Below are 43,466 nucleotides of genomic sequence, written 5' to 3'. Positions count from 1 at the left end.
AATACAGCATACGGAATGAAGATACCACCCTCGTGGTCTCGGATTTTTTTTTTCAAGCAGAAGACGGCATGCGAGATTAATGGATCTGTCTCGTGGGCTCAACTATGTGTATAAGAGACAGGCGCCGCGTTCTTGGTCAATGACAGCGCGACCGCAGATACCTCAACATCTCTGCCATCGTCGGCAGCGTAGGATTGGGCAGGAATTCCACCGCGATGGCCGTCTCCATTTCCACGCCGTTGCAGCTGCACCTACCGATGACCTCAACCGCCTTGCCAGCCGCTACGAGTGGCACGAATGGTGGTACCGGGAGTTCGGTCGCAATCGCATCGAAGCGCCGCGCAGTCAGGCAGACATCACCGGCTACGTAAGCAAGTACGTCACGAAAGGCGGGGTGGTCGATTTCTCGCGGAACTTCGGGGCATGGAACCCGCCGCCAATCGACTACACCCGCCGCCCCGAGCAAGACGCCTTGATCGCAGGCGACAGCAACACGCGATCCGCTAGTCCAGGGCGACACCAGGGCACCGGGCGGACTGATGCAAGCATCGCGCAACGGGGCAACAAGCGGTCCACCACGTCTCCCTGCGGGGGGGGTAGGGGGGGACTTAGCTTGACCCCACAGTACCGCCCGAATTTTGCCGACGACCAAACAACCAATCACACACTAAGCCACGAGGAAGAGACCGATGAACGCTCCGAAGATCACCATCAACAGCGCCGTTGAAACCCGCACTGTCACCACGAAGACCGGCATGCAGAAGCCCGTGTACAGCCAGCGCGCCACGCTCGAAACCGAGGCCATGCGTATCCAGATTGAGGTTGAAGTTGATGGCCTGGACAAGGGCTATGCAGTCGGCGCAGTGAAGGAATGGGATCTGACCACCGATCTTGTCCCGGGTCGCTACGGCGTTGAGCTGGCACGCCGCATGACTCTGGTTGATCCGGCTGGCAACAAGTCGCAGCCCGCTAACAAGGCGGCCTAACCAATGTCCGACCCGGCGCCCCTCTACGTAGTCGGTTGTGCTGCTGAGAACGTGCAGCAGGACGGGACGTGCGCGGTGCCGGTTTGGATGCCGTACCACCAGCCGATTCTTCCGCCCCTGAGTCTGGCTGATGGAACCCTTGTTGCGTTCTCCATCGTGGGGATCTGGGCATTGGGTTTGAAAGCGCGCCTCGTATTCCGCGCGGCGCGTCTAGGGGCTTACTGACAGAGGAATTCACCATGAAGCACATGAACACCGTGGTCCGCATTGGTCGCTCCACCGCAGCAAAGATCGGTACCGGCATCGCCGGGCTCACCACTTCGGCCCTGGTATTCGCCAGTGGCGGCAGTACTTCCCCGGGTGCTGCAATTGCCGGTGAGCTGGCCGGCGGCAAGGCCGAGTTGGGTGTGGTCATCGCTGCCTGTGCGGTCCTGATCGGCCTGATTCTGCTGTGGGCGTATACCCGCAAGGCTGCGAAGTAAGCGAAGTGGTAGTGGGCAGGGGGCGCGCGGAAACGTTCGCCCCCTTTTTTGTGAGCGAAAGGAGGATGTATGGGTTACTTCATCATCATCGGAATCTGTGGCGCCGCATGGCTTGCGTTTGAGGGCATGTGATGCCACGCAATCACTTCATTGTTGGCGTGATCCTGGCGCTGCTTGGGATCGTGTTCATAGGCTACTCGCCGAGTGTTGAGGCGCAGTCGAATTGGCGGTGTACGACGCCTAACGTGTGTGATCAAGGCGAGGCGTATACGGAAGCATGGGCATACGTTCGGCCTATCGCGGCTGGGATGGGGCCGACGTATGCGCCATGCGTTGAACCGTCTGGAGGATCGTCCTACCTCGCGGCTGCATACAACGGATCGTGTGGATCAAGCTATCGCGTGGGCACGCAGACCTTCTACTACACCAAGAAGTGCTCCGAGCGTGAGAGCAAGGCCACTCCCTTCTTCCCACCGTCGGGGTCGGTCCGCTGCATGAATGGTTGTGAGTCGGTGTTCCGTGACAACGGTGATGACACTACGACCTATTCGCCGAACGGGAAGACCTGTGACCGCAAGCCCGACTGTGATGCCCAGGGAAAGAACATGGTGTGGAACGCCATGCTCGGTGTCTGTCAGCCAGTTGAGCCTGAGTGCCCCGAAGGTAAGGTAAAGGTGGGCAACGCTTGCGCTGATGAGAAGCCCTGTCCTGATGGAATGGCACTGGTAGCCGGATCTTGTAAGAAGAAGGATGAGGAATGTCCTGCCGGCATGATCCGCAGCCCGTTGGGCAGCTGCATTCCTGGCGACGGCCAATGCGCCCAGGGTGAGGTTCGTGGACCTGATGGCACCTGCAAGCGCGATAGCAATAACGATGGCGAGCCTGATCCGCAAGACAAGGATGATCCCGAGACATTCAGCGGCGGCGACACTTGCAGCGCACCTCCTTCATGTAGCGGCTCCCCGATCATGTGTGGGCAGGCCCGAATTCAATGGCGCATCGAGTGCAATACGCGCCGCAACAACAACATTACCGTTACGCGCAAGGTGCTGCCCAAGCGCCCAATGGGTACGTACAAGTCAACCGAGCTTGACACCACCGAGCGGCGCATTCCCTGGTACTTTTTCGCGCTGCCGATTGTTCTCGTTGTTGGCCTAGCATTGAGCTATTTCGCGTTCGGCAGGATGGGTAGCCGGCTGACCGGTGATGACGCACTGCCGACTCCTGCTCAAGCGAGCAATGGTCCGCTGGCGCGCGACGGAGCGTTAGCGACGGCGGGCGCCAGCGGTTCCGTTGCCAAGCGCGTGCCCTTGGAGGAGTACGTCAAGAACTACCTGCCGCGCATCGCATCCCAGCCGTGGAGCGCGCCTGTGTACGACAGCGCCAACAACTTGCCGAGCGAACCACCACGCCTTTTCTGCATGTCGTCGCTCGGCGGTGAAAACGGGCTAGGGCAGCACGATGAGCCGAGCTGTAGCTGTGTCACTGAACAAGGCACCGGGTATGACCTGGACGAGCCGACTTGTCGCTACATCGCAAGGCGAGGGCAGTACGAGCCCTATCTGCCACGTCGTGAGAATCGCTTTGTCGATGGCGGCACGCAGATCAACAGGAACATGCAGGACTTGAACGAGCGCTCCATCCAGGGCGCCAGCATTGCTCGTGGTGATCGTGCTATGGGCACGTTCCCTGAGACGCCCAGCATTCAAACGAGCTCGTACACGCAGGCAGGGGAGAACAGGCTATGACCAGTGGCGGGCGTGAGCTGTTGAAGTGGATTGCCCTGGTGCTGATGACCGGCGATCACGTGTTGACGGTTTTCGGCCTTGGCTACGTGCCAGTGGTGTCCGAACTTGGCCGTGTGGCGTTCCCGGTGTTCGGCCTGGTAATGGCCTACAACTTGGCCCAGCCTGGTGCCGATGCTGGCAAGTCGGCGCGACGCCTGGCGCTTTGGGGCCTGTTCGCCACACCCGCGGCTACGCTGGCATTCGGCCAGGCATTGCCGCTCAACGTACTACTGACGTTCGCCGCCGCGGCTGGCTGCATCTGGGCTGTGGAACGCCGTCAGTGGGCGATGGCTGCGCTGATGTGCATTATCGCTCCGGTTGTCGTTGACTACGCCTGGCCCGGCGTATGGCTCGTTCTGGCGGCCTGGGCGTGGTTCAAGAATCATGGAAGGCGCATGCACTTCCTGCTGGGCTCCTGGGACTGGCGTCGTCAACGGGCCTACCTGGTGCTGCCGATCTGGGTATGGGCATGCATGGGCCTGCTCTGCCTCTACAACGGCAACGGCTGGGCGTTGCTAGCCCTGCCTGTCATGGCCCTGGGCGAACTGCCGGTACGCATTCCGCGAGGTGGCAGGTCCTTCTACGCATACTACGTGGGCCACCTGGCGCTTTTGTTTGTGCTTGCGGCTATAGTCGACGGGTGATTCGTTGACAGGGGTAGGGTATGGATATCCGCGTTGGCCTCCTTTTCGTGCTGCTGGCATTCGCTCTACCCGCCTCAGCGCAGCTGCAGTCGGCTACCGGTCCCAAGCCGAAGCCTCTGCCAGCGGCCCCGAAGCCTGCTTACAACTCAATGTCGAAGACCACCACGCCGCTCAATTGTCACGAATTGGCCTGGCCGAACCACCCGCATCCTGGCGTAAAGACGTACTGCGAGCACCTGGAGGCCCGCGTACTTTCAGATGAGGCGCGCCGCGCCGGTCGTCCTGGTCCTTCCGATAGCGTTGTCGGGCTTCCTTCGCTCGGGTCCGACGCGTCCAAGCGCTCTGGACTCGCCTGTATTGGCGGCCAAGCCTTCCGAAATCTCTCGAACGGTTGGGAACAGGTTTCTTCGCCAGCAGGCGGCTGGCAGCGCTGCCGCGAGCAGTGACCGGGGTGTAGGGGCGCCGCCCCTACGGAAACGCCTTACACGCGCTCGCGACGTTTCGGCCCCGATACCGGCAGGATTGCTGCTGGCGGCTCGGCGTCAGGGCCGGCCATCGCCACTGCCGAACGCTCTTTGCGCCTGCTCACCACATCCCGCAGATTGACGACAGTGGCGGGATGATGGCGAATGCCAGCGTCGCGATTGCGCACATTTCTAGAACTGTCGATCGAAGCTGCCGAGCGGGCAGTTTCCATCATCCTGCGCCATTCCTGCGCCTGGCAGGCGGTGAGCGAGAGCCAGGCCAAATCCTCGGGCAGCAGCTCACGGCCTTCCGGCGTAATCAGACGCTCGCCCAGGAAAGAAAAACCGACCCAAGGGCCGGTCAACTCGATACGGTGGTGGGGGTCGAACTCAATCATGCCGCGATCTCATCCTTGGACGGGGTCTGAGGTCGCAGGCAAGAGCCGAGCCATAGGCCCAGCCATTGCCACGCAGAGGAGACGAAGGCTCGGATTCGGCCAATCCACGATTTCGCATAATGTATATTATGTTCAAGCGAATCCGGGGCTGGCTGGCACGCCACTTGCCTCGCCCCCTGATCCCGCTGCGTGTTGAGCGCAGTGAACTTGGTGCAGCGTATGCCGCAACTTGGTGCAATCGACGCGCTGAGCTGCGTGCGGCCCCAATGACTCGCCGTGATCTTGGTGCATCGCCAATGGTAGGTCGCGAACTTGGAGCATCCCCAATGATGTTTCCAGGTCACCGCGTCCTCAGCTGCAGCGAAACGAAAAAGGTGCAGCCGTTGTGGCAGGCCTAATGAACCCGATGTAGCTACCGCTAGCAAGCTGCGCAACAGCTTGGAGCAACTTCTCGGCTATTGAGCGGCACCTTCAAAGAGGCTGAGTTCGTCTGCCATGGCTTGCGTCAGCGCCTGAAGTTTGGCATCGGTTGCCTGCCAAGGATCCCCAAGGTCTTTCACTGCTTTGAAGGTCTTAGGCCCAAAGTAGACCTGTGACAGCAGGAGCTTAGAAGAGAGATCGGACATGATTGCATTGCGCTCCTTTGAGGACCTCTCCACAGTGTCGAGAGCATCCGGTTCTCCGCAGTTGCTGAGCTCAGCACTAGCGCAATCCATGCTAATTTTGAGCCTGGTCTGCGCAGCTTCTATGTTTGCTGTCAACCCCTCGACAACTGGCCTCTTGGCAACCAACGCAGCAACGGCGGCCATCAGCTCTATTCGCTTGGAGGATTGCGGTCCTTTGCTCTAGCTGAAATCGTGCCTCCCAGTTTGTCTGGTCCATGATAGATGCAACGTACGTCCCTCCCAACGCCCCTAAGAACGCGAGAATCGCCGTTAATAGCGGGACAGTAGTCCTCAGAAGAACTCGATATCGCCTCAACTTTCCCCCAAAATTTTCCGGACATCAACGTGTCCGTGGCATCTTAGTAAGTGGGATTCCTGTCACGCAACCAGTGCACGGAAGAGCTGTTAGGAAGGCCGTCGAATGACTCCCCTGCCCTATATTTCGTTGATTCCGATAAGATATATTTATCGGAAGTCAGGCTGATTTTACATATTATTTTCAATCACTTATGAGCGACCTTCTGCCAGCCCTGACCACCGCAGCTCCTGCCAATCCGACTGTGGCGCAGCTCTCGCAGTCCTCGGCGGACGCGGTGCGCGAAGTCTTCGCCGAAGCGGCCTCGGCCAACACCACGCGCAGTTACGCCACCGCCTTGCGCTATTGGGCAGCCTGGTACCAGAGCCGCTACGGTGTGGTCATCGCCATGCCGGTGGACGCGTCCTGTGTGATCCAGTTCATCATCGATCATCTGGCCCGGCGCTCAGGCGATGCCCTGACCTGGGAGCTGCCGGCAGCATTGGATACGCTGCTGGTGGAAGGAAAATTCAAGCAGCGCCAAGGACCGCTCAAGCTGTCGACCATCGTCCACCGCGTTGCGGTGCTCTCCAGCGCCCATCAACTGCTCAAGCTGGTCAATCCCTGCGAAAGCAGCGAGGTGCGGCAGCTACTGGCCAAGGGCCGTCGCGCCGCGCACAAACGTGGCGAGCGACCGAGCAAGAAAACAGCGATCACCGCGACCGAATTGATGGCGATGATTGCGACCTGTGAGGATGATCTGGTTGGAAAACGTGATCGCGCCCTGCTCTACTTCGCCTTCGCCAGTGGTGGGCGCCGTCGGAGCGAGACGGCCCATGCCACCTTGGGCAAGCTTGCGCCGATCGACGGCGGCTACCGCTACCACCTGGACGTCGGCAAGACGCTTCAGGAGGGCGTCAAAGCAGGCGGCTCGCCGGACAAGCCCTTGCTGGGGCCAGCGGCCGAAGCGCTGCGCGCCTGGATCGAGGTGGCCGGACTGCAGGAGGGGGCCCTCTTCCGCCAACTGACCCGCGGGAAAGTGAGGGCCGGCTTGTCACCCAAGTCGGTGGCCACCATCATCCAGAGTCGCGCACGGGCCGCCGGATTGGTGGGTAGTTTTGGCGGTCACAGTCTACGATCAGGTTTCGTTACCGAAGGTGCCCGGCAAGGAATCGCGCTGCCGGCGATCATGGCAATGACCGATCACCGATCGGTGGTCAGTGTCATCGGCTACTATCAAGCCGGCGCGGCCGAAACCAATCCGGCGGCGCGAATGTTGGAAGGTGCAGCAAGGTCGAACAGCACAGCGCCGCCTCCGAGGTTGCCTGAATCTCCGACGGGGGCTGATTCCTAGATGCGTTGGACGCAACACTGATGTCAGAGCTCGTGGAGAAACTGAAGGCGATCCGCCCCGGGTTCAACGGCTGCAAGGAGCGCCATTCGAAGTTTAATGTCTCGACACTACAGGCGCATCGAGAGAAACGAAATGCGCTTCGCAAGGTCTGACTGATCAACTTCACTCCCAGGTGGCCAATGGCAGAACGCAGCCACACGCCCGAGCAGATCAAGCTCATCGAGCACGGTGAGGTGGCATGCGGTTGTCTCGGCTGTGGCCGGATCGGGGAAAACGGAAACGCTGGTCGGACGGGTTCGCCAGCTCCTCAAGGAGCACAACCCAGCCCAGATCGCCGTGGTCGCCTGACCTTCATCGCCCACGACCGGTATTTGATTCAGTCCTTCAGAGCGGCTTTGGGCCCCAAGCGCGAACCACCACCGCTGCATCTACTGCAGGTTGAAGATCCACACAAGCAGCCTGAAGCGGTCTACTGGACGGGTTCCGCAGCGTGAGCATCGCTTTGCACGCCCTTTAGCTCAGCCGAGCTTGACGACCAGCAACAACACGACAAGGGAGCTTCGTTGCTCCAACTGCGGGCACGTTTTTAGCTACCCGATACGGATCCGACGAGGCCCGTCAGATGCATAGCTGCCAAGGTGCCGAAGAAATGGCGCGCTCCGACACTTTAGACACCATCCCGCCTCAGTCGCAGGGACTGAGACGGGATGGCGAACTGTTGATCTACGGCTCGATTGTGGGCCACTGGCTTTCAATGTGACGTGCCATATCGTCCAACATCCTCAACGTCTCCGGCCTCATGGGCTGGCCTCGGAAGTACCTTCCGGAGAACAGATCGATCAGTTCAAGCTGATCCGGCCTCACCTCAACGTTGTTCTGCCCCAGCACCCAATAGCCGAACTCAAGTGTGAGCCGGGCCTCTTCGGGGTCGCACTGAACACTTTTCTCGTGGAAGTAGACGTAGCGCACCTCGCCAGCATCCATCGCCACAACGTGCGGTGAGAAGCGCACCTCAAGGCTGCGCGCATGTGCCTGGTAGCGATGTCCAGGAACCACTTTCAAGCGGCGGCTTGCATGCGGTGATGCAATGAAGGAGTCCAGCACGCGCATCGAATTGTTGCGCCGTGTCTCTTGGGAGATTCCCTGCAGCTTTGCGCGCGCGTCTATGATTCCAGGAAGGCCGCGCTTCATCACGTCGCGGATTCCTGCAAGCGCCTTGGCGTAGTACGGCTGCATAAACACCTGCGGCGTACCCCGTGGATACTTTTGATCATGCAGAAATCGCATCTGCCGACTCGCCGACATGCGGACCATGCGAGCGAGGTTGCGATCAGAAAGACGTGGTCTTGGTACAGCAGGTGAGAGCTTAAGAACGGTGTTCATAGCGTTTTTACTTCCTTCTGCAGTCTGCGAACGAAAGAGGGGCGGCATTGGGGCCGCCCCTCTGGCTACTCATTTGGCGCGCGACTTGGTCGGCGACGGCTTCGGAGCGCTGTTGCGCTCCTTGACCGTCGTCGTCTTGTGCTTCTCGGCAAATTGCTTCGTTACGAACTCGCCGGAGACAGCGCTGCGGTACTGAGTGATCTTCTTGTCATTCATTGCTGTAGACCTCGTGATAGTTGGGTGAAGTCGCTGCGACTGCCCAAGGGAACACCCTCGCCCCCAAAGAAGGCGTCTTAGGTGGTCCTTTATCCGAAGAGGAAGAAGATCTACGTAGATGCTTTACGAAGTAGCTCTCTGAAAGCTATAATTCGGCGTCTGCCAAGACGCACAGCTTCGTAGGTCTCTATCAATCCGTATTGGACAGCTTGTTCAGGAATTCGGGTTGTTTTTTCCTCCTGGGTTGTGAGTTGCTGTATCCGAACGCCTCGCCTGCAAGCGAGGCGTTCGCTTTTTATGGGTGTCTCGTTTGCGATTTTACCACCGTTCACGCAGTTAGCAAGCGGCAAGAGTGACTGCCAACCACTACATCTAGTCTCATATGATGAGGCTGACCGCAATATGCAGTGGCTGCCACCGGAAACTTCGGTCAACCTTAACGGAACTATGAACGAAAACCGGTCATGGACACCAGCCGATGGCAATAGCTCATTAGCCATTTCTTGTGACGCAGTTCAAGTTTTCAAGGCCGCGGAAGCCGCTCCTGTATCGCCCTAGCCCACCCGCTGCAGAAAGCCGTATCTCGGCAGCCTCGGCGAGCCGCATGACATCCATGGCATGCGCATCGACTGGTTGCCTTTGACTAAATCGGAAGCCTCGCTTCAGCAGCACCAGCCACCAACGCCTACGATAGACCAAGACCACTGTTAACTTTGGTGGCCACCATCAAACGGCACGTGGAGCATCATCACCCTGGTACAGGGCAAGGATGACTCCTTGCTGACCGGACCTGAGATGCCCATCTACGACTGAAAGCTCGATAAGTTCCTATGCGATGTCTTGCGATGTCTTGCGATGTCTGCAGATCCCTTCGGTCACCTTAAGCGCGCAGCCCCCGAGAATCGCCACGCCTGAGCGGGAGTTGACGCAATTGCTCAGTCAGCCTCACTGTCCAGCTTTTTGCCATCTAGCAATGCCATGAGGATCGCGTTGTTCCAGCTCCGTGCGCGCGAGGTAGAGGCCTGCGCGAGCACCAACGTGCCTATTGAGCGTATCGCGCAACTACTGACAATGGCAGATGAGCAAAACACGGATCTTGCCGTGTTCCCGGAGGGATTCCCATTCATAACCAGCTGCGAGGTTGGTGCCGTGCCGTCTCTCGACGCCGCCATCCTGGCCCTGCAGAAGATCCCCCCTCACTCACTGGCCTACATCGTCGGCGGGTACGTCATGGATGGCCCTTACCAGCGAAATGCCAGCTTCCTTGTCCACGAAGGGCAAGTGCACACACCCTACTTCAAGCGCGTTCCGTGGTTGGACGAGGTCTTCCAGCCTGGCACCGCCCTGGTGCGATGGAGCTGGTACGGGCACCAGGTAATTCCGCTTATCTGTGCAGACGTCTGCGTGCCATGGAATGAGCCAGATGGCCGCGCAGCCCAGATGCTAGGGGAGGCTGCCGCACTGGGCGCTGGGCCTTCATGCCCGATCATCGTCAGTACGTTTGGTGCCGATTTGCGCACACCATATTGGACCAACCCGTTGCAGGCATGGGCACGCGCTTGTAACGCGCCGATACTCGTTTCGGCTATTGCAGGCCGGAGTGCTACGGCTTTCATGGAGGGCGGCAAGCAGCGCTATTTCGGAGGCGGCGGCAGCGGCATGTACTGGTTCGAAGATGGGCAGGACCACGTATGGCCGTCCACCAAAGACAGCAGGGTGGCGGGAATGTACCTAGTGGACACACTTGAGCCCGAGAGCCGGTGGCTGCCGCTGCGACGTTGAGAGAGTCGGCATGGATCTGCGTCCTGCCTTTCGCTGCAGAGCCACAGTCCAAGCGCCGTCGAAATGGATGAGTGACGCTCGCAGTTTCTAGCGGCGCGAGTAAGCATTGCGGCCAGCTACGGACGTGGAGCAGAGACTCTGATCGCTACTCACTGCCCTCACCAACTGCCGGATCATGTCTCCTGCCGCGTGGAGTCAGCCCGGCATCTCAACGCCCCCGTCTAGTCCGTTCGATCTGCACTCCGAGCTCCCGGACGCGTGCCTCTCCCGCCTGAAGCGCCTGCTGGCTGGTATGCACCGAGTAGTAGACCGAGTAGTAGTCTGTCTCCAGTGGATGAGGATGCCGTGCTGCGGTACCGAATACGAACTCGGTGTGTTCGCGGGCGAAGAGCGCAACGTCATGGCCGCCCTCCTCAAAAACCACCAGTTCACCTGCACCGATCGCTTCGGGCACACGCAGCGAGCCCACGCTCACAGCGGCCCAGGCCACGTCATGCCCCGCGGCGGTTGGAACCGCCACGACTCCCCTGCCCCCAGCTTCACCGAGAAATAGTTGCTCGGTGCCGGTGCGTCGATGGGGCTGCGGGCCAGCGGATTCTTTGACTTTCGGGAGATGCAGCCCGATGACGGAATCGACACGAGCTACTACTCCGACGAAGTACACGCCTGTGCATTGAGCTCCCACCCCTTCGCGGACCTGCTGTAGCTTCGCATCCAAGCCGAAGAGCTTGATCTTCGAGATTGATTGGGGGAGTCGGTCCGCATGCGGACCGATCAGTCGGCCCTGCTGTGAAGGTGTTTGCCGGCACTCCCTCTTCGTGTTGTCAAGATTTGCCCTGCCCCAGCATCCTCTCTGACTTCGCTTTGGAGCTTTGACAAGTATGAATCTATGGTTCCGCTTTCTCTCTACGCTCGTCCAGGCATACTTTGGCCGCACTCTCCACTCGCCGCTCGAACGGTCTCGATTGACATTCCGAGTTCTATCCACCGACATTGATGTAAATCGGCACTTGACCAACAGCCGATACTGGAGCTTCTTTGATCTGGGCAGAATTGAGTTCCTAACAAGAGCAGGCCTGGTCAAACAGATGATCAAAAGGGGCTGGAATCCCGTCATTGGAACTGCAGCGATCCAGTTCAAGCGATAACTAAAACCGTTCCGCCGATTTACACTTGACACTCAGCTGATCGGCTGGCCTGAAACGAAGTGGGTCATCGAGCATCGAGTCATGGACACCTCGAGGAATGTCGTCGCCGCAACGGCGATCGTTCTAGCGGGCACGTATGATCGGCGTGGGAGACCTTGCGTTCCCGTGGCAGAGGCACTCGGTTTAACCTTTGATGCTGACCTTGAGTCACCTCCCCTGAGTGAGGCGGCAAAAGCGCTATTGGCCACAGATGAGGGATTCAGGGTTCACATCGCTGGCGGGCCTAGATCGCACGAGACTTTGCTCCCCCGGCTGAGTCGCTTCAATGCTTGGAAAAGATAGCTTTGCCTGTCTTCTTGTCAATGATTTCGATGCCGCCAGTTTCCGAGATTCTAAGCTGGTGGGCAAAGAGGTCCACAGAGTTCCAACCGCCTGATTGACTCCAGGCGTCCTGCAGCGTTAGCGGCGGGATGTACATGCGTTGCGCTAGGCCATAGTTGCTGGGACGATCGTAGGGAAGGCTCGTGTATTGGTCTTCGATCAGCCGAAGCTCTCGGTCTACGAGTGACCATCCTTCCTGGAGATCAGCGGCAGCCTCGGCAGCCTCAAGCGCGGAGAAAAGGAGATCCAGGCGCTCTCGTTTCGGCAGCGACTCTTTGGAATATGGCATTGAGAACTTCTTCCCTGTGATTTGTCTTTGTTTTTTGTTGCGATACGAAAAGGACACTAGGACTCTCCCGCTTAGGCAGTGGAGGGTCCCAGGAGTCTCCGCTACATGTCCTACCTATTGGTCCTACCTATTGGGCATGTAGCATGATAAGGCCTACTCAAAGGTCATAGATTCGATATCGTCGAGACTGCGATCGTGTTTCACGTACTCCTTAATTTTCTCCAGGTCTTCAGCGCTGGCCGATGACACTGGATCTGCCGTGGCAAAAAGCTGAACGGAGTCGGAGGTCGTGAGGAGCTTCTTCAGTGTGGTTCCATCAAGATCCATGGCATCCTGAGCAGAATATGAGACAAGGATGGACTTGGAAGAACCATCCTTCAGGCCTCCCAGCATGCCGGAGTTCGCAGGCAAGGTGAATTTCACCTCGGAGGCCTGACCTGGAAGCCCGAATAGCTCTGATTTATCTGCAAGCTCATGCCTGACGGCGGCGACATCTTTGGATTCAATCGGCACTGATATGTTCCAACGCGGGCCGAAATGATAGACGGCGGCATACATGACTCTAGCCTTGTAAGGGTCGACCTTGCTCGCAAGCATCGCCTCATAGAAGACGCGGTGCACCTCCCTCCACGGCATGCTGCGACTGACGCAATAGACGTCATGGATGATGGACGCGTTTCGATAGTCCCCATCAAGCGGGCCACCAATGACGCTCCAGAACATGCGCGGAATCGACGCTCCATCGGCAATGGTGCCCTTTGGAGCTCGCCACTTTCGGCCTGCATCATCGGTGTAGATGACATCGTTAGCCAGTTCGATTATGCCGTTAGGCAAGAGATTGACCGTAACTGGCTTGGTGAACTCCCCCCCACTCACACCACCTGAAGCAACCATCAAAAGCGCTAGAGTGATCTTCTTCATGGTTCCATCCTCGATCTCAGGGAATGGGCTTCATTGCCTTGGCCTGGGCAGCCTTCAACCCAAGCGCAGCCGAGTCTGAACGAGTATCTACTGATATTCCATATCCCACTGCGGTTTGCCGACAGGTGGTAGCGTCAGTGACACGCTGGCCAGCCCCTGACAGTTTGGCCAGCATCGATGCGGGCGGCTGCAACTCGCGGGATGGGAAGCGGCCGCTGAGTGGACGGTCGCAGAGTTGAGACTGGTGTCTGGCCGTACCGATGGCCAGACACCCAGGGTCATTTTCGCTCTCGTTGCCCAAGCTGGCCGGATTACTTAGCAAGAGCTTGTTTGCTGGCAGCCGAGGGGCCCGCCAACTGCTACATCATGTCACGCGCAACGGCTGCAGCTGACCGCGTCGTCACCCCACTCGGGTCGTACATCGGAGCCACTACTTCGACCAGGTCGCCGCCCACCACATTGAGACTCATCAGACGCCTCAAGGCTTCGCCGGCCTGGAAAGTGGAGGGGCCACCAAGTACGGGGGGGGCCTGTGCCCGGGGCAGACTAAGGATCTAGGGCATCGCTATCGAAGGTGATGTAGACAGGCATATCCCCACTGCGGCTTTTATCTGCTCGGCGACTGAGTCAGGCGACTGGTAGAGGGCATCTTGGGTGAGGATGATGTTGTACCCCAGCTCGTTTGGCATGTCAGTGCGAATGTAGACCTGAACGGAGCGGCGAGCATTGACGGTTTTTTCTTCAGCATGATCATGGGCGAACGACCCTGGAAGATTTCCTTGCCGCCGTGGCTGCTCATGCAGTCCTGTGACCCCCTCCTCTTCCCGGGAAGCGGGACAATATGTCCTGGTAATCGACCAGAATGTCCATGCTAAATCCGCATGACATAAGAGTTCTCACTTGCCGACGACAAGAGTAAAGTCAACGCCAGCGAGTCCTGAGGCACACGCATAGGGCCCGCCCCACAGGCGCCGTCGAACGGGGAGAACGCAATCATGAGCGCAGGGGCTTTGCTTGTCGCCCGCTTGTTCTTGGGGCTGCCATTCGTGATATGGGGAATGATGAAGCTGCGTGGTGGCGAGGCGCAGCTGGTGCCAGTGCTCGCCAAGATGGGCTTGCCCGACGCCAGAGTCCTGGCGTTCCTGATTGGCGCCTGCGAACTGTTAGGGGGTGTAGCGGTGTGCATTGGCTACCCAGTCCTGATGGTAGGTAGCCTGCTAGGTGTGTGGTGCTTGCTAACGGGCTATATGTCTCATAAGGGTGATATCAATCAGCAACTGGCGCACGTGGGATTGGCCGGTGGCTTCTTCTTGCTCGCTGCCGTGGGACCGGGCTCGCTATCACTGTTCGGCGGGACCCCGACAGGCTTCTTTGCCTACCTGCGCTGAGATCACCCGACACCCATTCACTATGGAGTTAGACTATGTCCGTCAAGACAATTGCCCGTGACGATATCTTGTCGGTGGGCGCCGAGGCACCAGATTTCACGCTTAACGCCACGCCCGATCAGACCTTGTCGCTCCACGAATTGCGCGGAAAGCCTGTAGTTCTGGTGTTCTACCCGGCCGACTGGAGCGAGGTTTGCTCAGATGAGCTCGCAATCTTCAACCAGGCGATTCCACTCATCTCAGAAAGTGGCGCAACGACGCTTGGCATATCTGTAGACAGTGTTTGGTGCCACAAGGCCTTTATCGCCGCCCGCAATCTTGGCTTCGACTTGCTTTCGGACTTTCACCCCAAAGGTGCGATGTCCACCATGTATGGCGCGTACGACGCCGAGCACGGCTACTGTAAACGGGCCTTGTTTGTTGTCGATGCACAGGGACGCATAGCCTGGAGCTACCTGTCTCCAGTCGCAATCAATCCTGGTGTCGACGGTGTGCTGGATGCTCTCGAGTCCCTTAAAAAATCTTGAAATCCATGCCCAAAGCAGGAGGTCTATTATGTCGACGCTTCATGTTCCCGTAGGTTCGCGTGATCATGTACAGGGTTCGGTCGATGCGCCAGTCGTTTTGGTTGAATACGGCGATTATCAATGCCCCTATTGCGGCGATGCCTACAGCGGCATCAAAGAGTTGCAAGCTCAGTTCGGCGAACGTCTATGCTTCGTGTTTCGCAACTTCCCCCTTAGTGAGGTCCACCCTCAGGCAATGCCTGCCGCGATCTTTGCAGAGTATGCCGCGGCCAATGGTAAGTTCTGGCAAGCGCATGATGCGCTCTACGAGAATCAAGACCAACTTGGCCCAGCTTTGTATGCCGAACTGGCACGTGACCTCGATCTGGATCTTGGTGAGCTGCGTGAGGCCCTCGAAACCGGGCAATTCGGTACGCGTATCCATGCCGATCTCAATGGAGGCTTGCGTAGCGGCGTGAACGGTACGCCTAGCTTTTTTATCAACGACCAGTTCTATTCTATGCAAGGTGGCATTGAGGGGTTGGCTAGCGTCATCCGAGACACGATCGGCGGATTGAATCGCTGACCACCTATCTACGTAATGGGATGTCGTGCGTTGAACCGCAGACGATGTGTGGATCACTCGGCTTCAACGCTCGCTGATCGAGCAGGCGGCGGCGATGCAGTTTCTTCTTGCGCTGCCGGCGCCATGGCCGGCCCATCGTTGGGGAACATCGATGTCGGCAGGTACCAAATCGCAGCGGCCTTAGCTTCCATGCTGGCGCCAAGGCATCTGCTGCCTTGCCTTACGGACGGCTCCAAACTGTCCTCTACAGATCCGGCAGCAGAAAGCGGATGGAGACTACAGATCCGGCAGCAGAAAGCGGATGGAGACGCCATGAAGTAGCCTTGGCCGTAGACCGCTCAAAGCGTCTCGGCGAGGGGCAACAGCATGTCCGCCCATTGCGTGACTGGCGATAGGTGTTGCTCTTAGACTCAGTGCGTCAGAATCCTGAGGAACCTCCATGCCAGAGTCTCTGCGATGGCTTCAGCAGCCATTTGGAGTCACAATCTTCTGGTTTTTGCTGACCTTCCAGGTCGCGGTTCTGGCACGCGCGATCACCAGGCCTGACCGAACTCCAGCTTCAAGGGTCGCTTGGGTGGCGATCGTTCTTTCCCTTCCTGCGCTGGGCACAATCGCCTACCTCCTCCTCGGCGAGACCAGTATTGGCCGCGGTCGGATATCGCGCCTTCATCGGGCCGAACAGATGCTTGGAGCCATCCCGACACCCCAGGCTCCACTGCTGCCTCCTGCCGCTCAATTACTGTCCAATCTCTGCGCGACCACCAATGGACTGGGGCCTGTCGGCGGCAACAGGATCGAGTTGTTGGGCTCGACTTCCGCCTCACCGAACGAGCCGATGCTCGACTCCGATGCAGCCATCGAAAGACTGATCTCCGATATTGCTGAGTCCCGTGATCACGTACATATCAGCTTCTACATCTGGCTTGACGATGGCAATGGCGGCAGAGTTGCCGATGCCATTGTCGCAGCAGCTCTCCGAGGGGTGGCATGCCGGGTCATCGTCGATTCTTTGGGGTCACGGTCATTCATCCGTAGCCGACGCTGGCAACAGCTGCGGGAGGCCGGAGTTCGCTTGCTTGCAACGCTGGACGATATCCCTCGTATAGGACATCTGGCGCTAGGGCGAATTGACCTTCGCAATCACCGTAAGCTGGTCGTCATCGACAATGCAATTGCGTTCTGTGGCAGTCAGAACTGTGCGGATCCTGAGTTCAGGGTGCTTGCAAAGTTCGCTCCTTGGGTAGATATCTTCCTGCGATGCGAAGGCCCTATAGTGAGACAGGCGCAGTGGCTGTTTCTGAGCACCTGGATGGCCGAAACCGGCGAGGAATTGGAGTCGCTGCCGTCGCAGCACCCTTTGCCAGCCTTCTTTGCCCAAGGTGCGGTGGCCCAGATGTATGGCTGCGGTCCGTCAACAGCTGGTGACGCCATGTCGGATTCGTTTGTCGGCGCGGTGTACGCCGCACGGCGTGAACTGCTGATCACTACCCCCTACTTCGTTCCAGACGAGGCCCTTCTACGGGCACTATGCGCTGCGCCGCGCAGGGGTGTAAGAACCACGATCGTGTTTCCGAAACGCAACAATTCACTGTTGGTGGCTTACGCATGCCGCAGTACCTACCGTGACTTGCTTCAGGCAGGAGTATCCATCTACGAGTATCCGCTTGGGCTACTTCACACTAAATCACTGACGGCGGATGGGCAATTCTCATTGGTTGGATCCGCCAACTTGGATCGTCGTAGCCTGCAACTCAACTTCGAGAACAATCTCCTCATCATGGATCCACTGGCAACATCGGCTATCACGAATCGACAGGAAGGCTACGTACGTGTGTCTGAGCAGATAGCTCTCGAGGCGGTGGAGGCTTGGCCTTTCCATATGCGGCTTCTTCAGAATGCCATCGGCATGATGTCGCCCGTTCTCTAGAGGTGCCGGACGATCAAGCTACGCCAGCGTCACCACAACATTCACGACTGCAGCCAGTAGTACGGTATTGAAGGCGAAGGCCACGAGCGAATGCAGCAGGCTCACGGCTCGAATCTTCGACGAAGAGATGGAGACATCAGCCGTCTGTGCGGCGACTCCGATGATAAACGCGAAATACAGAAAATCGCGTGCCCCAGGCGGCTTATTCCCGGGGAAGAGCAATCCCGCGTGATAGCCATCCTGATCACCTTCGTTCTCGCAACTCTTATCGGATTTTCTCCAGTACATGTGCGCGTAGTGCCAAGCCATCATTGCGTGGATGGTGGCCCAGGCGAGAGGCAGCGACGCCAAAGTCAGCCCCAGTTCTAAAGGCTTGTGTTGCTTCCCGCTTACGGAGATGACCAGCCCCACCGCCAGAGCTGCCGCTGCCAATGTAATGATTAACACCATCCACAGCGGCTCATCCCGGTGGCCTGCGTTCAGTCGGAGCCGTTCAGCGTCGTAAGTGGGGACGGAAGCCAGTGTCCTTGCCAGATAGGCAACAAAGAAAACATCCACGCCTACCACCAAGGCCAGATACGGCGCAGAGTGGACTGCCCAACCCCAGGCGAGAACCCCTGCTCCGGCGGCCAGGTAGAAGCTTGCCCTAGCATGCGAAAGCTTGATCACATTCTGGCTCCATTTGATGTCCAGCCAGCGACCTGGCGGAGATTCGACGAGGCTTGCTGGTCATTTTCCAGCGTCATTGGACCGCGATTGCGGGGATGGACCACCAACTGGCGGCTTATTCAGTCACTTTGTTTCGTAGAGTCTGGATGGGCAACTCGAACAATGGCGCTGCCCATGGCAACACCATTTGGAATTACGACCTCGTTCCCTTGTGCATCCCGGAGGGTTGTGAAACCAAGAGAGATGCCCTCTACCCGGGCTTCGATGACCCCATTAGGAGCATACACGCGGACGGTATCCCCCACGCGCATCGCCTTTGACATGAGAAGCGAGAATCCTGCGATCAGATTACCGAGGGTATCCTGGGCCGCTAGACCTACTACAACTGAAAGGATGCCAGCCCCCGCAAGCATCGTCGACCCGAGGGTCCTGAGCTCAGGGATAAGGTGCGCGTAGAGGCCGACGGCCAGCAGGTAGATCAACCACTGTCCCAGTACGCTTGCAAACTGGAGCGTGGTCCCATCCGTAAGCCGTGCACCGATACGACGAGCTGATCTCCTGAGAAGTGCGGCACTGATCGTGGCGAGAAGCGCGATGAGCGCCCCAATCGCCACTGCGCCTACGACAGATGAGGGATTCACTAAAGCGTTGACAGTAGTCTGCATCTCAGCCTGCCATTGCCGCGAGTGCGCTTCTGGACGGAACAAAGAAGACGTTGCCAGTCACAGCTCTTGAGAAATCAAGAATTCGGTCGTGAAGCGGCGGCGGGTTGCCGATGAACATTCGCTCAAGCATCTGCTCGACCACCCAGAGATGTCTTGAATAGCCAATGAAGTAGGTTCCGTACTCGGCGTTTGACGGCCTTGCAAAGGGCATATTGTCTCGCAGGATGTCGTGTTCGACCCCTTCCTTTGTAATGGTACACAGCGTCTTGTGCGACTTCTGATCCGCCTCTGGTGCGTCTGGGAGCTCGGTGTTCGAAAATTTTTTGCGACCGATGATCTGCTCTTGGACCTCAGTACTAAGGCCCTTCCAGGCCTTGAGATCGTGAAGGTACTTCTGTGTGACAACGTAGCTTCCACCCGCGTGCGCGGGATCTTCGCTTCCGACGATAGTCGCCTCGGGGAGCGCCAAACCAACTGGATTGGCAGTACCATCGACAAACTCCAGCAGATCGCGACCGTCGAAGTATCTGAATCCACTGACTTCGTCCTGCGCTGCAACTGTCCCTTCCAAACCCTCGAAGAGCATCTGCTGGAACGCGACAATCAGATCCATTGACTTGGCGCGGATATGGAACAGGAGATCGCCTGGCGTGGAGACTGCCGCATGCGCTGCGCCTCGGATCTCCCTGAACGGACGTAGTTCAGCAGGTGGCGCCGTGCCAAGGAGCGGGCCCCATACGTTCGCGCCAATCCCGACGTTGCAGGTAAAGGTGCCGGTCACATCTCTGACGAGCACGTTCTTGATCAGATCGTCCAGGCTGCCCAGGACCGTTCGCACGGTAGATAGGGACGCGGCGTCCCGCTCAATGGTAAGAACAAGGAAGGATGCAGCGATCGACAGTGGTGCATCGATCGGTTGCGGTTCGGGGGATTGCGGCGTCGCGCAGCTCATTGAACGCTCCTGAAGTGAGTCACCGATCACGCATGGCTAGCAGCAACCGCCGCAATCCATGCACCTGCTCGATCAGTTGAAGCGCAACATCCACCCCTGCCTCATTGACCTCCATTTCAAACATAAGGTCGCGAACCAAAAGTGCTCTACTGAGATCTACACGCGTGTAGATCAGTCCATCCTCACCCTGCTGTGGAGAGATCCACTCCAGCTGGACCCAATGGCTCAGCACAGCTTCCGCGACGCCGGCCTGGTCGAGGATATCCTGAACACTGACAACCTCATTCAATGCGCTCATGCTGCACCTCCTTCCCGCGGATTGAAGGACGCGCCCGACTCCCAGTTCTTCACGAACTGGGCCAGCTCCGCGTCCATAGGCTTCTGTAGAACAATCTTCAATCGGACGAACTCATCGCCTCGGCCACCGGAACGCAGTGGCATGCCCTGCCCTTTCAGCCGAAGCCGGGTGTTGCCATCTGAGCCAGCAGGCACGCCCACCTCGGCATGACCGGTTGGTGTCGGCACGGTAATGCGTGCGCCCAAAACGGCTTCCTTCAAGGAAATGGGCACCTCAATCGTGAGCGAATCACCCTCGGCAAGGAAGCGTGGGTCTGGTGCAATCTGCAGCTCTATGAAGGCATCGCCGTCTCCACCCGTACCAGCGCCCTTTGCGCCCTTGCCTCGAAGGCGGAGCGTTTGCCCCTGGGTGACGCCCGGTGGAATGTTCACATCCAGGGTGCCTCCATCGCCCAAGACCACGCGCTCGGCGCCTCCCTCGATGGCGCGCGCCAAGCTGATTTCGAGGTGATAGCGGAGGTCCTGGCCACGGCGGTTTGCGCGGGCATTCGACGTGCGGCGGAAGAACTCGGCGAACGGATCGCCGGCTTCGGCAAAATCCGCGTAGCCACCAAAGCCGCCGTCGCCATAGCCGGCATCGGCCTGGGCATAGTCGCGGTAGTACTCACGGCGCGGGCGCTCCGCTCCCGTTTCGTCGATCGCCCCCTGGTCAAACAGCGCCCGCTTCTCCGGGTCGATGAGCAGCCTGTAAGCATTGGCGACATCCTTGAACTTTTCTTCCGCGGCCTTGTCGCCTGGGTTCAGGTCGGGATGCAGCTTCCTGGCCAGCCTCCGGTACGCCTTCTTGATCTGATCCGTCGTGGCGTCACTGGCAACACCAAGTGTTTCGTATGGACTGCTCACTCCAACCTCCATTCGTTCGTGTCATTTGAGGAATTCAACGCACTGGGACGGTCCTCGGCCGCCTCTGGCATCCACAGTTCAACGACGGTCCCCGCCGGCCCCGTACTCGCCACAGAGAGGTTTCCCCTATGCCGCGACGCCAACATTTGGCTGATCGAAAGGCCGAGCCCGGTGCCCTGACGGTGCTTGGTCGTGAAGAAGGGCTCGAAGATCCGCTCCAGGATGTCCTGCGGGATGCCGCTACCGGTGTCGGAGATCCGCAGTGCCACTCCAGGCGCACCGTGGATGTCATCCGTGTCCTCGGTGGCTAGTCCCAGGACACCGCCACCCGGCATGGCATGGAGTGCATTGATCATCATGTTCACGAGGATCTGCTGGATTTCCCCTCTGTTGGCCTTGATGAGTCGGGTGGAATGAAACTCCTTCTCGATCATGACGGGCTGACGTTTGGTCAGGTGCTGTACCAGCGGTAGCGTTTCCAGCAGCAGGGATGAAGGCTCCAACAGTTCGTATTCCGCTGCGTGCTCGCTGGGTTTTGAGAACTGAAGCAGCTTGGACACGATCGTACTGATACGCTGGATCTGATCCTCGATGAGGTCAAACTCCTCCTTGCCGCCTGGTCCGGAATCCTGGAGCACGGCTTCACGCAGCAGCTCCAGATTTCCCTGCATCACTGCGAGCGGATTGTTGATCTCATGTGCGACACCTGCGGCGATCTCGCCAATAGTTGCCAACTTCTCTTTCACAATCAGGTGCTGCGTTGCTTCCTCCAACTGACGGTTGGCAAGCAGCAGTCCCGCCGTCCGCTCCTCTACCCGCGTGTTGAGCTCCTCGTTCCAGGCCACCAGCTGCCGCTCGTTGTCCTGCAGCTGGTTGAGCATCTGGTCCAGCTGCGATGCCAGTCGCCCGATCTCGTCGTTGGAACCACGCGCGCCTGCGCGGGCGTTGCGATCGCCGGCATTGACTCGCGCAATGGCTGCGTCCATCTTTTCCAGCGGCCGAAACACGCCACGGGCGATATACAGAAACAGAGGTACGGTAATTGCCGCAACCAGCAGGCAACCGAGGACTATCATTCCGATGGCGTTCCGTCGCGCGGTAGCGAATGGCTCGTCCGAAAAGCCAACGAAGAGCATGCCGACCGGCACGCCCTCACTGTCCCGAATCGGCATATAGCCTGAGACATACCAGTCATTGACCACGAAGGCCTTTGCCAGCCACGTCCTGCCTTGACCAAGAACCGCTGCGGCCACTTCCGCTGACGCTCTTGTGCCGGACGCTGGGCGCCCGCCGGGCAGCTTGGCATTCGTGCTGATGCGGGTATCACCAAGGAACAGGGACGCGATACCGGTACTTCCGGAGCGCATGCCGTTGCCCCGATAGATCAAGTCCGTGATTTGGTCGATGAAGTGCGTGTTGTGGTTCAGCAGCGTGCCCGCGACCAGCACTCCTGGCTGCTGGCCGGGCAAGTTCACTGGAGTGGCAGCCTGGATCATCAGTGCGCGCCTTTCATATGTGCTCGGCGGCGCCTGCTCTCCCGGCTCTGGCAGGCGGACTATCTCCGCACGCGCCGCCAATTGGGGCGAGAGCGCTCGCAGGTCATCCTCTTGCACTACGCCTACCTGCACGTCGGAGACGCCGTTGACAGCCTTCTCAATCACTGGCCACTTGAGCAACACGGCCTTCTCCGATGACGGTTCGCTGCTGGCCAGGAGATGGCCATCTCGATCAAGCAGCGCGATGAAGTCCAATGCACCTGGACGGGCTTTCGATGCAAGCAATGTGCTGAGAGCGTCCCTGTCACCACCAACTGCGCTATGAAAGCTCTCCGAGTCAGCGATGGCAGCAAGTGATGCACGGTCGTTGATCAGCAACTGGTTCATGTACTGCCCAGCAATCTTCAGATCACTGCCGACCTTGGAGGACAGCAGTTCATCGAAACGCTTGTCCCACTTATAGATGAGCACGCCAACGATCATTGGCAGGATGACGACCATCGGAAGGATCGCGATCAGCAGCAGGCGATGGCGGACGGAGCGCACTCGATTCATTGGGGTTCCCTAAGCTGATACGTTCCAGCTGGAACATTTGCGGTCGATGGTCTTCCGCGAAACCCCCAGAATGCCGGCTGCTTGTTCGCGATCACCACCCGTTTCCCGTAGTACCGCCAGGATGTGCCGACGTTCGACCTCAGACAGAAGTCGACTGCGCGGATCAGACAGAGATTCGAGCCGTTCAAGATGCGACGGGAAGTGGCCCAGGATCAGGCTGCGCTCCACATAGTTGTGCAGTTCGCGGACATTGCCCGGCCAAGAGTAGTGCTGGAGATAGGCACGAGTTCGTTCATCGAACGGAATAGGATGTAGGCCAAGCTGCAGCCCCAGTTCGCGCATGAATCCAGCCGCTAGTTCCAGTACGTCCGTCCCCCGATCGTGCAGGCGCGGTATCTGCACCTCCAGTACATTGATCCGATAGAAGAGATCGGGCCGGAATGTACCGTCCTTCACTGCCGCTACCAGATTCTTATTGGTCGCGAAGACGAAACGGACGTCGATGGGAGTCTCGCGCTCTGCGCCGACCGGGCGTATCCGCCTGTCCTCGAGCATGCGCAGAAGCTTGCCTTGGAACGCCAGCGGTAGGTCGGCGACCTCATCGAAGAACAGCGTCCCGCCTTGAGCATAGGACACCAAGCCTTGGCGTGATGATTGCGCCCAGTTGAACGCCCCCTTGAGATGGCCGAACAGTTCACTGTCAATCAACTCGGCCGGGATCGCTGCGCAGTTGATAGGAATAAAGGGGTTGGAGGCGCGCGTGGAGAGCGAATGCAACGATCGTGCCGCCACCTCCTTGCCCACGCCAGACTCTCCAGTGAACAAAACACTGCTGGGCAAGGGCGCCACTTTTGCGATCAGGTCGCGAGTGGCTTGGATCACTCGCGAGCTGCCGGTGAGCTTGTCGCGTAGTGGTGAAGGCGCGCCCGATCCATGCAGTTCGTGGCGTAGGACAGCATTTTCGCGCTGCAACCGACCGCGCTCCAGACAGCGAGACAGGGCCGCCAGCAGTTGGCTGGTTCGGAATGGCTTGAGTAGGAAGTCAGCTGCGCCTGCACGGATGGCACCGATGGCCGAGTCTAGGTCCGCATAGGCGGTGATCAGAATGAAGTCAGCCGACGTACCCTCCAGGCGCTGCTCCTCCAGCCAGACGATGCCACTCTTCCCAGGCATTACGTTGTCGACAACGACAATGTCGAAATGGCGCTCGGCCAGATGCTTCTCTGCTTCTTCAGTGTCTGCAGCCGCTTCCACAGCCTTGCATTTTGGCCGCAGGGCGCGCACCAAAAAACTGCGCATACCTGGCTCGTCGTCGACGATCAGGATCGACGAATCTGAAAGATCCGGCCAGGCTACATCGCCACCGGCGTGCTCTTCGGCTGCATGAATGGCGCTCTTGGGCGTCATATTTCCCTCGGTTCTGTATGTGCTGCATTAAACGCTGTGTGATTTCATTCGGAGACGTGCGACGGCGCCCGCCACTTCCGTCGCCTCATATCAGTGATCGTTCTGCCCGCTCGCTGGCAAGTTCTTCGCCATGGCTTCCGTTGCCGGCGTCGGTGTTGGCGAGCTCTAGGATCGACGTCATCTCGCGCTCAACGATCTGCCGCAGCGAATACAGTGGGAGCGCGTTGGGTGCAAGGCTGAAGGGTTCTTCCAGCTGGTGCCCGAGTGCGTCAAGACCAAAAAAGGTGTAGGCCACTATCAATACTGGCAATAGCGTCCACCAGCCGAGTGACCCAGCCAGTGCGAAAGGCAGCATGGTGCAGAACACGATGGCCGTGCGGTGCAGAAGCAACGAGTATGAGAACGGCACCGGGGTATTGAGGATGCGCTCGCAGCCCCCTTGGATACGAGCTAGCGTGCTGAGCTGGCCGTCAAGGACCGAGTACTGGATCGAGTCGATCTTGCCGCTCCTGACGAGTTGCAGGCATCGATTTCCGACACTTTCAAGGACCGCATTTGTTGGATTGGGACCCTTCGCGGCGGCTCCAATATTGCACCAAAGGCCGATTGCGTCGGCCTCGTTGTTCCTCCGCAGCCTGGCCGTCAGGCCTGCCGTGAATCCACAGAGGCCATGAATGATCTGCGTTCGATCCTCAGGTGCAAGGGCCGCCGTCTGCCGTGCTAGCGATCTACAGGCGATGATCAGTTCTCCCCAAAGATGCCTTGCCTCCCACCATCGGGAATAGCAGGCATTGTTGCGGAAGCTCATGAACACCGACAGCGCGATGCCAATTAGCGTGAACGGAACGGAGCCGAACCGGGCGAAGATACCCGGGTGCTCAAGCGACGCAAGAATGGCGATGATGCTGATCAACGCGATCAACATCAAATGTCTCGCGATCCTCGGAAGGATCGTGCCTTTGACCGCAAATGCAATGTCCCACATCGTCGGTTGGCGCCGCATCCTCATTTCGACGTCCTGGCGTACGTTCCTCATGTCGACCTCCTGCGCGTCAATGGGACTGCCGTAACGCCCCGCGCCACTGAAAGGGCTTGTGGTCAGCGACATGGCTGCACTCCCCCTACGATGGTCAGGCAGGTCTGCAGGCCGGTAGCCTGGGGAGAGCTTTCGCTTGTTGATGGAATGATCATGTCAATTGAGCCACTTGGGAAGCACCAGTTGCAGGAGTAAGGTGCACTTGAGGGAACTGGATTCACTGTTCGTCCCGGCACCCTTCCCCAAACCCTGTATGAGCATTTACGGACACGGGGAGGCACGTGGAAGCGTTGGATGTAAAGGCCTCTACCGAGAGGTTGCGAGGCGGCAAGAGTGAGTAAGCCTGGGCTGCCGGCTGGACTATCTGGACATTACTGTCCGGACCTGTACTTACTTCCTTTCCGTGTACCACCTGGCCCGACTCCATATGCACTACCTGCTGCCCGAAGAAATGGATGTCCTGAGGGTCGTGGCTGATCAATAGCAGCGGGATGCCCGTCCGGGCCAGCACTGCCTGCAGTTCATGACGCAGGTGCTGGCGCAGGTCATGGTCCAGCGCGGAGAACGGCTCGTCCAGCAGCAACGCCTGCGGCTGCGTCACCAGGGCTCGCGCGAGGGCAGTTCGCTGGCGCTGGCCACCGGAGACCTGCGAGGGCAGCAGATCACCCACCGTATCGATGCGGAATGCGCGCAACCACTGCTCCACCGCATCGAAGCGCTGGCCGATCCGCGGATTCAACCACCCCTTCTCCAGACCGAAGGCCACGTTCTGGCGCACGCTCAGGTGTGGGAACAACGCGTAGTCCTGGAAGACATAGCCCAGCCGGCGGCGATGCGGCGGCAGATTCACGCCGGTGGCAGCATCGAACAGGGTCTGCCCCCGCACGCGCACATGCCCCTGCCCCGGCCGGAGCAGTCCCGCCACCGCCTTCAGGGTCAGGCTCTTGCCCGCACCGGAGGGCCCAAACAGCACCACCTGCCGCTGCGTGCACTGCAAAGCTACGTCCAGCACGAAACTCTGGCCGGCCGCCTGCAGTCGGCGCTGCACCTTCAGGTCAAGCCACATCGCGCAGCTCCCGGCGACGGCCGCCTGCCACCCGCGCGGCCAGCAACAGGGTCACGATGCACAACACCGAGGTGAGGATCACCAGCGCATTGGCCTTGCCATCCTGACCGGCCTGCACCGCCTCGTAGATGGCGATTGACAGCGTCTGCGTCCGGCCCGGAATGCTGCCAGCCACCATCAGCGTCGCGCCGAATTCGCCCATCGCGCGCGCAAACGCCAGCAACAGGCCGGCAAGAATGCCGCGCCAGGCCAGCGGCAGCGTGATGCGGAAGAACACCGCCGCTTCGGACACACCGAGCGTCCGCGCGGCCTGCTCCAGCTGTCCGTCCACTTCCTCGAACGCCGCGCGTGCCGGCTTAAACACCAGCGGCAGCGAAGCCACCGCCGCAGCCATTACCGCCGCCTGCCAGGTAAACACCAGGTTGATGCCGAACCACGACTGCAGCCACGCGCCGATCGGGCCGTTGCGACCGATCAGCACCAGCAGGTAATACCCCAGCACCGTTGGCGGCAGCACCATCGGCAGGGTCAGCAGCGAATCCAGCAGTTCACGGCCGGGAAAGCGCCGACGCGCCAACAGCGCAGCCAGCGCCACGCCCAGCACCAAATTAATTGCGGTTGCCCAGCCGGCCACCTTCAGCGACAGCCCCAGCGCGCTCCAGTCCAGGTCCATGCGTCAGGGCTTGCCGAATCCGTGCCTGGCCAGGATCGCTTGGCCCTGCGGCGAACGCACGAAGGCGGCAAACCGCTTGGCCTCTGCCAGCTGCGCGCTGGACTTGGTCACCGCCAGCGGATAGGCGATGCGCCCGGACACCGGTACCGCGAAGGCACGGCGTACCCGGTCCGGCATCGCCTGCGCATCAGTGGCATAGACGAAGCCGGCTTCGACTTCACCGCGCGCCACGTAATCTAGCGACTGACGCACGTTCTGCGTCGTGATGATCCTGCCTTGCACCGACGGCCAAAGGCCGGCCGCTTCAAGCGCGCCCTTGGCATAGCGGCCGACCGGCACGCTGTCCGGGTTGCCCAGTGCGATGCGCTGAACGCCGGCACCGGCCAGGTCGTTCAAGCTACGCGGCGCGGCCCTGGCCTGCGGCGGCACCACCACCCACAGCGCGTTCACCGCGAACACCCCGCGGGTGCCGGCCGCCAGCAGGTCCTGCTGCCGAGCCTGGTCCATCGCCCAAGGCCTTTGCCGTATCCCGCCTTCGTGCAAGCTGCTGACGCCCTGCGACACTCTGAGCCGGAATGAGCGTGAAGTCATCCGCTTGGTCCTGGACGGGCTGACCGTCTCGGAAATCGCTTTGCACCGGCACCGCAGCGTCAAGACCGTCAGCACGCAGAAGGTTGCTGCACTGCGCAAGCTGGGGCTGCGCAATGACGCGGAGATCTTCGCAATGCGGCAGCAGCTGGAGGCCTTGTGACCGCGCTGTTGAAGCGTGCACGCAAACTGATGCTCGTGGCGCTGTTCACCCTGCTTCCCTGCACGTCGGCGGGCGACATCCAGCACGGCGAATGGGGCGCTGGGCGCGAGGTCCGGGTAGCTGCGGGGCCTACCCTGCACCCTGCGCCGGAAGACGCGGCCAACCCCGAGCTGCTGCAGACGCTGGCGCATGGCTATGCTGCGCTCGTTGCCCGCCATTCCGGCCTGGCCTTCGTCGAAGTGTCTTTTCCCAGCACCCTCGCAGCGATGAGGGCCGTCTGCGAGGGACGGGCTGACCTTGTACTGGTGCAGGGTGCCGGCGATGGGGCGCATCTGCCCTGCCCCAGCCTGACGCCCTCGCGCAGCTTTCATGGCGGTGCGAGCGTGCTCGTCGGCCGCATCGGCGAGCGCTTGCCGCGGCGGGTAGCCGATGCCGGCACACTGCGGATCGCCGCCGTTGAAGGAGGCCCCTATCCGGCGTGGCTGGCCGAGCACCATCCCGCAGTAACGGTGCTGCCCCACCCCAGCATGCGGGCGGCATTGGCTGCGGTGGACGCTGGCATTGCCGACGCAGCAATCGGCCTGGAATCCACTGCGCGTGCGATGACACGACGCCACTTTTCCCACAGCCTGCGCCTGCAAGTGCTCGACGCCAGCTTTCCGACCCAGCTGCACCTGCTTGCCAGGCGCGAAGACCAGCAACTGCTTGAGCGCATCGAGGCGGCACTGGATGACATCACCATCGAAGAACATGCCCAGCTGCTGCAGCGCTGGGCCCAGCAGGCCCTGCCAACCGCGTTCGGCCAGAAAGTTCGCGAAGGCTTCGATGGCGCCGCGCTCTGGCTGTTGCCGACCACCGCCCTGCTGCTGACGCTTCCGTTGCTGGCCCTGCGCAGATTGCGCCAGCAGCAGGACCGCGATCGGAATCAGGCGCAGATGACAGGCATGATCAGCCATGAGGTGCGCAATTCCGCCCAGGCCGTCATGGCGTCAATCGATCTGCTGGACCAAGCGCCGCTGCCGGCCAGCCAGCGCGAACTGGTAGCTGCCGCTGCCAGTGCAGGCCACACACTGCGCGGACTGCTCAATCGCACATTGGATTTCTCCCGCCTGGCCAGTGGCACTTTCCAGCCGAAGCTGATGCCCTGCGACGTTTCCGCAATCTGCGCGCAAGCACTGCAGGCCATCACGCCGCAGGCGCAGAAGAAGGCATTGACCCTGCAGCTCTGCGCGCCGCAGACGCCGTTCCCGCTGCTGGCGACCGATCCGGATTGCCTGCGGCAGCTTCTCGACAACCTCCTCGGCAATGCCGTCAAGTTCACCGACGTAGGCGGCGTAGAGCTGCGCCTGCAGCTGGATGCGCCAGCAAAGCCCGCAGCACTGCTGATGGAAGTCATCGACAGCGGCATCGGCATCGCGCCAGCGCAGATGAGTGACCTGTTCAAGCCCTTCCAGCAGGCCGACGCGGGCCGCCAGCGCGGGGGCAGCGGGCTGGGCCTGTCCATCTGCCGCACGCTGGCCGAAGCCATGGGCGGAACCTTGGATCTCCATAGCGTGCATGGCCGCGGCAGTCGCTTCATTCTTCATCTGCCCGTGCAGCCGGTGCAGGAAGATGCGCTGGCCACTTCAACAGCGGCCGCGCTGCCCCGGTTGGACGGCATGCGCATCCTGCTGGTCGAGGACCACGCACTGAACCGACAGGTCATTGCAGCCCAGTTGCGGCGTTGGGGTGCGACGGTGCAGGAAGCTGCCAACGCCGACGATGCATTGGCGCTGCAGAAGGAGACGCCCTGTCCGCTGGTGATGCTGGATATCGGCCTGCCGGGAATGGATGGCTACGCGCTGGCCCGGCAATTGCGGCTGCATGAGGCAGAAGGAGCACCTGGTGCCCGGCTGCTTGCGCTTTCCGCCTTCAGCGGTGGCGACCACGCACTACGCTGCCAGGCGGCCGGCATCGACGCGGTGCTGGTCAAGCCGCTGCAGATCGATGCGCTGCTGGATGCGCTGGGTCAGCCCGTAACCGCCAGTACCAGCGAGGACATTGCCCACGAACTGGTGGCCGCGTACGAAGAAGATATCGATCACGAGCTGCAATGCCTGCATGAGGCGATCGGTCGTTGCGATGCCGCGCGATTGCGCCATCACGCGCATCGACTGCAGGGAGCGCTGCAGATGCTCGGCGCGAGCGGCATGGAGGCGCTTGCCGGTGAACTCTGGGAGTTGGGCGACTGTGTGCCACCCAGGTGGGACGACGCGCGCCAGGTGCTGGCGGAGATGCAAAGCTGGCGTGGCTCCCGGAGTACGGAAGCCACGCCGGCGGCCTGAGTCAGGCAGCGTTGCGGCCCGCCTGGCGGCGGGTCAGGTCGTTGAAGCGACCCAGCGACATCAGGTGCTGGTGGATCAGCGCCAGCCAGCCGTTGCGGTGCCATTCGACGACGGTCGCGTCCGGAAGCGCGATGAACTTCTCCACGTCGACCACGAAGAAGCCGTTGAGGTTGAACTCACGACCATCAGGCAGGCGCACGGTGGCATTGCGCTCGACCAGCAGGCCATTGTCGACCAGCGCCTTGGAGAACGCCTGGGTCTGTTCGTGCTCGCGGGTGAACTGGCCGCAGAACTCGAGCGCCTGCTGCACCATGTCGGTGGCCTTGCCATCGACGAACAGCGGCTGGCCTTCTTCGCCGCCACGGACGATGCGCGGGCTGTCTTCGTCGATGCCGAGCAGGAAGTCATTGTCCGCGCCGGTATCGATGAAGATGAAGGGATGGCGGCGCAGGTAGGCCGGGATGTAGGTCTCGTCATCCCACAGGCCATCGGTGATGAACAGGTTGTCGGTGGTCACACCCACGGCGGCCATCGGCACTGCGCTCGGGCCTGCGAACAGGATCGGGAAGTGGTGCAGCGCCAGCGAGAATTCGCCCAGCACCAGCGGGATCGAGTTGCTGCTGGCAGCGAATTCGAGCTTGCCCGGCAGGATGCGCAGATCGGCGTGCAGGTCTGCCTGCAGCGGCACCGGACGGGTGTAGAACAAGGGCGCGCTGCTCGGCGCAGCTTCGGTGGTGGTGTCGCTGGTGGTGGTCATCGTGGAAACCATGTCGATCATGCGCGCCTGCCATCCCGGGCGCGCCAGCGGGAACAACCTGAATCCCGCATTATCAACAAGGCAGGTGACAACGGCCACCCCGCGACCAACTTATTTCAGCTGCAACGGGTAGCGCTGCCACAGAACGTGGACCAGAAAACCGGCCAATTCGGTGTCGCGCGCACTGACCGCCGCGCGGATCTTGTCCAGCAGGACCATGTCGCTGCAGTGCCGCACGTCGGCGTGGTTGGCCTGCCCTGCGCGCCGCGCCCGATAGCGTGCGGCCCGCTGTGCGTCGCTCATTGCGTACCCGAACTTGGGCGGCCGACCGCGTTTGCGCGGCAGGGTCAGCTCCAGGGTTCCGGGATCATTGTCATCACGCATGGGCAGGGTGCGGGCGGCGGCAAGCAACGGGGGGTGCGCAATTTATCGTGAGGCATCACTTTAATCCAGCTTTTTCTGCAGATTTGTTGCAATGCAGTGCAGGTGCGTGGCGCACGGATGACACCCATCCACGCATGGCGTGGATCTACTTCCTTGGGGAGATCCACGCCATGCGTGGATACGGCCACGCCAATACAAGATCGGTGGGTCCACGCCATGCGTGGATACGGGCCCCGCCAGAACACAAAAAAGGGGAGCCCGCGAACGGGCTCCCCTGCTCCTTCCTTACGACGCACGCACCGGCTCGTAGCCATGCAGATGCGATTCGCTGCTGGCCCGTCCCTGGCTCAGCGAACGCAGCGAGGTCGTGTAACCGACCAGCTGCGCCAGCGGCGCGAACCCGCTGACTTCGGCGCGACCGTCCTGGTCGTCGATGCGGGCGATACGGCCATGGCGACGATTCAGATCGCCCACCACGTCACCCACCGAGGCGGACGGCGAATGCACCGTGACCGCCATCACCGGCTCCAGCAACTGCGTGCCGCTGGCAGCGAGCGCGGCCTTGATGCCCTCGCTGCCGGCGCGATGGAACGCCATCTCCGACGAATCCTTCGCGTGGGTCTGGCCATCCACCAGGCTGACTTCGATGCCGACCACCGGATGGCCCTGAGGGCCTTCCGACAGCGCGGCACGAACGCCCTTCTCCACCGCAGCGATGAAGTTGCGCGGAACCACGCCACCAACGATGCGGTCATTGAACACGACCTCGCCGTCGTCGCGCGGCGCCACATCCAGCACCACGTGCGCGAACTGGCCCTGGCCACCGGTCTGCTTGACCAGCCGCCCAACCACACCTTCAACGGCACGCTGCGGTGTCTCCTGGTACGCCACGCGCGGCGCGCCAATACCGATATCCAGCTTCCATTCGCTGCGCAGGCGCTCGACCATCACCTCCAGGTGCAGCTCGCCCATGCCCCAGGCCAGGGTTTCACCGGTGTCGCCATCGGTTTCCACCCGGAACGAGGGATCTTCCTGGGCCAGGCTGGCCAGGCCTTGTGCCAATCGGATCAGGTCGGCCGCACGTGCCGGCTCCAGCCGCCACGCCAGCACCGGGGCCTGCGCCTGGATGCTCTCCAGAAGCAACGGCTGCCCTCGCCCGCTCAGCGTTTCACCGCTGACCGCATCCTTCCAGCCCAGCACTGCAACGATGTCGCCGGCCACGGCCTGCCCGATGTCCTGGGTCTGGTCGGCCTGCATGCGTACCAGCCGGCTGATGCGGCGCCCTTGCGGGTGCTGCGAGCTGGCCACGTTGTCGCCCACCTTCAAGGTGCCCGAGTACAGCCGCACGAAGCTCAACGCGCCGTGCTGCTGGTGGGTGATCTTGAACAGCAGGCCCGCCAACGGGCCGTCCGGGTCCGGCGGCAGCAGGACGTCGCCGCCCTCGCTTTCAGCGCTAACGGCAGGACGATCCAGCGGCGACGGCAGGTAATCGACCACCGCATCCAGCAGTGTTTCGATGCCCTTGTCCTTGAAGGCAGCACCGGCCAGTACCGGCACGCCAGCACCGGCCAACGTCGCGCGACGGATCGCTGCGCGCAGCATCGCCGCGTCGATGTCACGGCCTTCCAGCCACGCCGTTGCCAGCACATCGTCATGATCGGCCACGGCCTCGACCAGCGCATTGCGCTGCGGCTGCCACTGCGCGCGCTCGGCGTCGCTCCATGCCGTCACCGTCGCCGCGCCTCCGTCCTGCCAGTGCAGCACGCGACCATCGACCAGGTCGACCCAGCCATGGAAGTCACCTTCACTGCCCAACGGCACCCCCAACGCCCAGGGTCGCGCCCGCAGCCTGTCCTGCAGCTGCTCCAGCACGCGCTCGAACGAGGCGCCGATGCGGTCCATCTTGTTGACGAACGCAATCAGCGGCACGCCATGCCGGCGCGCTTGGCGCCACACGGTTTCCGATTGCGGCTGCACGCCGTCCACGGCCGAGAACACGGCCACGGCACCGTCGAGCACGCGCAGCGAGCGCTCGACTTCGATGGCGAAGTCGATGTGGCCGGGGGTGTCGATCAGGGTCAGCTGATGCAACGGCAGATCGCGCGGCGCCCATTGTGCGTGCACGGCAGCGGCGCCGATGGTGATGCCACGCTCGCGTTCGATCGCCGAGAAGTCGGTGGTCGCATTGCCATCGTGCACTTCACCGACGCGGTGGATCTCGCCGGTCTTCCACAGAAGGCGTTCGGTAAGCGTGGTTTTGCCAGCGTCGATGTGGGCAATGATGCCGAGGTTGCGAAGACGCGACAGCGTCTGGGTGTTGGTGTTCATGAGATGGGTTCCTGCTGGGCCAACTTCGGGGGCCGCACACCCCGGTTGGCTACAGGGTGTGCGGCTGGCGTTCGGTCTCGGCGATCTGGTGCATGGCACGTTCTCCTTGCGGTGCAGCGGGTGGAGGGAGGGCGAAAACGAAAAGAGCGCCCCGGAGGGCGCTCTGTGGATGGTCCAGCGAAGGCTGCGATCAGCGGCCTCGTGGGGCTCCAGGCAGACACGCCCGTTCCGCGCTTGCGCGGGTCAGGGTGAAAAACTTCAGGAGCGGCATCCGGTTCATGCGGCGCATTCTAGACCTGTGAATCTGGCGCGCAAGTGAATATTGCGCACACGGATGGAACAATGAGCCCCAAAGTGGAGCCACCCCATGGGTGGCTGCAACCCAGGTCAGCAGGCGCTTTACTTGCAGTCGTGCAGACGGCGGGCATCCCCCACGGTCGCCGCATGCTGCTCTACGGTCGACACCCAGCCCTTCAGAGACATCGCCGGGTCGGTGCGCGGTTTGCGCGGCCCGCCATGGATCAGCACTTCGGTCCAGCTGCCGGTGGGTGCCAGCTCAGCCAGGCGCGCGGCCTGGTCTTCATCGGTACTGAAGGTGTCGCCCGGCGAGGCCGGCTTTGCGTTGTTGACCGTCGCCTGCTTGCGCACGCGCACACGCAGGGCGCCGTCCGGCATGCGCTGGGTGGCCACCTCGTAGCGCTCCACGCCGTAGGCCCACGTGGATTCACCGGGGCGACGCGTTTCGGTGCCGTCATCGGCAACCTCGATCGACTCGCCAGTGACCGCGCCCAGCGCGGCAATGCCGCCGAAGCCAGCCATCATCGCCTCGTAGGCCACCATCTGCCGCTGTTCGACCGACAGCTTGCTGGCGTCCGGCTTCATGCCAGGCAGGTTGAGATAGGCCGCTTTCTTGCACAACAGCAGCACACGCTTGTCCTCCCAGGCCATGCCGATCTCACCATTGCCGAAGTACTCGGTGGTGAACGATGAAACCACGGCACCCTCGCCGGTCGAATGCCGCGTCTCGATCAGCGACGCCTGCTCGGATGCAGTCATCAGCGAGACCTTGCTGGTCGCAGCGGCGCTTGCGGCGCCGACAACGCCGATCAAGGCGAAAAACAGCGCGCAACGCGGGCGAGAGAGATTCATCAGGCCATTCCTTTGCAAAAAATCGAGCCGCACATGATACGCGGCACAGCCTGGCGTGCCCGCTTCGCCTCAGGTAACCACCACCAACGGCACACCGCGGCGCGGATGCTGCAGCACCACCACGTCCTGCTGGTAGACGCGCTGCAGGTTGGCCTCGGTCAGCACCTCCGATGGCATGCCGTCAGCGGCCACCCTGCCCTGCTCCAGCAGCACGATGCGATCGGAGTACCCGGCTGCCAGATTGAGGTCATGCAGGACCACGATCACGCAGGCGCCCGCTTCGGCGCAGGCACGCACGCTGCGCAGGGTGCGCTCCTGGTGGCGCAGATCCAGCGCAGCCGTGGGCTCATCCAGCAGCAGCAAGGGCGTGTCCTGTGCCAGCACGCGGGCGAAGGTGGTCCGCGCCGATTCACCGCCCGACAGCTGCTGCACTTCGCGCAGGCGAAGTGCCTGCAGTTCGGCGGCGTCGATCGCGCGTTCCACCTGCGCATCGTCCACCTGCGGGTCCGGTGGATGCGGCAGGCGCCCCATTGCCACGACTTCTTCCACGCTGAAGGCGAAGCGCACGCCATGTTCCTGCGGCATCACCGCGCGCTCGCACGCCAAGGGCCCGGCCTTGTAGTCGCGCAATGGGCGTCCGTGCAGATGCACGTCGCCACCGTCGGCGCGCAGATCGCCAGCCGCCACACCCAGCAGGGTGGACTTGCCGGCGCCATTGGGCCCCACCAGCGCGGTCACCGTGCCCGGCTGGAATGCGAGGGTGATGCCATGCAGGATCTCGCGCTGCTGGCGGCGCACCACCACGTCGCGCAATTGCAGAAAAGCGCTCATGCGGCCGCCTTGCGACGCTGCTGCAGCACCAGCCACAGGAAGAACGGCGCGCCCAGCGCAGCAGAGAACAGGCCCAGAGGAATCTCGGCAGGCGGGTCTAGTGTGCGTGCAGCAGTGTCTGCCACCACGATCAGCAGCGCGCCCAGCAGGCCCGACAGCGGCAGCAGCCAGCGATGGCCCGGGCCGACCAGCAGGCGTGCCACGTGCGGCACCACCAGGCCGACAAAGCTGATCGAACCGGCGAATGCCACCGCAGAGCCCACCAACAGCGCACTGAACGCCACCAGCAGGCGTCGTGTACGTGCGACATCCAGCCCCAGGTGCTGCGCCTGGCGCTCGCCCAGCGCCAGCATGTCCAGCGGCGTGGCCAAGCGCTGCAGCGCGAACGCACCGATGGCAAACAGCGGCAACACCGCCACCACATCAGCCCAGTTCGCCCGCGCCAACGAGCCCATCTGCCAGAACACCAGCGATTGCAGTTCGCTTTCGTTGGCGATGTAGGTCAGGAAACCGATCAACGCCGAGCAGAACGCGGCCATCGCAATGCCCACCAGCAACAGCGTCGCATTGCCACTGCCCTTCCCCGGCCGTGCCAGCGCGTAGGTCAGCCCGATCGCGGCGGCACCGCCACCGAACGCCGCCACCGGCACCAGCCAGCCGGCTGCACCCGCGGCACCGAGCACGATCGCCGCCACTGCGCCCAATGCAGCACCCTGGCTGACACCGACAATGCCCGGATCGGCCAGCGGATTGCCGAACAGTCCCTGCAGGCTGGCACCGGCCATCGCCAGCGCTGCCCCCACCATGGCACCGAGCAGCGCACGCGGAATGCGCAGCTGCCACACCACGGCCAGGTCACGGCTGCTGACCGATTGCGGATCCAGCAGGCCCAGCTTCACCGCCAGCGCCTGCATCACTTCCAGCGGCGGCAGCCGCAGCGGTCCCACGGCGAACGACGCCAGCACCGCACCCAGCAGCGCGACCAGCGCAATCAACAACATCGTCCGCCCGCGACGGCGGCGTCGATCCGCAGGACTCATGCCTTCGGCAGCGCCGCCAGCGCCTGGGCCAGGGCCAACGCGCCCGCACCGGAACCGATGCTGGCGTACTTCAGCTGCGCATCCGGCATCACCCAGACCCGGTTGACCTGTCCGGCCGGGGTCTGTTTCAGCGTCGGATAGGCCTTCCACAGGCCCTCGGCGCCGCCGAACAACTGCAGGTCATGCTCGGTCACCAGAATCACCTCCGGTGCCGCCGCGACCACGCCTTCGTTGCTCAGCTGCGAATAGTTGGCCACGCCGGCCTCGGTGCCGATGTTGATGCCACCTGCCAGTGCAATCAGCTTGGCCGATGCGCTGTCGGCGCCGGCCACGGTCGGCGCACCACCTGCGCCCGTTGCCGACACATGGATCACCCGCGGCGCATGCCCCAGACCCTTGCCGATAGCGGCAGCCTCATCCAGCTGACGCTGCACCTGGGTGGCCAAAGTCTGCCCCGCATCGGCCACGCCAAGCACGGCGGCGATCTTGCGCACCTTGTCCGGTGCCGGCTGCAGGTCATCGATCACTACCGCAGGCTCGCCCACTTCGCGCAGCTTCTTTGCCAGCTCGGTGTGGCGACGCAGGCTGTTGCCGATGAAAAGCGAGCCCTGCAGGCTCAGCACGCCTTCCACGCCGGTCGTTCGGTTGAACAGGAACTGGTGCGGTGCAGCCAGGCCTGCCTGGGTGGTGGTGTTGGTCGGCGCGGCGAACACCTGCTTGCCCAGCCCCAGCGCTTCGATCACCGCGATGATGTCGTCGCCGCCGGCAATGATCCGACTGGTGTCGTCCACTTCCACACCGGCGCCATCGTCGGACTGGACCTTGGTCGGCAACACCGCCCGCTGCCCCGGCAGGGTCGGCACGTCATTGCCCGCCACCCGCTGCCAGCCTGCGGGCAGTGCCCCGGCCTCGGCGGTGGCGGTGGCCGGCGCAGCAGCGTCGGGGTTGCCCGAAGACGGCGCCGCCTTGTCGCCACAGGCGGCCAGCACCAAGGAAACGGCAAGCGGGAGCGCGCACAGGCGCAGGCGGGAAGCGATGTTCATGCAGGTTCTCCTTGCTGGCAGGGCGGCGGGGTGCCGCCCTGCCCTGTGACTTACGGCTGGCGCACGCTGATGCGGGTGATGCGGTCACCCTTCGGATCTTCAGCACCACGCGACTTGTTCACGGCGAAGACATTGCCCTTGCCATCGGCGCGGACGTGGTTGGGGAAGGTGCCGCCATCGAGGTTACCGACCACCTTGCCATCACGATCAACCGCGGTGACCGTGCCGGCGCCGCGGTTGGTGACGTAGGCCAGGCCGCTCTTCGCATCGAAGGCCACGTTCAGTGCACCGGCGCCGACCGGCACGTCGTGCACGACCTTGCCGCTGGCCACGTCGACGATCAGCAGGTTGTCGGTGCCCTGCGAGGCCACGTAGAGGCGGTTGCGCTGGGCATCGAAGGCCACGCCCGAGGCGCTGATCGAATTGCCCAGGTCGATCACCTTCTCGACCTTGCCGCTGGCCACATCGATCACCGCCGCTTCCGGCGTACCGATGCTGACCGTGAACAGCTTGCCGCTGGGCTCATCCAGCACCAGGCTCATCGGCACGAACTTCTCGTCGTCCACGCCGGAGGCCAGGGTGATCGGCTCCAGCGCCTTCAGCGTCTTCGCGTCGAACACCGACAGATGATCTTCGCCGGTGGCCGAGGCGAACACCTTGCCGTGCGTGCTGTCGACCACGACGTCGCGGGCGTGCGGCACGGTACCGACCGGGAACTGGTGGACCAGCGACAGATCCGCCTGGCGATAGACGGCCACAGTGTCCTGGCGGGTATTGCTGACCCAGACGTTGCCATTGGCATCATCCACGCCCACGCCATACACCGCGAATACCGCACCGTTGGTGCTGCCCGGCACCTGCGCCGGGGTGATGGCCTTGGTCACCTTCAGCGACTTCGGGTCCAGCTTCAGCAGCTGCGACTGGGTGACCGGCGGGCGGCCGACGGCCGAGGTCACGAACACTGCGTTGCTGGCGGCGCTGTAGGCCGACTGGTACAGGCCCGGCACCAGCTTGTTGGACTGGGTGGCGAACTGCGCCTGGCCCGACAGCGGCAGCTGCGGCGACACGCGCAGCTTCAGCACGGTTGCGGCGGCCGGCTGGCTGGCGCGCACCACCACCGGGTGGGTGCCCGGCACCGCGTCGGCCGGAATGGCCAGCTGGGTCTTGAAGTTGCCATCGGCATCGACCACCACCGGCTGGCTGTTGAGCACGGTATCGCCACGCAGCAGGCTGACCTGCTGGCCCGGCACGAAGCCGCGGCCGGTGACATCGGCGGTGCTGCCGGGAACCACGTTCTCACCGCGTGAGACAACCTGGCCCTTGAAGGTGGCGCTGACCGGCTGGTCGAACACCGGCTGTGCGGTGGCGGTCACTGCCAGCAGCAGGCCGGCAGCCAGGGAAGTGAGGCGGAAAGACGGACGGAACGACATGGAAGGCTCCTTGCACACGTAGGCCGCGCCTCGTGGCGCGGGATTCATCGGTTGCCTTGGCCACTGCACATCGACAGTCCGCCTGGGTAGTGGGGTCGCACGGCACTGCCGTGCGAGGGATTCATTCGGCGGCGTTGTCACCACCGGTTGGCTGGCCGTCACCGGCGCTGCGGTTGGTCACGCCATACAGCTCATGCAGGGCCGCGTGGAAGGACGCCGGCAGCATCGGGCCATGGCCGAGACCGGGGAACTCGCGGTACTGCACACTCAGCCCCGGCACCTTGTCCAAGCGTTCGGACAGCTGCATCGCTGCATCCGGGGTGGCGCCACCAATGCGGCGCAGATGCGCGACCACGCGCGGATTGCTCATGTCGCGCTTGCCGCGGTCGCCGATGCGCTCGGCACCGCCGAGCATCAGCCACACCTTCGCGGGCTGACCGTGTGCGTTCTGCACGAACTGCTGCTCGACGTCGCCCAGCGGCGCGCCCTGGCTCCACCACAGTGACGGGCTGGCGCTGAGGTAGTACTGGAAGGCGGCCGGGCGCGTGTACAGGCTGCTGAGCACGAACAGGCCGCCAAGCGAGTGACCCCACAGCGCCTGCTGCTGGTGATCGATGTTGGCGCGGCGCTCGACTTCAGGCTTGATGCGGCGCTCGATCATGTCCAGGAACGCTGCTGCGCCGCCGCCGACGGCCTGGGTCCTGCCGCTTTCATCATCGGCGCGATCGATCCACGCGGTGTAGTCGCGGGTGCGCGCAGCCGAATCGATGCGCAGATCGTTGTCGTAGCCAATCAGCACCAATACCGGTGGCGCCTTGCGTGCGGCCAGCTCGGCCAGCAGCGGCTGGTCCAGCACCATTGCCACGGCGTTGCCGTCCAGCGCGTACAGCACCGGCGATGGGGCCTTGGACGCCTTGGCCGGGATCGCGACGTTCACCCGCCAGCGGCGTTGCTGGTCGGGGCTGTCGATCACGAAACGCTCGAAGCGGTAGCTGGCCGCGGGTGCGTCGAGCACGGTCTGGCCCATCTTCTGCAGCGGATTGCGTTGCTGCGCGTATGCGTACGGGGTGGCCAGGAGCAGACCCATCATCAAGGTGGCCAGGCCGGATACCAGCGGGCCACGGCGCGGTGGCAGGACGGAAGACTTCATCAGTGACGGCGAAAGCGGCACACGGCCACCGGTTCACAAGGGACCGCAGTCTACCTTAAACGCGAATGATTATCACATCGATCAAACGTCACACTGTGTATCACGCGCGCGGCAACGTGTGCGCCAGCGCTTGCGCCGGAAGTCCGTGTTCATCTACTTTCCGTGCTATCGGGGCGCAGGAATCGCCCCGCCCTCGCGGGTGCCTGCCTGGCCCCCGCCCCCCCAACTCCACAACCGCCATGGGATCGGATCCCATGATTGTGAGAACACCTTGAAGCACAAAGCACTGATCGCACTTGCCGTTGGCCTCCTCGCTCCGCTGGCCGGCCACGCCGCGCCAAGCCTTGCCGGGCTGTATTCGGCCTATGAAGAGGCTGGCTATTCCTCTCTCGGGCTGGAAGAGCTCAACCAGACCGTGCAGTTCACGGCCGTGAGCCTGGGCGCCTCCAGCAACCTGCAGGGCGAACCGGTCCTGGAAGCTGGCGACGAAGATGGCCAGGTGCTGGCCCGCCTGACCGCTTCCGATGACGAGCAGAACGCCAAGCTCGCAGCGATGGAGGAAGGCGTTTCCTTCACCGCCAGCTGCACGCTGCAGTTCAGCTCGGGATCGGACTATCTGGCGCTGGGCGACTGCGTTCTGCAGTAGTCAACTTGCCGCGGCCGACGGCCTCGCAGAAACAACGAAGCCGGCCTTGGGCCGGCTTCGTCGTATAGGGCGATGTCCGCGATCTCAGGGGCCAGCGGGCACTGGGCCGTACGGGTTGTCCTGCGGCGTGCCCGGCAACAGCGCAAAAATCAGGATCACCAGGCCACCACCCGGCACCAACGCCAGCAGATACAGCCAGCCGGACTGGCCGCAGTCATGCAGGCGGCGCACGGTCACTGCGACAAGCGGCACGATCGTGGCCAGCCAGAGCAGACCCACCAGCGCCAGCGCCCCGATGGTGATCCCGGCCATCCAGCTGGAATCGGCTTCCAGGACGAGGCCAGCCACGAGCGCCACCGTCAACGCGATCACGCCTACCGCGGTTGCTGCCAGCAACAGGAACAGCTGGAACATCCAGTACTCGCGGCGGTTGGCGCGCCCCTCGAACTGGGCATAGCGCTTCAACGGCAGAATCATTTCCTGCACGGCATCGTTCCTTGAAAAACAGGGCCGCGCAGTCTGCCAAATGCTGGCGGGCGGGGCAATGAGAAACCTTGCATGAAGCGAACCGGGCTATGCGCCCTTGGCCGCCCTCGCCGCCTCGCGCTCAGCGCGCAGCCGGTCCAGCTTTTCCTTCAGCTTGATTTCCAGCCCGCGCGGCACCGGGTTGTAGTACACCCGCTCGCCCATCGCATCCGGGAAACCGGTCTGGTCCAGCGCGATGCCACCCTCGGCGTCGTGGTCATACTGGTACTCGGCGCCGTAACCCAGCTCCTTCATCAGCTTGGTCGGTGCATTGCGCAGGTGCAGCGGCACTTCTTCGGTACCGCTGTCGCGCACATCGGCCTTGGCCTGGTTGAAGGCGGCATAGCCGGCATTCGACTTGGCGGTGCTGGCCAGGTACAGCACCAGCTGGGCGAAGGCGAGCTCGCCTTCCGGGCTGCCCAGCCGCTCGTAGATGTCCCACGCCTCCAGCGCCATGCTCTGCGCGCGCGGGTCGGCCAGACCGATGTCTTCGATCGCCATGCGGGTCAGTCGCCGTGCCAGATACGACGGATCACAGCCACCATCGAGCATGCGCGTGAGCCAGTACAACGCGGCGTCGGGATTGGAGCTGCGCACGGACTTGTGCAGCGCCGATATCTGGTCGTAGAACTGCTCGCCGCCCTTGTCGAAGCGACGGGTACGGTCAGCCAGCACCTGGGTGAGGGTCTGCGGGGTGATGCGACCACCCTCCCCGCCCGCCAGTTCGGCGGCGATTTCCAGCAGGGTCAGCGCACGGCGCACGTCGCCATCGGCGGCAGTGGCAATCTCCAGCAGCAGCTCCGGCGCAACCTCGATGTGTTCCTCGCCAAGGCCACGCTCACGATCGCCCAACGCACGTTCCAGTGCTTCAACGATGTCGGTCGGCGAGACGCCTTCCAGCACGTGCACGCGGCAACGCGACAGCAGCGCGGAGTTCAGCTCGAACGAGGGGTTCTCGGTGGTGGCGCCGACGAACAGAATGGTGCCGCGCTCGATATGCGGCAGGAACGCATCCTGCTGCGCCTTGTTGAAGCGATGCACTTCGTCGACGAACAGCACCGTGCGACGGCCCTCGGCGAAGCGCTGCGCGGCTTCGGCCAGTACCTGGCGCACCTCAGGCAGGCCGGACAGCACCGCGGAAATGGCACGGAATTCGGCGTCGGAGTATTCAGCCAGCAGCAACGCCAGCGTGGTCTTGCCGCAACCGGGCGGCCCCCACAGGATCATCGAATGCACGCGACCGGATTCGACCGCGCGACGCAGCGCGCTTTCCGGCGCCAGCAGACGCTTCTGCCCGACCATTTCGTCCAGGGTGCGGGGGCGCATGCGCTCGGCCAGCGGGCGCATGTGTTCCCGATCGACACTCAGCAGATCGGGACCGGGGAATGAAGTGGAGCGATGTCTTGGCACGTGGTCATTGTACCGCGAGAGCGTGCCAACCAAGGTTGGCACCTACCAGGGGCGGTAGCGCCGGGCCCTGCCCGGCGGACCATGAACGGTAGTGCCGGCCGCTGGCCGGCAACCTCGGAAACTGTCGGAAATGGGCCGTAACCGCCGAAGCAAATCCAATGGTAAGCCACTGATTCAACGAGGCTTACCTCTCCTCAGCACCACGCGCCGTCTCCAACAACCGAGAATTCGGAACTCAACCATCCAGGACCTACGCGTGCGCGATCCCGAATCCAATGTCCTTGAGTTCGTTGCCGGCTGCGCTGTCGACGCGGACATCTACTACCTGGCTGCCGCCCTCGGCCCAGGTCATGAGTACTACGATCCAGATCCCGGCC

At 61.9% G+C, this 43,466-nt stretch carries 39 protein-coding genes and 4 pseudogenes; 14 read left to right on the top strand and 29 right to left on the bottom strand.

What is annotated here, in order from left to right; translation table 11 throughout:
• Nucleotides 1–196: 196 nt before the first annotated feature.
• The 5 genes and pseudogenes from GIW57_RS17910 to GIW57_RS17890 all read left to right on the top strand — a co-directional run.
• Nucleotides 197–460, top strand: a pseudogene (locus GIW57_RS17910) (hypothetical protein); the annotation flags it as partial.
• A 229-nt stretch (nucleotides 461–689) separates the two neighbouring features.
• Nucleotides 690–986 carry a hypothetical protein gene (locus tag GIW57_RS17905; protein WP_236512209.1) on the top strand — a complete coding sequence of 99 codons (297 nt, stop codon included), beginning with the start codon at nucleotides 690–692 and terminating at the stop codon, nucleotides 984–986.
• Nucleotides 987–1,225: 239 nt separating this feature from the next.
• Nucleotides 1,226–1,468 carry a hypothetical protein gene (locus tag GIW57_RS17900; RefSeq protein ID WP_236512207.1) on the top strand — a complete coding sequence of 81 codons (243 nt, stop codon included), beginning with the start codon at nucleotides 1,226–1,228 and terminating at the stop codon, nucleotides 1,466–1,468.
• Between the two features lie 401 nt (nucleotides 1,469–1,869).
• Nucleotides 1,870–3,216: a hypothetical protein gene (locus GIW57_RS17895; protein ID WP_236512205.1), complete on the top strand. Its 1,347-nt coding sequence runs from the start codon at nucleotides 1,870–1,872 to the stop codon at nucleotides 3,214–3,216.
• Complete coding sequence (locus GIW57_RS17890; protein ID WP_236512203.1) at nucleotides 3,213–3,899, top strand: TraX family protein; 687 nt, start codon at nucleotides 3,213–3,215, stop codon at nucleotides 3,897–3,899. The genes GIW57_RS17895 and GIW57_RS17890 overlap by 4 nt, the downstream gene beginning before the upstream one ends.
• Before the next feature lie 481 nt (nucleotides 3,900–4,380).
• Here GIW57_RS17890 and GIW57_RS17885 read toward each other — a convergent pair whose 3' ends face one another.
• Together GIW57_RS17885 and GIW57_RS17880 are read right to left on the bottom strand one after the other, a co-directional pair.
• Nucleotides 4,381–4,761 (bottom strand): DUF3653 domain-containing protein, encoded by a 381-nt coding sequence (locus GIW57_RS17885; protein WP_236512201.1) that lies wholly within the window; start codon nucleotides 4,759–4,761, stop codon nucleotides 4,381–4,383.
• Between the two features lie 455 nt (nucleotides 4,762–5,216).
• A complete protein-coding gene (locus tag GIW57_RS17880; RefSeq protein ID WP_157804898.1) occupies nucleotides 5,217–5,387 on the bottom strand; it encodes a hypothetical protein in 171 nt (56 codons plus the stop codon).
• Between the two features lie 548 nt (nucleotides 5,388–5,935).
• On the opposite strand from GIW57_RS17880, the gene GIW57_RS17875 reads away from it, so the two are divergent.
• Nucleotides 5,936–7,075 (top strand): site-specific integrase, encoded by a 1,140-nt coding sequence (locus GIW57_RS17875; protein WP_236512199.1) that lies wholly within the window; start codon nucleotides 5,936–5,938, stop codon nucleotides 7,073–7,075.
• 723 nt (nucleotides 7,076–7,798) lie between these two features.
• On the opposite strand, the gene GIW57_RS17870 is transcribed toward GIW57_RS17875, so the two are convergent.
• Together GIW57_RS17870 and GIW57_RS17865 are read right to left on the bottom strand one after the other, a co-directional pair.
• The gene (locus tag GIW57_RS17870; RefSeq protein WP_236512197.1) at nucleotides 7,799–8,458 is read right to left on the bottom strand and encodes a hypothetical protein; all 660 of its coding nucleotides are present in this window, start codon (nucleotides 8,456–8,458) and stop codon (nucleotides 7,799–7,801) included.
• A 69-nt stretch (nucleotides 8,459–8,527) separates the two neighbouring features.
• On the bottom strand, nucleotides 8,528–8,674 hold the full coding sequence (locus tag GIW57_RS17865; RefSeq protein ID WP_100465370.1) for a multidrug transporter: 147 nt from the start codon (nucleotides 8,672–8,674) through the stop codon (nucleotides 8,528–8,530).
• Between the two features lie 978 nt (nucleotides 8,675–9,652).
• Here GIW57_RS17865 and GIW57_RS17860 point away from each other — a divergent pair.
• Nucleotides 9,653–10,456, top strand: a complete 804-nt coding sequence (locus tag GIW57_RS17860; protein ID WP_100465369.1) for a carbon-nitrogen hydrolase family protein — start codon at nucleotides 9,653–9,655, stop codon at nucleotides 10,454–10,456.
• 208 nt (nucleotides 10,457–10,664) lie between these two features.
• Here the strand turns inward: GIW57_RS17860 and GIW57_RS17855 are convergent, their stop codons facing one another.
• From GIW57_RS17855 to GIW57_RS17845, 3 genes are all read right to left on the bottom strand, one after another.
• Nucleotides 10,665–10,976 carry a hypothetical protein gene (locus GIW57_RS17855; RefSeq protein ID WP_236512195.1) on the bottom strand — a complete coding sequence of 104 codons (312 nt, stop codon included), beginning with the start codon at nucleotides 10,974–10,976 and terminating at the stop codon, nucleotides 10,665–10,667.
• A gap of 950 nt (nucleotides 10,977–11,926) precedes the next feature.
• Nucleotides 11,927–12,331 (bottom strand): hypothetical protein, encoded by a 405-nt coding sequence (locus GIW57_RS17850; RefSeq protein ID WP_157804894.1) that lies wholly within the window; start codon nucleotides 12,329–12,331, stop codon nucleotides 11,927–11,929.
• A gap of 96 nt (nucleotides 12,332–12,427) precedes the next feature.
• The gene (locus tag GIW57_RS17845) at nucleotides 12,428–13,195 is read right to left on the bottom strand and encodes a DUF1353 domain-containing protein (RefSeq protein WP_100465366.1); all 768 of its coding nucleotides are present in this window, start codon (nucleotides 13,193–13,195) and stop codon (nucleotides 12,428–12,430) included.
• 995 nt (nucleotides 13,196–14,190) lie between these two features.
• Between GIW57_RS17845 and GIW57_RS17840 the strand changes: the two genes are divergently transcribed.
• The 4 genes from GIW57_RS17840 (at nucleotide 14,191) to cls (ending at nucleotide 17,602) form a co-directional block, all read left to right on the top strand.
• Entirely contained in the window at nucleotides 14,191–14,583 is a 393-nt protein-coding gene (locus tag GIW57_RS17840; RefSeq protein WP_100465365.1) for a DoxX family protein, read from the top strand.
• 35 nt (nucleotides 14,584–14,618) lie between these two features.
• Entirely contained in the window at nucleotides 14,619–15,110 is a 492-nt protein-coding gene (locus GIW57_RS17835; RefSeq protein WP_100465364.1) for a redoxin domain-containing protein, read from the top strand.
• Nucleotides 15,111–15,138: 28 nt separating this feature from the next.
• Nucleotides 15,139–15,675 carry a thioredoxin domain-containing protein gene (locus GIW57_RS17830; RefSeq protein WP_100465363.1) on the top strand — a complete coding sequence of 179 codons (537 nt, stop codon included), beginning with the start codon at nucleotides 15,139–15,141 and terminating at the stop codon, nucleotides 15,673–15,675.
• Between the two features lie 439 nt (nucleotides 15,676–16,114).
• On the top strand, nucleotides 16,115–17,602 hold the full coding sequence (gene cls / locus GIW57_RS17825; RefSeq protein WP_236512193.1) for a cardiolipin synthase: 1,488 nt from the start codon (nucleotides 16,115–16,117) through the stop codon (nucleotides 17,600–17,602).
• Between the two features lie 18 nt (nucleotides 17,603–17,620).
• On the opposite strand, the gene GIW57_RS17820 is transcribed toward cls, so the two are convergent.
• From GIW57_RS17820 to modA, 11 genes and pseudogenes are all read right to left on the bottom strand, one after another.
• A complete protein-coding gene (locus GIW57_RS17820; protein WP_157804893.1) occupies nucleotides 17,621–18,271 on the bottom strand; it encodes a DUF1345 domain-containing protein in 651 nt (216 codons plus the stop codon).
• Nucleotides 18,272–18,390: 119 nt separating this feature from the next.
• Nucleotides 18,391–18,936 (bottom strand): mechanosensitive ion channel domain-containing protein, encoded by a 546-nt coding sequence (locus tag GIW57_RS17815; protein WP_100465360.1) that lies wholly within the window; start codon nucleotides 18,934–18,936, stop codon nucleotides 18,391–18,393.
• Between the two features lies 1 nt (nucleotide 18,937).
• On the bottom strand, nucleotides 18,938–19,888 hold the full coding sequence (locus tag GIW57_RS17810) for a Dyp-type peroxidase (RefSeq protein WP_100465359.1): 951 nt from the start codon (nucleotides 19,886–19,888) through the stop codon (nucleotides 18,938–18,940).
• 19 nt (nucleotides 19,889–19,907) lie between these two features.
• Complete coding sequence (locus tag GIW57_RS17805; RefSeq protein ID WP_180167054.1) at nucleotides 19,908–20,186, bottom strand: chaperone modulator CbpM; 279 nt, start codon at nucleotides 20,184–20,186, stop codon at nucleotides 19,908–19,910.
• Complete coding sequence (locus GIW57_RS17800; protein ID WP_236512191.1) at nucleotides 20,183–21,088, bottom strand: DnaJ C-terminal domain-containing protein; 906 nt, start codon at nucleotides 21,086–21,088, stop codon at nucleotides 20,183–20,185. The genes GIW57_RS17805 and GIW57_RS17800 overlap by 4 nt, the downstream gene beginning before the upstream one ends.
• Nucleotides 21,085–23,139: a HAMP domain-containing sensor histidine kinase gene (locus GIW57_RS17795; protein ID WP_236512190.1), complete on the bottom strand. Its 2,055-nt coding sequence runs from the start codon at nucleotides 23,137–23,139 to the stop codon at nucleotides 21,085–21,087. The genes GIW57_RS17800 and GIW57_RS17795 overlap by 4 nt, the downstream gene beginning before the upstream one ends.
• Nucleotides 23,140–23,148: 9 nt before the next feature.
• On the bottom strand, nucleotides 23,149–24,546 hold the full coding sequence (locus GIW57_RS17790; protein WP_236512188.1) for a sigma-54 dependent transcriptional regulator: 1,398 nt from the start codon (nucleotides 24,544–24,546) through the stop codon (nucleotides 23,149–23,151).
• An 85-nt stretch (nucleotides 24,547–24,631) separates the two neighbouring features.
• On the bottom strand, nucleotides 24,632–25,654 hold the full coding sequence (locus GIW57_RS17785; RefSeq protein WP_236512186.1) for a bestrophin family protein: 1,023 nt from the start codon (nucleotides 25,652–25,654) through the stop codon (nucleotides 24,632–24,634).
• A gap of 334 nt (nucleotides 25,655–25,988) precedes the next feature.
• Nucleotides 25,989–26,648, bottom strand: a pseudogene (locus GIW57_RS17780) (ATP-binding cassette domain-containing protein); the annotation flags it as partial.
• Complete coding sequence (gene modB, locus GIW57_RS17775) at nucleotides 26,638–27,321, bottom strand: molybdate ABC transporter permease subunit (protein ID WP_100465355.1); 684 nt, start codon at nucleotides 27,319–27,321, stop codon at nucleotides 26,638–26,640. The pseudogene GIW57_RS17780 and the gene modB, both read right to left, overlap by 11 nt.
• 3 nt (nucleotides 27,322–27,324) lie before the next feature.
• Nucleotides 27,325–27,828 (bottom strand): annotated as a pseudogene (modA, locus tag GIW57_RS17770) (molybdate ABC transporter substrate-binding protein); the annotation flags it as partial.
• Between modA and GIW57_RS17765 the strand changes: the two are divergent.
• Together GIW57_RS17765 and GIW57_RS17760 are read left to right on the top strand one after the other, a co-directional pair.
• Nucleotides 27,827–28,072: pseudogene (locus GIW57_RS17765) on the top strand (helix-turn-helix transcriptional regulator); the annotation flags it as partial. The pseudogenes modA and GIW57_RS17765 overlap by 2 nt on opposite strands.
• Nucleotides 28,069–30,396, top strand: coding sequence for an ATP-binding protein (locus GIW57_RS17760; protein WP_329605775.1), 2,328 nt, complete (start codon nucleotides 28,069–28,071; stop codon nucleotides 30,394–30,396). The pseudogene GIW57_RS17765 and the gene GIW57_RS17760, both read left to right, overlap by 4 nt.
• 1 nt (nucleotide 30,397) lies before the next feature.
• Here GIW57_RS17760 and GIW57_RS17755 read toward each other — a convergent pair whose 3' ends face one another.
• From GIW57_RS17755 to GIW57_RS17715, 9 genes are all read right to left on the bottom strand, one after another.
• Nucleotides 30,398–31,153: a SapC family protein gene (locus GIW57_RS17755; RefSeq protein WP_089241308.1), complete on the bottom strand. Its 756-nt coding sequence runs from the start codon at nucleotides 31,151–31,153 to the stop codon at nucleotides 30,398–30,400.
• Nucleotides 31,154–31,264: 111 nt separating this feature from the next.
• Nucleotides 31,265–31,537 (bottom strand): hypothetical protein, encoded by a 273-nt coding sequence (locus GIW57_RS17750; protein ID WP_025877210.1) that lies wholly within the window; start codon nucleotides 31,535–31,537, stop codon nucleotides 31,265–31,267.
• 285 nt (nucleotides 31,538–31,822) lie between these two features.
• Nucleotides 31,823–33,865: an elongation factor G gene (gene fusA, locus GIW57_RS17745; protein ID WP_236512180.1), complete on the bottom strand. Its 2,043-nt coding sequence runs from the start codon at nucleotides 33,863–33,865 to the stop codon at nucleotides 31,823–31,825.
• 399 nt (nucleotides 33,866–34,264) lie between these two features.
• Nucleotides 34,265–35,014, bottom strand: a complete 750-nt coding sequence (locus GIW57_RS17740; protein WP_236512178.1) for a hypothetical protein — start codon at nucleotides 35,012–35,014, stop codon at nucleotides 34,265–34,267.
• 69 nt (nucleotides 35,015–35,083) lie between these two features.
• Nucleotides 35,084–35,845, bottom strand: a complete 762-nt coding sequence (locus GIW57_RS17735; protein ID WP_100465337.1) for a heme ABC transporter ATP-binding protein — start codon at nucleotides 35,843–35,845, stop codon at nucleotides 35,084–35,086.
• The gene (locus tag GIW57_RS17730) at nucleotides 35,842–36,885 is read right to left on the bottom strand and encodes an iron ABC transporter permease (protein ID WP_089241109.1); all 1,044 of its coding nucleotides are present in this window, start codon (nucleotides 36,883–36,885) and stop codon (nucleotides 35,842–35,844) included. Before GIW57_RS17730 ends, GIW57_RS17735 begins: the two co-directional genes overlap by 4 nt.
• Nucleotides 36,882–37,928: an ABC transporter substrate-binding protein gene (locus GIW57_RS17725; RefSeq protein WP_236512176.1), complete on the bottom strand. Its 1,047-nt coding sequence runs from the start codon at nucleotides 37,926–37,928 to the stop codon at nucleotides 36,882–36,884. Before GIW57_RS17725 ends, GIW57_RS17730 begins: the two co-directional genes overlap by 4 nt.
• 50 nt (nucleotides 37,929–37,978) lie before the next feature.
• Nucleotides 37,979–39,358, bottom strand: a complete 1,380-nt coding sequence (locus tag GIW57_RS17720; RefSeq protein WP_100465335.1) for an ATP-binding protein — start codon at nucleotides 39,356–39,358, stop codon at nucleotides 37,979–37,981.
• A 121-nt stretch (nucleotides 39,359–39,479) separates the two neighbouring features.
• Nucleotides 39,480–40,508 carry an alpha/beta hydrolase-fold protein gene (locus GIW57_RS17715; protein WP_100465334.1) on the bottom strand — a complete coding sequence of 343 codons (1,029 nt, stop codon included), beginning with the start codon at nucleotides 40,506–40,508 and terminating at the stop codon, nucleotides 39,480–39,482.
• A gap of 271 nt (nucleotides 40,509–40,779) precedes the next feature.
• Here GIW57_RS17715 and GIW57_RS17710 point away from each other — a divergent pair, with 271 nt between their 5' ends.
• Nucleotides 40,780–41,154 (top strand): hypothetical protein, encoded by a 375-nt coding sequence (locus GIW57_RS17710; protein WP_100465333.1) that lies wholly within the window; start codon nucleotides 40,780–40,782, stop codon nucleotides 41,152–41,154.
• An 84-nt stretch (nucleotides 41,155–41,238) separates the two neighbouring features.
• On the opposite strand, the gene GIW57_RS17705 is transcribed toward GIW57_RS17710, so the two are convergent.
• Nucleotides 41,239–41,640: a DUF805 domain-containing protein gene (locus GIW57_RS17705; RefSeq protein WP_100465332.1), complete on the bottom strand. Its 402-nt coding sequence runs from the start codon at nucleotides 41,638–41,640 to the stop codon at nucleotides 41,239–41,241.
• An 87-nt stretch (nucleotides 41,641–41,727) separates the two neighbouring features.
• Nucleotides 41,728–43,026, bottom strand: coding sequence for a replication-associated recombination protein A (locus GIW57_RS17700; RefSeq protein ID WP_223880159.1), 1,299 nt, complete (start codon nucleotides 43,024–43,026; stop codon nucleotides 41,728–41,730).
• Between the last annotated feature and the right edge of the window lie 440 nt (nucleotides 43,027–43,466).

This window comes from Stenotrophomonas sp. PA-6-5C, from assembly GCF_021605635.1.
GTDB lineage: Bacteria > Pseudomonadota > Gammaproteobacteria > Xanthomonadales > Xanthomonadaceae > Stenotrophomonas > Stenotrophomonas lactitubi.
This window is presented reverse-complemented; position numbering and strand designations above follow the sequence as displayed.

Bases quoted from the DNA above. Each gene is read 5' to 3' on its own strand.
- GIW57_RS17795 (WP_236512190.1), bottom strand. From the start codon at position 23,139: ATGAATCGAGTGCGCTCCGTCCGCCATCGCCTGCTGCTGATCGCGATC.
- modB (WP_100465355.1), bottom strand. From the start codon at position 27,321: ATGGACCTGGACTGGAGCGCGCTGGGGCTGTCGCTGAAGGTGGCCGGC.
- GIW57_RS17890 (WP_236512203.1), top strand. From the start codon at position 3,213: ATGACCAGTGGCGGGCGTGAGCTGTTGAAGTGGATTGCCCTGGTGCTG.
- GIW57_RS17715 (WP_100465334.1), bottom strand. From the start codon at position 40,508: ATGAAGTCTTCCGTCCTGCCACCGCGCCGTGGCCCGCTGGTATCCGGC.
- GIW57_RS17830 (WP_100465363.1), top strand. From the start codon at position 15,139: ATGTCGACGCTTCATGTTCCCGTAGGTTCGCGTGATCATGTACAGGGT.
- GIW57_RS17700 (WP_223880159.1), bottom strand. From the start codon at position 43,026: ATGCGCCCGCTGGCCGAGCGCATGCGCCCCCGCACCCTGGACGAAATG.
- GIW57_RS17865 (WP_100465370.1), bottom strand. From the start codon at position 8,674: ATGAATGACAAGAAGATCACTCAGTACCGCAGCGCTGTCTCCGGCGAG.
- GIW57_RS17880 (WP_157804898.1), bottom strand. From the start codon at position 5,387: ATGTCCGATCTCTCTTCTAAGCTCCTGCTGTCACAGGTCTACTTTGGG.
- GIW57_RS17810 (WP_100465359.1), bottom strand. From the start codon at position 19,888: ATGAGCTGCGCGACGCCGCAATCCCCCGAACCGCAACCGATCGATGCA.
- GIW57_RS17755 (WP_089241308.1), bottom strand. From the start codon at position 31,153: ATGACCACCACCAGCGACACCACCACCGAAGCTGCGCCGAGCAGCGCG.
- GIW57_RS17815 (WP_100465360.1), bottom strand. From the start codon at position 18,936: ATGCAGACTACTGTCAACGCTTTAGTGAATCCCTCATCTGTCGTAGGC.
- GIW57_RS17860 (WP_100465369.1), top strand. From the start codon at position 9,653: ATGAGGATCGCGTTGTTCCAGCTCCGTGCGCGCGAGGTAGAGGCCTGC.
- GIW57_RS17870 (WP_236512197.1), bottom strand. From the start codon at position 8,458: ATGAACACCGTTCTTAAGCTCTCACCTGCTGTACCAAGACCACGTCTT.
- GIW57_RS17720 (WP_100465335.1), bottom strand. From the start codon at position 39,358: ATGTCGTTCCGTCCGTCTTTCCGCCTCACTTCCCTGGCTGCCGGCCTG.
- GIW57_RS17805 (WP_180167054.1), bottom strand. From the start codon at position 20,186: ATGAGCGCATTGAATGAGGTTGTCAGTGTTCAGGATATCCTCGACCAG.
- GIW57_RS17725 (WP_236512176.1), bottom strand. From the start codon at position 37,928: ATGAACATCGCTTCCCGCCTGCGCCTGTGCGCGCTCCCGCTTGCCGTT.
- fusA (WP_236512180.1), bottom strand. From the start codon at position 33,865: ATGAACACCAACACCCAGACGCTGTCGCGTCTTCGCAACCTCGGCATC.
- GIW57_RS17790 (WP_236512188.1), bottom strand. From the start codon at position 24,546: ATGACGCCCAAGAGCGCCATTCATGCAGCCGAAGAGCACGCCGGTGGC.
- cls (WP_236512193.1), top strand. From the start codon at position 16,115: ATGCCAGAGTCTCTGCGATGGCTTCAGCAGCCATTTGGAGTCACAATC.
- GIW57_RS17835 (WP_100465364.1), top strand. From the start codon at position 14,619: ATGTCCGTCAAGACAATTGCCCGTGACGATATCTTGTCGGTGGGCGCC.
- GIW57_RS17845 (WP_100465366.1), bottom strand. From the start codon at position 13,195: ATGAAGAAGATCACTCTAGCGCTTTTGATGGTTGCTTCAGGTGGTGTG.
- GIW57_RS17840 (WP_100465365.1), top strand. From the start codon at position 14,191: ATGAGCGCAGGGGCTTTGCTTGTCGCCCGCTTGTTCTTGGGGCTGCCA.
- GIW57_RS17730 (WP_089241109.1), bottom strand. From the start codon at position 36,885: ATGAGTCCTGCGGATCGACGCCGCCGTCGCGGGCGGACGATGTTGTTG.
- GIW57_RS17735 (WP_100465337.1), bottom strand. From the start codon at position 35,845: ATGAGCGCTTTTCTGCAATTGCGCGACGTGGTGGTGCGCCGCCAGCAG.
- GIW57_RS17885 (WP_236512201.1), bottom strand. From the start codon at position 4,761: ATGATTGAGTTCGACCCCCACCACCGTATCGAGTTGACCGGCCCTTGG.
- GIW57_RS17875 (WP_236512199.1), top strand. From the start codon at position 5,936: ATGAGCGACCTTCTGCCAGCCCTGACCACCGCAGCTCCTGCCAATCCG.
- GIW57_RS17785 (WP_236512186.1), bottom strand. From the start codon at position 25,654: ATGTCGCTGACCACAAGCCCTTTCAGTGGCGCGGGGCGTTACGGCAGT.
- GIW57_RS17900 (WP_236512207.1), top strand. From the start codon at position 1,226: ATGAAGCACATGAACACCGTGGTCCGCATTGGTCGCTCCACCGCAGCA.
- GIW57_RS17905 (WP_236512209.1), top strand. From the start codon at position 690: ATGAACGCTCCGAAGATCACCATCAACAGCGCCGTTGAAACCCGCACT.
- GIW57_RS17740 (WP_236512178.1), bottom strand. From the start codon at position 35,014: ATGAATCTCTCTCGCCCGCGTTGCGCGCTGTTTTTCGCCTTGATCGGC.
- GIW57_RS17750 (WP_025877210.1), bottom strand. From the start codon at position 31,537: ATGCGTGATGACAATGATCCCGGAACCCTGGAGCTGACCCTGCCGCGC.